Origin of the sequence: Bacillus sp. 0209A, assembly GCF_036765095.1 — a bacterium.
Lineage (GTDB): Bacteria > Bacillota > Bacilli > Bacillales > Bacillaceae > Bacillus > Bacillus subtilis_G.
On the sequence record NZ_JBAIZV010000001.1, the window covers coordinates 230,687 to 288,357 of the forward strand.

A 57,671-nucleotide genomic window follows, 5' to 3' on the forward strand; every position below is an offset into this window, starting at 1 on the left:
CCCCTCTCGCACCTGGTGGAGGGTTAGCTGCTCATGAAGCAAAAGGCGGACACCTTATTGAAAGACACGTTGGGAAGACTGACGAAGAACTGATTCAAAGACTTGATAAAAGCAAAATGAGTAACAAGAAGATATCCGGTTCATCATCATTTAAAGATAGAGCAACTGCAGAAAGAGTTGCTAATAGTGCTCTCACTAATAATAAAGTTAAAATAGAAAAATGGTTAAATAGTGATGTGAAAAAGCCTTTAGTACTCTCCTATAATGGAAATGAAGTTATAGGAAGAGGAATACCGAAGGGAGAAGATACAATTACTGATTTAACTAATGCTAAAATTATATTGAAAAAGAACAAAGATGGTAGCTTTATATTAACTGGCTACCCAACGAGGTGATATCATGATAGATACAAACATTTCTGAACCTGTATTTCAATTTCTAGGGGGTATTTTTCATCAAGATATAGAAACTCCAGAATCAGCACTGGACGAATACTTAGAGGAGATTCCAAAAGAAGAGCAAGAAACTGATATAGCAACATTAAAAGATTTTATTAACAGCGATTATTCGGATGAAGAAAAGAATGATTTTATCGATGAAGCTGCTGACGGAGTGGACATTCTTAGTTACGGAATATCTCCATTAGAATGGCTCGAGCAAGTTATTCATAAAATTGAAAAAAATATTGAAACTTTATAATCCATAAAAGGTCCCTTGAAAATTCAAGGGACCTTTTATGGATTATAAAGTCTTTAATTTTCGCTATAGTCTTAGGTCCATAAATGCCGTCAGGAGTAGACCACTCACTGACTGGAACCGTTGGACCGTATTTGCTGTTTGGAACCATAAACGCCGTCAATGCCGTTATTCTTCGTCCCTTTATCCAGGTAGAAATAAAGAGCCGCTAAAGTTTTTTGAATCTGCCTTACGTCATTCCCTTTTCGCATGAGGCTTGTCACTTTATAGATGCCAGAGGGCAACACATATGACGTTTTTTTGGTGCTTTCTTAGTGCTTCTGGATGAACTGAAACCTTTAAGCTTAAACTTTTGTCCAACTATATATTTTTCGGGGCTCTTAATGTTGTTTCACTTTTGGAGGTTTGCCTGTGCAATCTCAGAAAGAGTGTCTCCTTTTTTAACTGTGTAGGTGTCTCAGCCAATCTTTATAACGGTTTTTGGCCGGTTAAAGATGAAACACCACTGATTCCCGATTTAAATGAACCCACCGATCTAGAAAAATTAGAATTTCGGGTTGCATTACATGTGGACCCCGAACCGTTCTTCCTCTTTTGACTTCGGATTCCCATCATCTTTTTTCGTGATGACACGTTTACAGTGAGAGGAAACGACCATCCCAATAACTGGAAGCTTACCGACATTGTTTAATAGCTTGTCCTGATTTATTAATGGCTCGGAATAGTCATCATTCGGAAGGATCTTTTCTTCTTCTATTACATTTCCACCCCGTGCAAGCAATTGCTCCTTTACTTGTAAATATAACTTTCTAGCAAACAAAAAAAGGGAAAGTGGATCAACATTTTAATTGCTAATAATTCCGGTGTTATTAAGCTCGTCCGCCATATTTTTAAACTCTCTTTTTAAGTCTTTTGGCAAATATGTTGGAGCTTTCATTTTGTTGGCTTAGCGCCTTTGTTTCCTGTGCTCGACGGTCCTCAATCTCTTGCTGTGTCAGGTGTTTCTTCCCTTTTACCAGCAGTAAGTCAATAGGTTGCCGTGATCTAGCCACTCCCTCACCTCCTTCTGAATTTTCATTTGGAATTTTTTAAATGGGGAGGGGAGCGCGATCTCCAATGTTTATCCCTCAGAGATTTTAGAGGGGGAATGCTCATTTCCTCTTTCAACTGCAACATTGCGGATTATAATTTCTTTTGTGCTTCCTTGGCTTTCCTTGTATATAAGATCTAGATGTATACTCACTTACACCGTGGACACTTAATATAATATTCACGGATTCCGTCATCATACTCCCTAACTTATGAATATCCTTTGACCAACATCATTGTTCCACATGCATGTTTAATGTTCTGTTTTCCAATCCTCCATCATGCACGATACACAGAATGCCTAGACAGATAATAGAGACATCCCTTTTACCATTTGCTGTTATTTCCTCGACGGGCAGATGACTCCCACTATTAATCATAGGCTGACTTATCCCTTTTGTGCCGCAGTAACCTTCCCGTGTGAGATTGGACAACCTAGTTCATTCAGGGTCAATGTTCTTTGCATGTCATCCCTCCCTAAAATAAAAAACGCCCTCCCAATTGAGAAAGCGACTGGAATTTAATATTATATTACCTTTTTTTGCTCCCACTCTAGATAGAACCTCTCAAGAACTTCAATATCGTGCCATTCCAAACAATTTGATGGCACCGGTTCTTTATGGTCAATTAGAGCTTTTAATAGCAATTCTACCTGGCTAAAAGTTTTTGGATTTTCATTTAATTGCACCAAAGCATTATAGGGTTTATCCTCTTTAACCTCTTTCTCTAAAAAAGCACTTTCAAAGTTTTTCATCGATGCAATTAATCGAATTTTTGAAGGATCATTATGTTCGTTTTTTTCATTTAAAATGTTTTGATTAATGGTCCATGCTGAATTACGGTTCCCCGACTCTAATGTTGGATAATCACTATCATGTAGGATAGAGTATTTTGAACCAAAATGGTTTAAAATTTTCATCAATGAAACAATTGTTGATTTTCCTCTTGCTCTGATTATATGTATATCTTTATAGCTATCATTATTAGCTATTACTTGCTTTAACGCCGTGTATTCTGTATCGCCTTCTACTATGATTGAATATCCCCCAAAAAAGAATTCTGTGACATGAGGATCGCAAATATTAAGAAGTTTTAGTCTCTTCTTATCCTCATCATGTAATTTTACTTTACTTGGTCGAAAAACTGTAGTCCCCTCAACATTCCCTTCCGTATTTCTTTCGACTCTGATTATTGTCGTGTTGTCACGAGATAAATCAATAAAAGCAGGTGAATGAGTAGTAACCATGACTTGCCAATTCCCTTTTTTCGGAAGGTCGTACAGCACCTTACATGCTTCTCGTACTGCATTTGGGTGTAAACATAATTCAGGTTCATCTAATAATAATACATGGGGACGGTCATTTTTGGTTGATGATTCAGAAATATATCTAAGTGAAGCCCAAAGAAGCGTTCTTCTTGCCCCACTTCCTTGCCTATCAACTGTACTTCTATATCCTGTTTCTGGACCAATCAGAAGTTTTGACCCTGCTTTAAATAAACTAATACTTTTATCCAGATCTTCTTCAGGTCTAGCATCGAATATAACCTTATAACCTGGAAAAACTTCTTTTAATATTTCTGATATTCCGTCCTGCGCTCTTGTTATTTCCTCTTGGGAATCTTGAATTATTTTACTCTGAATTTCTTTTATAGATTTTAATAATTTAACATAATCACTTTCTTCTTTAGAAGCTTTTAAAGATTTAACTCGTTCCTGTAATACCGAGGTTATCATTTTTACCAATTCATTTGTTTGATCAATAGGGTCTTGAAAAGCATCTACTCTATGGGGTTGTGGACGTCTTGAGTTCGCTACATTAGCAGCCCCCCAAGGAACTGAATCTTCATCCCAATCACCTTTTATGACATTAAAACCTCTTCTTCTAGGTTTTCCTGGTGCTGACCATGTCCAGCATTCCCTGATTAATTTCTCCCCGCTAGAATCATCAACCCATTTTTCCCCTGGTGTGTTATCATATACTATTGTCTGTAATTCTATTTCTGGAAGAAATTCAGAATTAACTTCCCCATTTGGAAAATCATCTAAAGTTAATTCCGATTTTTTAGAACCGTCACTCATAACTACTTCATATGCTCGTAATATCGAACTTTTTCCCACATTATTTGGACCTACCAATACCACAATTTCATCTAATTCGATTTCTACTGGTACCCTACCAATACTTCGAAAGTTCTTTATAATTAACTTTTTTAACCTAGGACGTTGTAATCTTTGTTGATCCATTCTTCACACTCCTTTTATTCAGCCTCTACACCCATAATATCACAAATTTGGGTAAATAATTATTATTTTAAATGAAAATTGTATTTTTCTTCACTCCAACTATTTATTTTTGGACACGGAGAGTGATAATGAATCGTTTATGAAAGTTATGGAATACTTCCCCTAAGGCAAGTGTCAGAACAATTGCTATTGGTAACACTTTAGTTAACGAATTAAAAAGATATAGATGGAAAGAAATATAATAAGGAAACGTACTGGAAATTATAATACTCTCCTTTCTTTGCCCAACTCCAAAGGGAAAGATTTTGGGCCTTACGCAATTAATAAAGTGATAGATGAGATTCTTGGAAAAACTGATTTGCACCATATTACTCCACATGATCTAAGACATACTCATGCAATCATGTTGTTAGAAAGCGGTGCAGATCTTAAATATGTAAGTGAACGACTAGGTCATACTACAGTCAATATGACTGCTGATGTTTATATTCATATCACCAAAAAACACAATAAAAAAAGCATTGATCCATTCAAAGAATGGCTCAATGCTTGAAAAATGCATGGGCAAAATATGGACAAAGGGTATATTTTCCTACGCCGAACCCAGCTACATCACCCGTTTGAACATCTTTTCCATCTCATAAGTCGAATGGTGAATGATGATCGGGCGGCCGTGCGGGCATGTAAATGGGTCTGATGTGCTTCGGAGGTCGTCCAGAAGCACTTTGATTTCGTCATTTCTGAGGTGGCGGTTTGCTTTGATGGAGCCCTTGCAGCTCATCATAATCGCCGCTTCCTCGCGCAGTTTTTTAATATCAATCTGTTTGGAATCAAGCACCTGCTGAATGATTTCTTCTATCAGCTCGGCTTCTTCACCTTTTGGAAACCAGGCCGGGTGACAGCGGACGATGTAACTGTTTGAGCCGAATGACTCTAAAAAGACACCGACGCTTTCGAGCTCTTGTTTGTGCTGTTCAATAATCAGCGCCTCGTTCGTGGCATAGTGGAACGTCAACGGCACGATCATATCCTGCACCTCAGGCTCAACCTCCCCCACCTTTTCACGGAAATATTCGTACTTAATACGCTCTTGGGCGGCGTGCTGGTCGATAATATACAGGCCGTTCTCGTTTTGTGCCAATATATAAGTCCCATGCATCTGACCGATCGGGTACATAATCGGAACCCGCTCAGACGCTGGCTGCGGCTTCTCTTCATGATGATGTTCCTGCTCAAATGCTTCAGGCTGCCCTTCTGAAACATTAGGCGCCTCAATGCTTTGTTCCTGTTCAACGATAGGAGGAGCATCAAATTGAACAGAAGGCAATTCTTCCTCCGCATCAACCGGGTCTTTCACGACTGAGCTGAGCTTCATTGGTGAATAAGACGGCGCAGGCGCTTTTTCCGGAACTTTTCTTTCGGCAGGCTTTTCATCAAAGGTGATGAACTGCTGCTCATTTTTGATAACAGGTGCCGATTTTTTCGGGAGCTGAGCACTCGGAATCAGCTGCTGCTGTTTAAATACGTCTTTAATTCCGTCACGAATTAAGTCATGAAGCTCTGTTTCCTTGCTGAGACGGACCTCAAGCTTCGATGGATGCACATTGACATCGACTAAAATCGGGTCCATCGTAATTTCTATAAAGGTAATTGGATGACGCCCGATTGGCAGAAGCGTATGATATCCTTCATGCACCGCTTTGACGAGCGGGAAATTTTTAATATAACGGCCATTGATGACAGACGACATATAGTTTCTCGACGCCCGTGTAATCTCTGGGAGGGCGATATATCCCTTGACTTCAAAATCCAATGAGCTCACGTGCAGCGGAAGCATTTTTTTGGCGACAGCCGTACCGTAAATTGATGCCAGGACATGGCGCACATCTCCGTTTCCGTTCGTTTGAAGCAGGTTTTTCCCATGATGGCGCAGGCGGATAGATACCTCTGGGTGTGCAAGCGCTATACGGTTGACCACATCTGTAATGTTCCCAAGCTCTGTATGAACAGTTTTCATATATTTCAAGCGGGCCGGTGTGTTAAAAAACAGATTGGATACGACAATTTCAGTTCCCTTCCTGCTTGAGGAACGCGATTCGGAAATCATGTTTCCTCCTTGAAGTACGAGCTTCGTCCCTGCTCCTTCACCGGTGCTTGTCGTCATCTCCAGATGAGAGACTGACGCGATACTCGGCAGTGCTTCTCCCCTAAAACCAAGCGTTCTAACCCTGAATAAATCATTTTCATCTTTTATTTTGCTCGTTGCGTGGCGGCTGAAAGCACGCTTGCAATCTTCATTTTCCATTCCTTCGCCGTTATCCAATACCCGAATGGATGCAAGACCTGCTTCCTCAATATCGATTTCAATGACTGTGCTGTCAGCGTCGATCGCATTTTCCACCAATTCTTTGACGACTGAGGCGGGCCTCTCCACAACCTCGCCCGCCGCTATTTTATTTGAAAGCTCATCTGACAGCTGGATGACTTTAGCCACATTCATCACCCCGTTTTAATGTAATTTCTTTTGCAACTTGTACATTTCATTCATCGCTTCAAGAGGTGTCATATCCAGTATATTAAGTGATTTGAAGGCATCGAGCACTTGCTTTTCTTTTTTTGAAAGCTTCGGTGCTTCAGCCGGCTTTTCCGCTTCGTCAAAAAAGGACAACTGTGCCGGCTCTTCTTTCATCACAGATTTCTGCACCGGCACTTCCGGTTTGTTCCCTGAATGCTCAAGATCCTTTAAAATATCTTGAGCGCGCGCAATGAGATCTTCCGGCAGCTCGGCAAGCTGGGCTACATGGATACCGTAGCTTTTGTCGGCTGCTCCCTCTTTTATTTGATGAAGAAAGACAACCGTTCCGTTATATTCTTCAGCGCGAACATGAACGTTTTTCAGCTGCGGCAGCTTGTCCTCAAGAACGGTCAGCTCGTGATAGTGCGTACTGAATAGCGTCTTGGCGCCGATATGATCGTGAACGTATTCGATAATCGCTTGCGCCAGCGCCATCCCGTCATAAGTGGACGTTCCCCGTCCGATTTCATCAAACAGAATAAGGCTGTTTTCCGTCGCATTGACAATCGCATTTTTAGCTTCTAGCATTTCCACCATAAATGTACTTTGTCCGGAAATCAAATCATCTGCAGCGCCGATTCGCGTGAAAATCTGATCAAAAATCGGAAGCACCGCTTTCTTCGCGGGGACAAAGCAGCCGATTTGCGCCATGATGGAAATGAGCGCGATTTGTCTCATATACGTGCTCTTCCCTGACATGTTTGGACCGGTAATGAGAAGCATTTGTCTGTTATCGCCCATCATACAATTGTTCGGGACATATTCCTGGCTGTCCATGACTTTTTCCACAACCGGGTGTCTGCCTTCTACCACTTCGACTTCATCTTCAGAGAATTCCGGTTTCGTATAGTGACGATTTTCACTGATTGTCGCAAAGCATTGCAGTGCGTCAAGCTCGCTCATCTGCTTGGCAAGCTGCTGCAGCCGCGGAATATACAGTTTCACTTTTTCACGCAGCTCGGTGAACAGCTCGTACTCCAGCTCGCAGATGTTATTTTCCGCTTCTAAAATGAGCGCTTCTTTTTCTTTTAATTCAGGTGTAATGTAGCGTTCTGCATTCGTTAACGTCTGCTTCCGCTCATAGCGCCCTTCCTCAAGCAAGTGCAAATTCGCTTTTGTCACTTCAATATAATAACCAAAAACTTTATTGAAGCCGACCTTTAAAGAGCGAATGCCCGTGTATTCCCGCTCCTGCTGTTCCAGGCGGGCAATCCAGTCTTTCCCGTTTCTGCTTGCATCACGGTATTCATCAAGCTTTTGATTGTATCCGTCTTTAATCAGGTTCCCTTCTTTTAACGATAAAGGAGGATTCGCGTACAGCGCTTCTTCCAGCAATTCAAGTACATCCCCGCAAGGATCAATCCGCTCCGCGCGTTTCTTGGCTTTGTCATGAGCCAGTGAAGCAACCAGCTGTTTGATGCCAGGCACTTGCTTTAACGATTCCTTCAGCTGAATTAAATCCCGGGCATTGACATTTCCGAAGGCGACGCGGCCTGCAAGGCGCTCTAAGTCATATACTTCTTTTAAACGTTCACGCAGGTCTTCCCGTTCGAAGAAATGGGACATCAATGTTTCCACCATTTCCTGGCGCTCTTCAATTTGATTGACTCTGATAAGCGGCCGGTCAATCCACTGTTTCAGCAGCCTGCCTCCCATTGCAGTTTTTGTTTCATCCAGCAGCCACAAAAGAGAGCCTTTTTTATTTTTTGAACGGATCGTTTCAGTCAGCTCCAGATTGCGCTTTGAATACAAATCAATTTTCATTGCTTCCTCTAACTCATACACCTGTACGGACTGAAGATGATCGAGGCTGCGCTTTTGGGTTCTTTTCAGATACGTGTATAAACGCAAAAATGTTTTTGTGACATCTTCATTATTTAAGTGCTCAATGATCGTTACGTGTTCGTCTGTTTCTCCATCTTCAATTGAGATCGTTGCACCGCACCGCTCTTTCAGCTGTGCGACTGTATCGGCATCCATGCTTCCTGAAACGACGATTTCCCGTGCGCCGACTGAATAAATTTCTGATATGACATCTTCTATCCGCTCAATCAAGACAGCCAAATTTTCTCCCGTTGTTAAATCAGACAGTGCCAACCCGTATCCGTTCGAGCAGTCAGAAACAGATGCGATAAAGTTGTTTTCTGATTCATGGATGCCTTTGCCGTCCATTACAGTTCCGGGCGTAATCAGCTGTACCACTTCTCTTCTTACAACACCCTTTGCGGCTTTCGGGTCTTCCGTCTGTTCACAGATAGCCACTTTGTACCCTTTTTTAATCAGCTGCTCGATATACGCAGAAGCGGAATGATACGGCACACCGCACATCGGTATTTTTTCAGCCGCACCGCCGTCTCTGCTCGTTAATGTAATTTCCAGCTCTTGTGACGCTTTTTTGGCGTCCTCAAAAAACATTTCATAAAAATCACCAAGGCGAAAAAATAAAAAGGCATCCTGATGCTCTGCCTTTATTTTTAAATATTGCTGTATCATAGGCGTATAACCGGCCATCGTTTAATCCCTCACTATGTATCAACGTTTCTATTTTCCAGACTTCATTATAACATAAACAAAAAGTGATAAAAGAATGATATATCAATATAAAAAAGAGACTTGGGGTACCGTCTCCCCTAGTCTCTTTTTTATTCTTCAGGATCTCCCACTAAAAATTCAGGATTGATGTCTTCGAGCTCTTCATCAAGCTCATCTTCCCAATCTTCTTCGTCATCTTCTTCCCAGTCAGGATTAACCTCAATAACAACCTTTGTTTCCCCTACCACTTCCGCTAAGAATTCCCTTTCTGCCTGCACAACAATTTTATTTCCATTCGGTGAAATGGTCACTTCAAGGCAATTTGGCTGCTGAAGGACTTTGGCAATCACTTCATGCTCATCATCTAAGTAATTGTTGTCTCTGTATCTGAGTTTAATGACATCTACGTATTTTACCCGTTCTGTGACAACCTCTGTTTTTGTGTTGTCCGCGTAAGAGTACCATACGTTTATATCATAATACCCTTCAATTTCTACTGTTTTCCCGATTTTTTCAGCGTCATACTTGTGGTTAATGATCCAACCGCCCAAAATGCTGCTCGGTTTTTTCTCAGGGGAGATGGTATTGGTGCATTGGGTGAATTTTCTGCCTTTCGCTACTACCGCCTTCGTAATAATTTCCCTGTATTCAGACATTCCGGCATGCCTCCTTGTTCTTCTTCGTGTTATCTTATGCTGGGCATTTGTCTAGTGTGCATTTTTATAAATAAAATATAAAAATACAAAGTTTCTGTTCCATTGTATGCAGGCGTGCCTAGAAACTTTACTTTTAAGTGCGATAAAGTTCATCGCGGCTGAGCACAGAAAAACAAAATGAACATTTGGCACATAGATTATTTAGTTCATTTTTTCGCTTGAATATAAAAAAACACGGGCCTGTAAAGGCACCGTGTTTAGAAAGAACAGCTGTTATTTGAATGTTTCACCTTCGAACCGGTTTCCCCTTTCAGCAGGTTGCCTCCGGTTGACGTGATGATTTCATTTGTGACTTGATTGGAAATGGTGTGTGCAACGAGCTGCAGAAGGTCATTTACCTCCGTCTGCGAGTCCCTGAATTCCTGGATGACAGGGATCTGTTCAAGCTCTTCTTGCAGCGCGTCAATTTTTGCTTCTGCTTGTTTGAGCGCTTCATGCTTTTCATAATGCTTCAGATTGACAGCCTGCTTTTGGAGGGTTTTAATCTGATTAACGATTGCAGATACTTTGTCATTCTCATTAATTTGCGCTTCAGCCCGTTTGAAAAAATCAACCTCTTCAGTTTCAGAGATCATTTTTGCAAGGTTTCGTGCCTGTTGCACGATGTCTTTTTTTGAGTAGAGCGTCATCTTATTTCACCTCGATTGCTTCTCCTACCATTTCTCCGTCAAGCGACCATGTTTTCGCTTGCTGGATTTTCACGCGGACAATTTTGCCGATGGCTTCCTTCGGCCCTTTGAAATTGACAAGCTTGCTTTTTTCAGTGTAGCCGGCAAGAATATCAGGGTTATTTTTGCTTTCACCCTCAACTAATACTTCGACAACCTTGCCTTCATATTCCTTCATTTTTTTAGCAGAAATTTCATTCACCAGTGCGTTCAGGCGCTGCAGACGTTCTTTTTTCACGCGCATCGGTACATTGTCTTTCATTTTAGCAGCCGGAGTGCCCTCACGCGGAGAGTAAATAAACGTATAGGCGCTGTCAAATTCCACTTCGCGGTATAGAGAAAGCGTTTCTTCAAACTGTTCGTCCGTTTCGTTCGGGAATCCGACGATAATGTCCGTTGTTAAAGAAGCGTTTGGCATTGCCTCTTTGATTTTTCTAACAAGCTCCATGTATCGCTCTCTGTCATATTTTCGGGCCATCAGCTTCAGAACCTCTGAGCTTCCTGATTGAACCGGAAGATGAATGTGGTCGAGCAGGTTGCCGCCTTTTGCCAACACGTCAATGAGACGGTCGTCAAAGTCACGCGGATGACTCGTTGTAAAACGGATTCTCGGGATATCGATTTTTCTCAATTCGTCCATCAAATCACCGAGGCCGTACGTGATATCTTCAAAGTCTTTTCCATACGCGTTTACGTTTTGGCCTAATAATGTAATTTCTTTGTAGCCTTCGCTTGCGAGCCTTCTCACTTCCTGAACAATCTCTTCAGGGCGGCGGCTTCTTTCTTTTCCGCGTGTGTAAGGCACAATGCAATACGTACAGAATTTGTCACAGCCGTACATGATATTGACCCAGCCCTTAATTTTTCCGCTCCGGACTTTCGGAAGGTTTTCAATAACGTCCCCTTCCTTGGACCAAACTTCTACGACCATTTCTTTTGAAAGGTATGCTTCTGACAAAAGCTCCGGCAGGCGATGGATATTATGCGTTCCGAAAATCATATCGACAAACGGATGTTTTTTTAATATCCGGTTCACGACTGATTCCTCTTGAGACATACAGCCGCAGACACCTAAAATAAGGTCAGGATTGTTCTTTTTCAGCGCTTTTAAGTGCCCCAGTTCACCAAACACCTTATTCTCGGCATTTTCACGGATGGCGCATGTGTTTAACAAAATGACATTGGCATCGTCAACAGAGTTTGTCGCTTCGTAACCGAGCGCCATAAAGATCCCTGCCATAACCTCTGTATCATGTTCATTCATTTGGCAGCCGTACGTACGGATATAGAACTTTCTTCCGTCTCCTAATCCTTTAAATTGTTCAGAAATTTTAAAGTCATTATGATAGGTAACGGCTTCCTTGCCTCGTTTTTTCGCATCTTTTAAGGAAGGCGGAATATAAACAGCTTCAAAGTACTTGCTGTAATCCTTCTCGGATTTTTTGTCCGATGGATGAACTTGTCCGCTCTCTAATTTTTGTTTTTCATTCATGTCATGATTTCTCCTTTCAAACCAAACTTCCACCCTTCAGTATAAAGGTTATTGAAGCTCTGCACAACTGGCAACCTATCATTGTACACTTATTGAGAATAATAATCAATAAGGAATCAAAAGAGGAAGAGTATACTCTTCCCCTTACAATAGCTGGAGCTCCTTAGCCGTCTTTTCGATGACGTCAAGCGCCTGATCCAGTTCTTCTTTGGTGTGCTCAGCGGTAATCATTGTGCGGATTCTGGCTTTCCCCTTTGCAACAGTCGGGAAAACGATGCTTTGGGCAAAAACGCCGCGAGAAAGGAGCTGATCAGAAAATTGCTTTGCCACACCTTCATCACCTATTAAAATAGGCAGAATCGGCGTTTCACTCTGTGTGAGAGTTAGACCCATCTTTACAAGCATAGATTTAAAATAGGCCGTATTCTCCCATAAGCGCTCCATATGCTCCGGCTCTTCCAGCAAGACATCAATCGCTTCCATACAAGCTGCAGTGACAGCCGGCGGATGGGACGTGCTGAATAAAAACGGACGGCCTTTATGGCGCAAATAATCGATCAGCACCTTTGAACCGGCAGCGTAGCCGCCGAGCACTCCGATTGCCTTGCTTAGCGTTCCGACTTGAATATGGACTCTGCCATCCAGACCGAAGTGATTCACCGTTCCCCTGCCGTTTTCGCCAAGCACTCCTGATGCATGGGCGTCATCCACCATCACAAATGCGTCATATTTCTCAGCTAGCTCTACAATATCAGGCAAAGGGGCTATATTGCCGTCCATAGAAAATACACCGTCAGTCACAATCAGACGCATCCGATAATTCATTGACTTTCTCAGCACCCTCTCTAAGTCACTCATATCAACGTGCTGATACACCTTTTTATCCGCCTTTGTCAGTCTGATACCGTCAATAATAGAGGCATGGTTTAATTCATCTGAGATGACAATATCATCTTTTGAAAGAATACTTGAAAGTACGCCTTGGTTTGTTGTGAAGCCTGATTGGAATACAAGTGCCGCCTCCGTTTTTTTAAAGGCTGCCAGCTTTTTCTCGAGCTCTTGATGCATTGTAAATGTACCGGCAATCGTTCTCACTGATCCGGTGCCGGCTCCAAATTGCTGGACGGCCTCCTGTGCGGCTTTGATGAGTCTTGGGTGTGAAGTGAATCCGAGGTAATTATTGGAAGAAAGCTGAATAACATTTTTATGATTTACTGTGACAGAAGGGCCCTGCATTGATTCAAGCTGTTTTATCTCTTGCCACGTATGATTTTCTTTCATTCTATCAAGCTCTGCTTTTAAAAACTCAAATTCCTTCGTCATGTTTATCCCCCTTTTATGGAATTAAAATCACTTTTCCGCACTGGCCGCTTCTCATCAGTTCGAATCCTTTCTCAAACTCCTCTAACGGAAACTGATGGGTAATAACAGGTGAAAGATCGAGTACATTTGATTTGAGCAATTGAGACACCTGCCGCCAAGTCGAAAACATTTTTCTTCCGGTGATTCCTTGGATTGTTAGTCCTTTAAATACCACTTTATTCGTCAAATCAATTGTCACTGGGTGTTCCGGCAAGCTGAGAATATGAAATCTTCCCCCATTTGCGGCCATCGCCAGACCCTGCGCTATAGCTGCGGGATGGCCGGACATCTCACAAACGAGATCCGCTCCTTCCCCACTTGTTAAAGCGCTTACAATTTTGAGCGGGTTTTCTTTTTCAATAGAAACAGTACATGCAGCTCCCATTTGTTTGGCAAGCGTCAACCGATACTCATTTTTATCAATCGCTATTACTTGAGAAGCACCTGCTGCTTTTGCAACCGCAACAGCCATAAGGCCAATCGGTCCACATCCAATGACTGCAGTTGTTCCTCCTGCTGGCTGGCTCTCAAGCACTGTATGAACCGCATTTCCTAAAGGCTCTTGAATGGAAGCAATCGCCGGATCCATATCGGCGGGGTTTTTCCAAACGTTATCAGCAGGAACTTTTACATATTCCGCAAAACAGCCTGCCGTGTCCACCCCGATAATAGCAGTATTGGTACAAACATGAGATTTTCCGGTTACGCAAGGGACACATTCTCCGCAGACAATGTGCGTTTCCGCAGACACATACTCCCCCACTTTTATACTGCCGGCATTCTCTCCTACAGATTCAACAATACCGCTGAACTCATGGCCGAAAACATAGGGTGTTTTGATTCTCTGACGTGCCCATTGATCCCAATTATAAATGTGCACATCCGTGCCGCATATTGAAGCAGCTTTCACTTTTATGAGGACTTCATGTTTATCGATCTCAGGAATGGGAACTTCAGTCAGCACAGCACCGAACATCCCGTCCTTTTTCATTAGAGCTTTCATCTTTCCACTCTGCATGTACAATCCTCCTTGAAAAATTCTTGTTACATTTGGATTGTACCATGATATGGAATAAGCGTAAACAGCACTGTCTTCTTGAGAAAGACAAAAGTATCCGTCTTGAAAAATGGGCGGATTTTTTTTTTGAAACGTTCTAGGTCATTGCTGACTTTTGTATATCACTCATTTATATGACGAAAATACTATTGGAAGAAAACATCACAATAAATGAAAAACAACCTGTTTGCATCATGCAAACAGGTTGAGAATGCTTTATTTGTTTTTAGCGAGGCTCCACGATTAATTTAATTGCCGTTCTTTCTTCCCCGTCGATCTGAATATCGGTAAAAGCCGGAATACAAATCAAATCAACGCCGCTAGGCGCCACAAATCCCCTGGCAATCGCCACAGCTTTTACAGCCTGGTTTAATGCACCCGCTCCAATCGCTTGAATCTCGGCGGCTCCTCGCTCTCTTAACACACCCGCAAGCGCACCTGCCACTGAATTTGGACTCGATTTTGCTGAAACTTTTAAGATTTCCATTTCTGCTCCCCCTTAGTTTTACAATGGATAAGTGAGTGTTCATTAGAACAATCATTATTAGATGTTGCTATCCAAAAAGCCATCCCCACAATGCTTTTCAAAAATAGCGGGCTACCTTCCATTTTTACTATATTCACTAAGGAGTTGCTATATTCCTGCTTTTCTTTTTAATATTTTTATAAAATAACCATATGTTCAATTATTCAAAGAACATGTGATCATCATTGATCAAGATCCGGTCAATTTTGACAGCCTTTTTCGTTTGGTCGTCGATGTCAATGACAACTCCGCTCAGCGTTGTTTTTCCTTCAGCGACAGTAAAGCGGACTGGAAGGTTCGTTTTGAATCGCTTAATAATCGTCTCTCTGTCCATCCCCAGTATACCGTCATATGGGCCAGTCATCCCTACATCAGTAATATATGCCGTACCCTTTGGAAAAATGCGGTTATCCGCTGTTTGCACATGTGTATGAGTTCCGACGACAGCTGATGCCCGGCCGTCTGTATACCAGCCAAGTGCGAGCTTTTCACTTGTCGCTTCGGCATGGAAGTCGATAAAAATGTACGGTGTTCTTTTCGCAGCTTCGGCAATCAACTCATCCGCTTTTAAAAACGGATCATCAAGCGGCGGTAAAAACGTGCGTCCTTGTAAATTAATGACGGCAAGCTCTTTGCCGTTTGCTTTCACATATGTGATCCCTTTTCCCGGTGTTCCTTCTGGAAAGTTTGCAGGGCGAACCAAGTTCGGAACGTCATCTATAAAATCGAAAATTTCTTTTTTGTCCCATGTGTGGTTCCCCATTGTGATTGCATCGGCGCCAGCCTGGATTAAGCTGTGATAATTTTTTTCCGTCAGGCCTTTTCCATGTGCGGCATTTTCACCATTAATAATAGTAAAGTGAGGCTTATATTTTGATTTTAGCTTTGGTACATATTCTTTGACCATGTCACGGCCCGGTGAACCGACAACATCTCCGATAAATAAAATTCTCATTTTGTAAAAATCCTTCCTAATCTTCAAATTCTTTGGCCGTCAAAAAAATAAAGTGATGCTTAGCGCATCACTTTATTTTGCATACTCAACGGCTCGGGTTTCTCTGATTACTGTCACTTTAATATGACCTGGATAATCGAGCTCGTCCTCAATTCGCTTACGGATATCTCGCGCCAGTCGATGAGCTTCAAGATCATTAATTGAATCCGGCTTCACCATAATACGCACTTCGCGTCCAGCCTGAATGGCAAATGATTTTTCAACACCTTCGTAGGACTCAGAAATTTCTTCGAGCTTTTCAAGTCTTCGAATATAATTCTCGAGCGTCTCACTTCTTGCGCCAGGTCTTGCAGCGGAAAGCGCATCTGCTGCCGCTACCAGCACAGCGATAATGGAAGTCGGCTCTTCATCCCCGTGGTGTGATGCAATACTGTTAATCACGACTGGGTGCTCTTTATATTTAGTCGCAAGCTCAACTCCGATTTCAACGTGGCTTCCTTCTACTTCATGATCAATTGCTTTTCCGATGTCGTGAAGTAGGCCTGCACGTTTAGCAAGCTTTGCGTCTTCTCCAAGCTCCGATGCCATTAGGCCGGCCAAGAATGCGACTTCCATGGAATGCTTAAGCACATTTTGACCATAGCTTGTACGGAACTTTAAGCGGCCGAGAATCTTGATGAGATCTGGGTGGAGGCCATGAACACCAACCTCAAATGTCGTTTGCTCACCCATCTCACGAATATAGTCATCGACCTCGCGGCGAGATTTTTCTACCATTTCTTCAATCCGTGCCGGATGAATACGGCCATCCTGAACGAGTTTATCAAGAGCAATCCTTGCTGTCTCACGTCTGATCGGATCAAATCCGGAAAGAATGACAGCTTCAGGTGTATCATCAATAATCAGGTCAATTCCTGTCAGCGTTTCAAGCGTACGAATGTTACGCCCTTCCCGTCCGATGATACGTCCTTTCATCTCATCATTTGGAAGATTAACAACTGATACCGTTGTTTCAGCAACGTGGTCCGCTGCGCAGCGCTGTAAGGCGAGTGAAAGAATGTTTTTCGCTTTCTTATCCGCCTCTTCTTTCGCGCGGTTTTCAGTTTCTTTTGTCATGATGGCGATGTCATGTGAAAGCTCGTTTTCAACCCGTTCAAGGATGATTTGTTTTGCCTCATCACGAGTCAGACTCGAAATTCGTTCCAACTCTGACTGCTGCATACGAATCATCTCATCCACTTTGCTTTCCATCTCTTCAATATGTTGTTGTCGTTCATTCAGAGAATGATCTTTCTTCTCCAACATCGCTTCCCGTTTATCAATTCCCTCATGTTTGCGATCAAGGTTTTCCTCCTTTTGGAGTAAACGGTTTTCTTGTTTTTGAAGCTCATTTCGTCTTTCACGAACTTCCTGTTCAGCATCTATTCGAAGTTTGTGGATTTCATCCTTTGCTTCAAGCAGAGCTTCTTTTTTCAGTGCTTCAGCATCACGCTTTGCATCTTCAAGAATTTGCTCGGCTGCACCGCGTGCGCCCGCAATTTTCGCTTCGGCAATGGTTTTACGAACAAAGTAGCCAACAACTAAACCGAGTAGAATCAGCAAAATGGAGATGAGAACCATCATAATTGGGGTCATACTTTCACCTCCTCTTGCTATGAACTTGGTTGTTGCTTAAATAAGTGTCGGCATGTACATTGTCTAGTTTTCTCAACATACAGAACCTTCACAGGGAATGAGTATTTTCATCGCCCTTGTCAAGTTTAAATGGTTTAACAATCATGTTAAAAAAACAAATGTTACAACTTCATTGTAAATGTGTCGGAAATACTTGTCAAGCTTGCCATCTTAACGTTTGCAGACCAGTTGCCTTTTTGGTGCTGCGTGCAATCCTTCCCAAAAAAAGATCATGAATCACTCTTGATTCAGAAGCTGGTATATTTTATTGTTCACTTGGCCTAGTTTAGCGTTATTTTGAATGTTCGACAACAAAATAACAATGGTTTGCCCAGATTTGCTAAAACTGTTCAAGATGTTGAAGCCCGGCATGACACCATGGTTTGAATAGCTCCCGGGAGCAATATAAAATCCCATACCGTATGTGGAGCTGCTCCCCGGTGTAAACATCTTTTCATAGCTTTTTTGCGAATACAGTTTGCCGTCTATTAGCGCTTGGTCAAATTTGTACATATCTACAGCGCTCATATAGATATCACCGGCTCCATACAGCTGGGATAAATCGGGCATATACGGTGTAATTGATCTTCTGGCCTTCAGCTTATAACCGACAGCCGGATAAGGTTCTTTATGATATGTTTTGTAAAAGCCCGCATGCGTCATCCCCGCCGATTTAAAAATATGATTCGTTATGTATTTTTCATAGGACTCACCGCTTGCTTCAGCAACAATATAAGCGAGAACAGAATAGTTGGAATCCTGATAGTCCCATACGCCCGGCTGACGTTTGATTCCCTGACGTTCTATGTCTTTTATTAAATCGTCCGGAGTGATTGCCCCGTTACCCTCAATATGTCCGTTTATTCCAGATGTATGTGTGAGCAGATTCTTCAAAGTAATCGTTTGTCCGTTAGGGAATTGAGGTAAATACGTGCTTACCGGATCACTTGTCTGAAGTTTTCCCTTTTCCTCAAGCTGCAAAATAGCGGTTGCAATCAGCGCTTTTTGTGACGAACCGACATAAAAAGATGTCAAAGGATTATTGTGAATGTGATGTTTACGGTCTGCATAACCAAAACCTTTATGAGTTACGATTTCTCCATTTCTGACAATCATGGCTGTTCCGCTGAAACCGATCTCATTTAAATAATTGCTGATTTTTTGATTACGGTCCACTGTTTTGATTTGTTCCTCTGTTTTTTTGGCGGTTTTCTCTTTAGCCTCTTTTTTCTGACCGGTATCTGAAACTGCTGCAGTTTCTTGAGATGGCTCGTTCTCTTCACTATCTCGATGAAGCGCATTCCAAATCGAAAAGCAAATCATCGCCGCTAAAAAACCAAGCAAAAGTTTGCCTCTTTTATTTAGTTTTTTCCGTCTGCGTTTCGCAGTTCTTCTGCTGGTTGGGCTTGTCATTTATTTTTTCCTCCCAAAATAAATAAATCCATTTTGCACACGTTTTGTTAGACGAATGAGGCACTGAAAAAGTTGTCAAAAAAAGCAATATTTTTATCATTTTTTGCAAAAATAAAAAGGCTGAGTTTTTCACCCAGCCTTTAGTATCATTTCAAACTGATTTTATTTTTATTCTTTAAATTCTAATTCTTCTTGTGCCTCTTCAGCTTGCTGCACTGCTCCGTGATTATCCAAGCCGTAATGTTCGCGAATTTGCTCCTGGATCATTAGCATGATATCTTTATTTTCTTTCAAGAATTGTTTTGCATTTTCACGGCCTTGTCCAAGACGCTCTTCTTCATAAGAGTACCATGAACCGCTTTTTTGCACGATATCAAGTTCAGTTCCAAGATCAATGATTTCGCCTTCTTTTGAAATGCCTTCTCCGTACATAATATCAACTTCGGCTGTACGGAACGGCGGTGCCACCTTGTTTTTCACGACTTTGATTTTCGTTTTGTTCCCCATTACGTCGTTGCCTTGTTTCAGCTGTTCAGCACGGCGCACTTCTAGACGTACGGAAGAGTAGAATTTCAGCGCACGGCCGCCAGGAGTTGTTTCCGGGTTCCCGAACATAACACCGACTTTTTCACGAATTTGGTTAATGAAAATCGCGATTGTCTTCGATTTGTTAATGGCTCCTGAAAGCTTACGAAGCGCTTGAGACATTAAGCGTGCTTGTAAACCAACATGCGAATCTCCCATGTCGCCTTCAATTTCCGCTTTCGGAACGAGAGCCGCCACAGAGTCGACAACAACAATGTCAACTGCACCGCTTCGAACCAACGCTTCCGCAATTTCAAGCGCCTGCTCGCCTGTGTCAGGCTGAGACAGTAAAAGCTCTTCGATGTTGACACCGAGCTTTTGCGCGTATACCGGGTCTAACGCATGCTCTGCATCGATAAACGCGGCTTGTCCGCCCTGCTGCTGAACCTCAGCAATCGCATGAAGCGCCACAGTTGTTTTACCCGAGCTTTCAGGACCGTATACTTCAATAATCCGTCCGCGCGGATATCCGCCAATTCCTAGTGCCGTATCAAGAGTGAGGGAGCCGCTTGGGACAGTAGAAATTCTTGTATCTGTCTTTTCTCCCAGTTTCATAATGGAACCTTTGCCGAACTGTTTTTCTATTTGTTTAAGAGCCATATCTAAGGCTGCCTGACGATCACTCATTCTATTTTTTCCTCCTTTATGTTACCACTACATATACTATACCCTGTTTGAAGGGATTTGCCAAGAAAAAAGCGAACGCATATTCGGATTTTTTCTTGGCGTGATTTCTATCAAAATACCATAATGGATCAGAGAAATCATGTTTTCTTAGGAGGATAATGTGCTGAAAATATTATTTTTGTTCTAAAAGCTTCAAGATTAAATGGCAGCCGTATTTGGCGCCGCGTTTTCTGATTCCCGTTCTGGAACCCGCAAAGTGAAACTCGTGAACCTCTTCTTTTCCATTTGCTGAAATGCCGATAAACACATGTCCAGGCTCATGCCCTGCTTGCGTATCAGGACCTGCTACACCGGTAAAGCTGATGCCGATATCGCTGCCAGTGAGCTTTTGAACACCCTTTGCCAGCTCTGATGCGCACTCCTTGCTGACCGCCCCAAAACGGTCTAAAGTATCCTTCTTGACGCCAAGCACATGCTGCTTCACGTCGTTTGAATAGCAAACAACGCCGCCGGTAAATAGTGTTGAAGCACCGCTAAGATCCGTCAGCCATTCAGAAAACAGCCCGCCGGTAAAGCTTTCTGCGGCGGCAATCGTAATGCCTTTTTCCTTACATGCTTTAGAAAGCTCTTTTACAAGGGAAGTATCATCGTAGCCATAGAAAAATTCCCCGACACGTTCTAAGATAACAGCCTCTGTTTCTTTTAACAGACGCCCCGTTTTCTTTTCGTCAGCATGTTTGGCTGTCAGACGCAGCGTTACCTCTCCGTCAGCCGCCAAAGGAGCGATTGTCGGGTTCGTTTGCGCATCAATAATATCTTCCAAGTCGGCTTCAAGCTGAGATTCGCCGATACCGAAAAAGCGAAGAACGGTTGACACAATTTTTTCATTTGAGCCCATCTTTTTCAGCAGAAGAGGCTTTGCCTCGTTTTCAAACATGGGACGCAATTCGCTTGGCGGCCCAGGAAGAAGCATATAAAAGCGCGAATCGTGCTCTGTGAGCATTCCCGGCGCCATTCCGAAGTGATTCGCCAGTACGTCAGATCCTTCGATCACAAGCGCCTGTTTTCGGTTATTAGGTGACATCGTTCGTTTTGTCCGTTTGAAATAATCCTCAATGGATTGGAACGCTTCATCATTTAATACGAGCGGACGGCCCAGCACATTTGCAATCGTTTCTTTCGTCAGATCATCTTTTGTCGGTCCGAGACCTCCTGAAAAAACAATGAAGTCAGATCGTTCTTCAGCAGTACGGATGACCTGCTTCAGCCGCTCCGGATTATCTCCGACTGCTGTATGATAAAATACGTTCACTCCGATTTCAGCGAGCTGTTTGCTGATAAATTGAGCATTTGTATTGGCGATTTGGCCAAGCAGCAGCTCAGAACCGACTGCAATAATTTCTGCTTTTTTTGGAAATTCCATGACGTAAGTCCTTCTTTCTTAATTAGATGTTTTCAGCGATTCCCAATTTTTGGAGAAGTATTCCCAACCTGAAACGACAGTAAAGAAGACGGCTACCCACAGCGCCAAGTCAGCAAACGGGAATGACACAAGTTCAAACGGAAGATTATGAAGAAGCAATGCGGAAACCGCAATGATTTGTGCCCAGGTTTTAATTTTACCAAGCGTATTAGCTGCTACGACTTCTCCAGTTCCGGCTAAGACAAGCCTTAAACCTGTCACGGCAAACTCCCGGCTGATAATCACAATGACCATCCAAGCTGGAGCAAGATCAAATTGAACAAGGATAATTAACGCTGCGGATACAAGCAGTTTGTCCGCAAGCGGATCAAGAAATTTCCCGAAGTTTGTCACGAGATTCAGCTTTCGGGCATAATACCCGTCCACCCAGTCTGTTGTGGCTGCAACAATAAATAGAATAGCGCCCGCCAAGTGTGCGACTGGGATCGATTCGTCTCCAAATTCGAGCCTGCCCCAGTCAAACGGCGCCAGCATGATCACCATGAAGATTGGGATTAATGCGATTCTAGCTAGTGTGATTTTATTTGGTAAGTTAAACATAAAGCCCCTCCAATTTCATACTCGGACGTGAAGAAAAGTCACCTGGTAATTAAGATGACTTTTCTTCCTTTTTATTTACAATCTTTATGGTTTGTGCCATCACATCTTTCGGATCAAGTTCATAGGAAAGAACCTTACCGTTAATTTTTATTTTCAGATTAGGTGCATATCCGGTGCGGATTTCAACTTGTTTCTGATCGGTTATGTCTTTTTTATAGGTTTCGTCTTTTTTCAGCGTTCCCTCTTTTAAAGAGCTGCTGTTTTCATCGCGCACTCGAATCCAAGAGCTGTCTGATGCCTTCAATTCAAGCTCGATTTTATCAGCGCCGGACACTTCATAAGTTGTTAACGATCCTTCAGTGCCAGTTGCTTTAATCTCCAGTTTATCACTGTCACTTTCTTCTTTTTTATCTTCATTTTCTTTTGTTTCTTTTTTAGTGTCAGCCTCTTTTTCAGAGCTGTTATTTTGATTCTCTTTTAGCGTTGAATCTTTAGGGATTTCGTACTTGCTTTCACTTTGCGTAATTGTCTTTTCCGAAGCTGAATGATTATCATCGCTGCTTTTATGATTCGTAAATTGTATAATCGCGTACACAATCGCAATCACAACAATTACACCTAGAATCACAAGTATCGTTGGCAGCAGTTCCAGCGCCTTAGATGCCGACTTTGGCATCTCCTTTTGAAGCTTCATGCCCGAGATCTTTTCAGACACATCGTCATGATACGTATTCGGGATATCTTTTTTATGCTCCTCAAACAGCTGATCGGCATCAAGCCCGACGGCCTCGGCATATTGCTTGATGAATGCCCGAACATAAAACTTCCCCGGAATAATGTCATAGTTTCCTTCCTCCAAGGCGGTTAAATACCTTTTTTGAATCTTTGTTGCCGCTTGGAGATCATCCAATGACATTGCTTTTTCCTCTCTGGCCTCTTTCAGCCGGATTCCTAGTTCAGTCACAACAAACACCTTCCAATTTTAAAAATCAAAGCTTGAAAACCCGGATTGATCAAACAGTTGGGGTTCCTCAGCATGTTCATATGTAATAACCTCATCGGGGCCATTTCTCAGTTCAATAATATAATCAAAGTCATCTAGTGTATACTCTGTGTTTTGAACGAATATGTCAGGATGCTCCACCACTTTTGTTGCAGGCAGCCTCATGATTTCTCTGACCAGCTGGAGATGGCGTTCTGACCCTCTTCGTGTTGATACAATTCCATCAACGATAAAAACATTTTCAGTGCTGTATTCATCGGCAATCAGCTGGCTTCTTATTGTCTGCTTCAGCAAGGTTGATGACACAAACAGCCACCTTTTGCTTGCGCACACGCTGGAGGCCACGATTGATTCCGTTTTTCCGACACGCGGCATCCCTCGGATTCCGATTAATTTATGGCCTTCTTTTTTGAACAGTTCGGCCATAAAATCGACTAATAAGCCTAGCTCGTCTCGTTCAAAGCGGAACGTTTTCTTGTCATCGGCATCCCTTTGAATGTAACGGCCGTGACGTACGGCAAGACGGTCGCGAAGCCTTGGTTCTCTCAGCTTCGTTACTTTAATTGTTTCCATCGTTTTTAAGATTGATTCTAACCGTTTAATTTGATCTATATGGCGGCACCTGAGGAGCATTCCCCTTCTGGAAAGATCGACGCCGTTTATCGTTACGATGTTAATAGAAAGCATCCCAAGAAGAGATGAAATATCCCCGAGCAGTCCGGGGCGGTTCACTTGAATTTCATATTCAAAATACCATTCGAGCTTTGCCAAATGATATACCCCCTTCATTGTGGCAAAATTTTACCTTCCTTTATCATAAAGCATTTTTCTCTAATTAGAAAGAAGAATGTTGCTGTGATGAGGAAAACATAAAAAAGAGAGGAAAAATCTCCTCTCTTCCTAGTGAGTGCTGTTATTTTCAACAAGCTTAACCATCATATTGGCAATAGCGTGCTGTTCATCTTTTGATGCTACGCTCCAAAGATCTGCCAGCACTTTTTCCTGCTCGTTTTTAGATTCCACTTCATTAGCCAAGTAACCGCCGATTTCTGTCGCAAGTTCTGTAATGGTATCCTGGCTCATGCCTTTATCTTGCGCATAGTTCAAACGGTCGCCAAGGAAGTTTTTCCAGTTATCCCAGTTTTCTAATACTGACATGCTCGTTTCCTCCATTTCATGTGAAGTTACAAGATTATTGTGTCCTTCGCAAAAGAAACTATACACCGAATATTTTCGGATCAGCAGTGCCAGCCGCCATTCACCGACAGAATTTGGCCGGTGATATATGACGCTTTTTCAGACAGGAGAAAAACTGTTGCATCCGCAATTTCTTGCGGCCGGGCCAGCCGGCCGATCGGGATCTCATCAGCGATCTCTTCTTTTTCAGACGGGGTAAATTGATTCATCATATTTGTATCAACCGCGCCCGGCGCTACAGCGTTTACTCTGATTCCGCTTGGCGCCAGCTCCTTAGCCAGTCCTTTTACAAACGAGTGTTGAGCTCCCTTTGCCATACTGTACAGCACTTCACAAGATGCTCCAGTCTCTCCCCAAATAGAACTGACAGCCACAATCGCTCCTGTTCTATTCCGGATCATGCCTGAAAGAAGGTTTCTCGTCAACATATACGGACTTGCCACATGGAGCTGAACCATTTCCTGGACCGTTGCATTATCTACATCCGTAATCAACCCAAAATGGCTTCTGCCGCTATTTAAAATAATGGCATCAACCGGCTGAACAATTGATCTTGTCAGCTTATCTGCTCCTTCCGGTACGGACAGATCGGCTTGCAAAATCTCAGCATGAATGCCAAACGCCTCTCTTAGTTTTTCAGCAAGCTCCGATGCTGCGTTTTGATTTGTATTGTAATGCAGCAGCAGATTGTATCCCTCTGCCGCAAGCGTTTCGCTTATGCTTTTACCGATGCCGCCGCTTGCTCCGGTGATCAATGCTGTTTTTTTCATCCTCTTTCCTTCTTTCCGCAGAAAAACACCCCTCACACAGGAGGGATGTTTTGTTATGATTTGGGAACAACCTTACAGACAGTCAACCTGTCTGCAGCAATTTCCTCTTGTATGACTTGCCGGACATCTTCGAGGGTAATTTGCTCGAGAACCGATACGACGTCAAACAGGCTCATACCCAAGAAAGCATAACGGGTAAATTGATTGGCGATGTATTCAGGTGAATTCAGCGCCTTTAGAAATGTACCGATCTTTTTCTTTCTGGCAAGTTCAATCTTTTCAGCAGTAATCAATTCACCGGCGCGCAGAAGCATGCTTGAAATGTCTTCAGCCAATTGATCAGGTTCCGGCGTATCACCGCCGATCGCCGCAAAACCGAACCCATATTCAGCAGTAAAATCAAAGCTGAACGTTTCGTCAATATACCCTTTTTCATAAAGTGATTCGTACTGGGCAGAGCTTTTGCCGAAAAGAGATTCAAGCAATAAGTTCATTGAAAGTTCATGCTTTAACAGCTCTTTCCCTAATTTAAACGGGTTCTTTGATTTTAGCCCGACAAGGCATTTCGGTCCCTGCACGTTCATTTTGATTTCTTTTTCTTTCCGGAACACCGCTTCTTGCTCTTTTACTTCTTCACGTTTGATCTCCGGCTGGTCTGTATACGGCTTTCTCTCCTGATTTTCTCTCACCTGAGAAATGATCGCTTCAGGATCTACAGGACCGACAATAAAGAGGAGCATGTTGCTAGGGTGATAAAACGTTTCATAGCATTCATAAAGATTGTCTTTTGTAATATGTGAGATGCTTTCCACTGTTCCGGCTATGTCAATTCTGACAGGATGTTCTTTGTACATGTTTTCAATGACCCCGAAGTAAAGCCTCCAATCAGGGTTGTCGTCATACATGTTAATCTCCTGCCCGATAATCCCTTTTTCCTTTTCAACCGTTTTTTCAGTAAAATACGGATCCTGCACAAAATCAATCAGCGTCTCTAAATTGCGTTCAACATTCGATGTGCTTGAGAAAAGATAAGCCGTTCTTGTAAATGACGTAAACGCATTAGCAGAAGCGCCCTGTTTGCTGAAATCTTGAAAAACGTCTCCATCCGCTTTTTCAAACAGCTTGTGCTCAAGAAAATGAGCGATGCCGTCCGGCACGTGAACCATTTCATTTTTACCTAAAGGGACGAATCGGTTATCTATAGAACCATACTTTGTAGTGAAAACCGCATACGTCTTGTTGAAGCCTTTTTTCGGCAAAACGTAAACGTCAAGGCCGTTTGGCATTTTTTCATGGTACAGCGTCTCCTGCAGCTGTTCATATTTGATTGGTTTGATCAAGATGCACCCTCCGTCCCTTTTAAGAAATAAGTCGTATCAAGCTGAATCTTTTCGCCGGCTTTCATGATATCCTCTTTTGTGACCTGATCAATATTGGCGAGAAAGTCTTCGATTGGAATATCGACTTGGGCAGCAGCCTGCTGATATAAAAATTCAGATAGACCGTACGCAGTATCAATGGTTTCCAGCACTTGATTTCGAATGACAGCCTTTGTCTGAGCGATATCCTGCTCACTGTATTCGCCGTTTTTCATTGCCTGGAATTGCTCAGTAATAATAGAAACTGCCTGTTCATAATTTTTCACTTCAATGCCCGACATCACCATTAACAAGCCTTTAAAACTTTCTATACGCGAAGCGGCGTAATATGCAAGACTGGCTTTTTCCCGAACATTGATGAAAAGCTTGGAGTGAGAGAATCCGCCAAACAGCCCGTTAAACACTTGCAAGGCAGGATAATACTGATCCGTATAAGTGATACTGGTGCGGTAGCCAATATTCAACTTCCCTTGTTTGACATCTTCATCATCAATTACTTCTTTAGGCTGTGCGTTTTGCTCAGAGTGATTGTTTTTAATCATGCCAAGGGTGCGCTCTTCTGTTTGAAAATACTTGTCAATTGACGCTTGCACTTGGTTACTGTCCACATCGCCAACGACATAAAGATCAAGCTGGTCTTTTTGGATAGCGCTTTGGTATGTTTTATATAATTGATCTGCTGTAATGGCATCGACATCTTCCATTTCCCCATTGACATGAAGCGCGTAAGGCTCATTTTTGCACATTTCCTGTATCAGCCTTAAATTCGAGTAGCGCATTTTATCATCATAGACCGCTTGAATTCTCTGCTTGAGCGTCCGTTTTTCCTGAGCCACATATTGTGATTGAAAAGCGCCCTCCTCCAGAGCAGGTGAAAAGACGATTTCTGCGAGAAGCTGCAGTCCTTTTTCAAGAAGCGGCGTTTGATTTTTTAAATATTTTTCATTCGGGATTTCAAGCCTGAACGTAATGACGTGCCGCTCTCCTTTTTTCGAAAGATCAGCTGAAACGGACGTGCCGTACAGTTCATCTAAATAAGAACGTAATTCTGCGGTTTTCGGATGGCTTTTTGTTCCGCGAAGGAGCACATGCGGGAGCAGCGCCCTTTTGGTGACTTGCTCCTTTGTCAGCGGCGCAAGCATTTTAAAAATAAGCGAGACGGTTTTGAATTTTTCTGTTTCTACAATGTGCGCGGTTAAACCGCCATGCTTTGTTTTGATTTCATTTACATATGACATATGGAACCTCCTTCGTTCATTTCTTATTAGTATGTATTATGACCCATTTTCAGCATACGCAGAATCACTCTTTCATGTAATTATAGCAACTGTAGGATTTATAAGGAAATAATAACCTCCGCCAGACAAGACGGGGGCTGTATCGATTCATCCTTTTTGATTTGAAAGGCCGCCGCCGAATAGCCGCACCATGACAGGCACAAACAGCGGCAGAACGATAAATGCGCTCAAAGAGAAGCCCTGTCAGAACGACAGCGGGGCTCTTCCGATTATAAATTACAGCATAATGATCCGAGAGAAGAGTGTCAATATTCGCTATTTTCACAGCGAAAAAAAGACGGTTGGCTAGACCGTCCCCAAGTTTTTTTCTTCCTCCTCACTTTTTTTAGTATCCACAGTGAAGATGACTAAGAATAAAGCAACGATGCTGCAAAACGCCGATAAAATGAAAATCAGCCAGTCTGCATTAGACATTAATGCCGCAAACACAGGGGGGCCGAGAGCTACTCCTATAAAGCGCATGCTATTGTAAAAGGAGGAAATGGTTCCGCATTCCTCGCTTTCAATTCCTTCGGTTATCAGTGCATCTAAAGCAGGAAGAGCCATTCCAATTCCAATCCCGCCAAAACTTAAAAAGACAAATAAAAAATAAAAACTGTGATTCCACCACAAAGCTATATACGACAGGCTTAACATAATCATTCCTGTAACAACACAAAACTTCATTCGGCCTTTATCTTTGCCAATCTTTTTGCCAGCTATATAGGAACTGGTTGACAAAAATAAAAGTGGGATTGCCAGTAATCCGCCTTTAGCCACTCCGTCAATGGCATACTTCTTCTCCAGCGTATCTGATAAATAAAATAGTACGCCGAATAACAGAAACATAATGACACACCCGATAATAAAGACCGTATAAAGCCAACGTCCGTCCTGCTTAAAGATTTTCCGCACATTCTTAATAAACTCAGAAACCGCAGGCGCATCCTCATCTTCTTCAGGTTGGGCCACCAGAAACAACACGAGCAAAAAGCTGATCAAACAGAAAAACGGAATAAACCAAAATGGTACAAACCAGTACCATGTAGCCAGTAAGGCGCCAAGTATGGGACTCAGTACCTTCCCTGATGTATTGGCGGTTTCAATATCGCCAAGACCGGCGCTGACCTTTTCATCGTCTCCTTCAAACAAATCGCCGATAAACGGCATGACGATAGGAGCTGCACCTGCTGAACCGATGCCTTGAAGAACCCTCCCCGCCAAAATCATAGCGTAGGGATTTTTCATATAGGTTGAAGCAAAAGCAGCCACCGCCCCTCCCAATCCTGCAATGAGGAGACATGGAAGCAATATTTTTTTCCTCCCGAATCGATCTGACAGATACCCCGCAATCGGTATGCAAATAATTGCCACCACCGAATATACAGTAATGATTAAAGACACTTGAAATGAAGTCACCGACAGCTTTTTTTCCATCATCGGCAGAACGGGAATCAGCATGGAATTTCCAAGTGTCATCACAAGCGGTACGGAAGACAATGCAATAATATGTTTCATTCCATCTTTCTTTCTCAACATTTTCACCCATTCACTTTCTTGTCATCCCTTATATCTTGCGTTAACGGGCGTGAAAGTATGTACAAAGAAACATGAATCAGTGCAAATAAAAAAACAGACACATCACAGGCGTCCGTTTTAGAATCGTTTACGCAAAACATGAAATCTGAATTTATCCGCTCTAAAGTAATTTAAAGAGTAAAGCACCGGTTTATCGTGCTGATCGTAATGGGTTTGTTTTAACAGCAAAAGAGCTGTTTCCGGATCGCATTCAAGCACCGGAGAAATGGTATCATGATAGCCGATCGGCTCAATATCAGTCACGGCATAGCTGATCACGGAGCCTGAATTTTTCTCAAGTAAATCAAACATAGATTCTTGCTGGTGAGAAAAAGAATTCGGCAAAATATCCATCGGAATTTTGTCTATACAATACACAATCGGCTGTCCGTTAGCTGTCCTGACTCGTTCGAGGTAAAAAAGTTCCTGCCCCTCTTCCAAGTGAAATCTCATCATATCATCCTCAGACGGCATAAGCACTTGTGATGATAGAAAAATCGTGCCAGGCGTCATATTTGCCTGTTCAATCATCTTGGTTACACTGTTCAGCTGTTCAATGCCCGAAAGAAATAACGGCTTAGAATGGACAAAAGTGCCTACACCATGCCTTCTGATAATCACATGCTCTTCTTCAAGGATCCGCAAGGCTTCTCTTAGCGTCGCTCTGCTGACACCAAGCTTTTTGGAAAGCTCAAATTCAGAAGGCAGCTTTTCCTTCTCAGTGTAGATTCCATTTTTAATATCCTCTTTAATTCGTTCAATTACTTTTAAATACAAGTGCCGATTATCAGCTTTTGTAGACATGTTTTCCCTCCGTAAACCACTTTCGATAAAAATTATTGAACAATTGGGACAACTATATCATGTTTTGTCGAAAAAATAAATAGAAAGGTTGCAGTTTACATAATGTTATTATCGATAACTAAAGAAAGCTGAACTCCCTTCATTAAGAAGAGAGCTCATCATATTTCTCTTTGGATAATAAAACTTCTCTCGGTTTGCTGCCTTCATATGGCCCGACAACGCCTCGTTCCTCCATTGCGTCAATGAGGCGCGCCGCCCTCGTATAACCGATTCTGAATCTTCTTTGCAGCATTGAAACAGATGCCGTCTGCATGCCGACGATTAATTCAACAGCTTCATCATAAAGTTCATCGGTAACCTCGGAATGCGTTTCCGTAGTCTCCTCAGGAATCATTTCTTCCTGATATTGCGCTTTCTGCTGCGTAATCACATGGTCGACGACCTTCTCCACTTCGTCATCCGACAAAAATGCTCCCTGCACGCGGACAGGTTTGTTAGCCCCGACAGGCAAAAACAACATATCGCCGCGGCCGAGCAGCTTCTCAGCGCCACCCATGTCAAGAATCGTCCTTGAATCCGTCTGTGAAGAAACGCTGAAAGCGATTCTTGACGGAATATTCGCTTTGATCACCCCTGTGATAACGTCAACCGACGGCCTCTGTGTCGCAATGATGAGATGGATGCCGGCAGCCCGCGCCATTTGGGACAATCTCGTAATCGAATCTTCCACATCAGATGAAGCGACCATCATGAGATCGGCAAGCTCGTCCACAATGACAACGATATAGGGCAGCTCCGGCTGTTTCGCTTCTTCTTCATTGTTAGAGCGTTTAATATAATCATTGTATCCTTCAATATTTCTTGTACCCGTATGAGAAAATAATTCGTACCGCCTCTCCATTTCATTGACAACCTTTTTCAAAGCCTGTGACGCTTTTTTCGGATCGGTTACAACTGGAGCAAGCAAATGCGGAATGCCGTTGTAGACATTCAGCTCTACCATTTTAGGATCGATCATCATCATTTTCACTTCATGCGGTTTCGCGCGCATCAAGATACTCGTAATAATGCCGTTGACACAAACGCTCTTCCCGCTTCCGGTTGCGCCTGCGACTAAAAGGTGAGGCATCTTGTTTAACTCAGCCAGCACAGCTTCACCTGAAATATTGCGGCCAAGTCCAATTAGCAGCTTCGCATCCGGTCTGTCGTTTAATTTAGACTCCAGCACTTCCTTCAGCGATACCATCGCCACTTCTGCATTCGGAACCTCAATTCCGATTGCTGATTTTCCTGGTATTGGCGCCTCTATCCTGATATCCTTCGCAGCAAGTGCTAGCGCTAAATCATCGCTTAAATTGACAATTTTGCTAACCTTCACTCCGACATCAGGATACACTTCATATTTTGTTACGGCCGGGCCGAGATGAACCTGTGTGACTTTCGCCTTTACGCCAAAGCTTTGGAAGGTGTGTTCGAGCTTTCTCGCATTTTCATAAATATTCTTTTTATCTGCCTGCTGGCCGGTATGCTTCGGATCGGCCAGTAAATCCAGTGACGGCATCTCGTAATCCTTGTTTTCAAGCTCCGTAAAGGTCATAGGGGGAGCAGAAACAGTTTCCTGATCACCTGTCTCAGTCTGGATCTCCTGAAGCGGCTCTGATACAGGTTCAGCTCGCTTTTCTATGGCTGGAGACTCTTCATTTTCATTCCGATCTGAAAAGCTTGAGATAATCGGCTCTGAATGAATGAGGGGCGATGCCGTTTCCGTTTCCAGGTCCCCCTCTTCATCAGAAGGCTCTTGTTCCAATTGTTGTTTTTTGCGGGCCGGTTTTTGTTTTTTGCTCGGCGCTTTCGTTTTTTTCGAAGACTTCATATTTGTTTTGACGGATTTCATATCATCAATAAATGCAAACCATTGTTCTTTTATAAAGCGGCCAATCGGGCTCATCCACTTTTTCAGCGTTTCTTGAAGAGAGCGCCCTGTGACTAATATCATTCCGATCAAAATCATGACAATCGCCATAATCTGAGAACCGGTTGACGCAAATAAAAAGTGTGAAGCCGCAAACAGCAAAGCTCCAATCATCCCTCCGCCTAAATCAGGTGAAGCGGAGCTTCCATTCATGTCCATCAAAAACAATTCCCATGTGTTGCGCACCACGCTTGCAGACTCAATCGACCCATTATGCGTCAAATTTTTAAACAGCTGCACGTGAGAAAGCAGCAATATGCTTGCGATAATACAGTACAGTCCGGCCTTTCGCCTCGTTAATAGGCTCGGCGTTTTCTTCTTCCAAAACAGCGAGACTCCTAACACCAATAGACCTAACAAGCATAAAATAAACCACTCTCCAGCAAAAAAGCGGAACAAATAGATAAAGGTTTGCCCGACTACCCCAAGCTGCAGAATCGCGATAATTGAAATGGCTATACACAGCAATCCGTTAAGTTCGTATTTTATATTGAGCTGTTTCGCCTGTTTTTTTCTTGATTTTCGTTTTTTCTTTGCCACACTCATCACCTTACTGCGTTAAAAAATGTAAGTTCATACATAATGAAGAAAGCAGCCGTTTACAGGCTGCGTTTTTTCTGTAGGATTCCCCTATTATAGCATATTTTGCACTTAAAAAAGGGTTGGAATCTTATACGTTTAATTTCAGCTTTTGTCCCGGAGAAATGTCCGGGTGCAGAAAATGCATTGGATTTGTGCTCATGATTTGAATGACTTCCGCTTCATTGCCTTTCATCTCGACAAGAAGCGGTACACCTTTATACTCAATCTGCTCATGAACGCTTGTCTCTTGGTTCTGTTCTGCAAACACAATTTCCTGCGGCATCACGGTATACAGAATCATTGAATCATCCGTCCTTCTTCTTCCCTTGCTTCCTCAATGAGCTCATTCAGTTTATTGATCGCCTGTCCAACACCGCCTGCGTGATCGATCAGTCCGTATTCAACTGCATCCTTACCCACTACATTTGTTCCGATGTCGCGTGTTAAATTTCCTTTTGAAAACATCAGTTCTTTAAACTTCTCTTCGGTTACATTGGAATGGCTAGTTACAAATTTAACAACTCTTTCTTGCATTTTATCCAGGTATTCAAACGTTTGCGGCACGCCGATTACCAATCCGGTCAGCCGAACCGGATGAATGGTCATTGTTGCTGTTTCAGCGATATAACTGTAATCACAGGATACCGCAATCGGAACGCCGATAGAATGTCCTCCGCCAAGCACAATGGAAACGGTCGGTTTTGATAAAGATGCGAGCATTTCCGCTATTGCGAGACCCGCTTCAACATCTCCTCCGACCGTATTTAATATAATCAGTAGACCTTCAATTTTGGGATTCTGTTCAATTGCGACAATCTGCGGGATAACATGCTCATATTTTGTTGTTTTGTTTTGCGGAGGAAGCTGAACATGGCCTTCTATTTGGCCGATAATGGTCAGACAATGAATATTTGTATCCTGGGGCAGCTGCGGGAGCGCCGTTTCACCAAGCTGCTGTATTTTATTCATAATGCTGTCTTTCGCATCATTTTTTTCAGGACGCTCTTCTTCTGTGTTTTCCATACGATGATCCATCTCGCTTTCACCCTTTCCGAGTTTCTCTTTGTATTATGAACAAAGTTACTCAATTCAATCCCCGGCTTAAAAGGCAAAAAATAAAGACCGGAGCAGCTCCGGCCTTAGTCAGTCATCACACTTCCATAATAATTGGAATGATCATCGGTTTACGTTTCGTTTTTTCATATAGGAATTGGTTCAAAGCATCCCGCATAGCCTGCTTCAGCGTTGACCATTCAACATTTGATGTTTCAGTCGCTTCTGTCACGATGGAACGGACAAGCTCAGTAGCCTCTACGATAAGGCCTTCAGACTCTCTTACATAAACAAAACCGCGAGTGATAATTTCTGGTCCTGATACAAGATGTTTCTTTTGTTTATCAAGTGTAATGACAACGATTAAAATTCCGTCCTGTGAAAGTAAGCGGCGGTCTCGCAGCACGATATTGCCGATATCGCCGACGCCTAAACCATCAATTAAAATATTGCCATACGGAACTTTATCCCCAATTTTTACGTTCTGGCCGCGAAATTCAACGACGTCTCCTTTTTCAATTAAGAAGATGTCACTGCGCTTCATGCCGATTTCTTCAGCGATTTTCGAATGAGCTTTTTGCATTCTGTATTCGCCGTTTACAGGAATTAAATATTTTGGTTTAAGCAGATTGATCATCAGCTTTAACTCTTCCTGTGAACCGTGGCCAGATACATGGACACGCTTTTGGGCAAAGGTGACTTGCGCGCCGGCTCTCGCGAGAATATCTACTGTTTTAGAATAAATGAGTTCCTGTCCAGGGATTGGGGTGGACGCAATGACAACTGTATCCCCTTCTTCAATGTTCAGCTGTTTGTGAGCTTTGTTTGCCATTCTTGTCAGGGCAGCTAACGGTTCACCTTGGCTGCCGGCTGTAATAATGGCCACTTCGCGTTTTGGATACTTCTTGACATCCTGCACAGAAATAAACAGTTCATCATCAGCTTCGATATATCCGAGCTTTCTTGCCAGCTGCAGGACAGATTGTAGATTTTTTCCGGCAACGGCAATCTTTCTTCCATTTTGAGAAGCTGCATGAATGACTTGCTGAATCCGGTTAATATTGGATGCGAAAACAGCAATAATTACCCGGTTCTCTGAATTATACAGCGCGTCCGAAATTTCTCCGCTGACAGCTGCTTCCGAAGGCGTATAACCCGGACGTTCCGCATTTGTACTGTCTGAAAGCAGGGCAAGCACGCCGCTATTGCCGATCTTGGCGATCTCGCCAATGTCGCACATTTGATTAAGTGCAGGTGTTTGGTCAAATTTGAAGTCTCCCGTGCATACTATAGATCCAAGTGATGTTTTAAAACTCACACCTACAGAATCAGGGATGCTGTGAATCGTTCTAAAGAACGATACTTTTGTTGATTCAAATGTAATGACAGATTTGGAGTGAATTTCTCTTAGATCAGTTTTTCGGTTATGTCCGTATTGTTTTAATTTTTCTCTTAATAGTGCAAGCGTCAGCTTTGTTCCGTACACTGGAACGGACAGCTTGTTTAACAAGTAAAAAACGCCGCCGATATTTTCATCATGCCCGTGTGTTAAAAAGATTGCCTTGACGCGGTCAGCCCGTTCAATCAAATATGATATGTCAGGAATCACTACATCAATACCGAGCATTTCGTTTTCTGGATGCATAAGGCCGGCATCAACGACAAATATGTCTGAGTCAATTTCGATGACATAAAGATTCTTCCCAATTTCTCCGACACCGCCAAGGGCGATAATTCTAACGTTTTCTGTATTTTTCTTTTTCAAAATCTATATCCTCCTAGTCTCATACCCGTCCATCATCACTTGTTCCTATTATAACTGAAAGTAAATTTAGAAAACAAGATAAAGCAGAAGGTTTAAGGAAAACCAATATGTATAAGAAACGGTCAAACTCAGCTGAATGTGAGAATGACCGCGTTTGTTTCACTGTATGAAATTTTTTCTTACAGTTCGCCGATCGTGCTGCTTAAGCTCAGCCGCTCATCTTCGCTAAGCGGGATAAGAGGAAGTCGCACCGATCCGACATCAAGGCCTTTCAGCTGAAGCGCTGTTTTGACAGGAGCCGGGTTAGGCGCTTTAAACAGTTCCTTCATAATCGGCAGCAGTTTCTGATGAATCAGTGCCGCATTAGCTGTTTGCCCATTCGTATAATTTTTGATCATTTGCTGCATATCAGAGCCTGCAATATGGCTCGCCACTGACACAACTCCTCTTCCTCCGACTGAGAGAATAGGAAGGGTCAGGGCATCATCCCCTGAATAGACAGAGAAGTCTTCGGGCGTTTCCGCAACAATTTTCGTAATCGCTTCGAGGTCTCCGCTCGCTTCTTTAATCGCAACTACATTCGGGATGTCTGCCGCCAAACGAATCGTCGTTTCAGGAGCGAGAGAAGCTACTGTGCGGCCCGGCACATTATACAGCATGACCGGAAGAGACGTTTCTGCCGCAATTGCTTTAAAATGCTGGTACATTCCTTCTTGAGAAGGTTTATTGTAATACGGCGTAACGAGCATGACCGCGTCTACGCCCGCTTCCTCAGCTTTTTTTGTCAGCTTTATGGAATCTTTCGTGTTGTTGCTGCCAGTACCCGCGATAACCGGCACCCGACCGTTCACTTCTTTTACCGTATATTCAAACAGCGCAATTTTTTCTTCAGTTGAAAGGGTTGGCGACTCTCCAGTTGTTCCCGCCACTACTAAAGAATCCGTTCCGTTTTTCAACAAGTAATCAATCAGTGTAGACAGTTTTTGAAAGTCTACGTTCCCTTTATTGTCAAAGGGTGTAATCATCGCTGTAGACACATTTCCGAAATTCATTTTATTCACCTCATCATGATTCAATCACATTTACTTGGAAAGTTCAAACACTTCATGCAAAGCGTTTACAGCAGGAACCAAATCCGCTTCATGGACAAGCACCCATATCGTCGTATGGCTGTCAGCCGACTGAAGGATCGGAATTTCTTTATCGGAAAGAGCCGAAACAATTTTGGACGTGACGCCGGGAACACCCATAATGCCCGCTCCGACCGCCGATACCTTCGCGCAATTTCTCGTTACCATCGGATCATAGCCCATATCCATTAAAATACGCTGAGCTGTTTCTGTTTTATTACCGGCCACCGTATATACGATTTCACTAGGTGTAATGTTGAAGAAATCAACACTGATTCCCGCATTCGCCATCGCCTTAAACACTTCAGTCTGTACGTTATACTGACCGATTTTCGCAGGCACTTTAAACTGCGTGACATCTTTGACATGGGCAATTCCCGTAATCAGCCTTTCGAAAACATCGCTTCCGACTTTGGAAGAGTGATGCGATGTCACCAATGTGCCTTTATCTTTCGAATAAGTCGAACGGACGCGGATGGGAACCTTTGCCTGCATCGCAATCTCTACAGCCCGCGGATGAATGACCTTCGCCCCTTGATACGCCAGGTTGCAAATTTCAGTATACGTCACGACAGGAAGCGGTTTCGCATTTTCCACCACTCTCGGGTCAGCAGTCATCACACCTTCTACATCGGTGAAAATATCGATGTATTCCGCGTCAATCGCTGCGCCAAGTGCGGCTGCGGACGTATCGCTGCCCCCTCTGCCGATCGTTGTTGTATCACCCTTTTCAGTGGCACCCTGGAACCCTGCGACGACTACAGCGTCATGATTTGCTAGAACACTGAATAAACGCTCCGGTCTCATTTCAAGGATTTTCGCATTGGTATGCTGATCATTCGTTAAAAAGCCAGCCTGAGCCCCTGTCAGGGCAGCTGCTTTCACACCGTTATCAAGCAGCATGCTTGTAAAGACGACAGAAGAAATGGTCTCTCCGCAAGATAAAAGCAAATCCTGCTCTCTCGTGGAAATCGCTGACTGATCACCGTAAAGCAGCCCCAGCAAAGAATCCGTTGCGTACGGGTCTCCTTTCCGGCCCATCGCTGAAACGACAACGACAACCTTATATCCCTCACTGATTGCTTCTTTAATATGCTCTAAAGCCAGTTTACGGCCTTTATCATCTTTTACAGATGTTCCGCCGAACTTTTGAACAATTATCTTCACTGTTTTCACTCCAAATTATTCGGACGTAACAGAAGAGAGCAGGCTGATAGCACCTTACTCTCTTCTATTCGTCTTTAGGAAATTCTCTCTTTTATACGAGGTTTAGTTTTTTCAGGCTTTCTGCAATCTGAACAGAGTTCCATGCCGCGCCTTTTAACAGGTTATCAGAAACAACCCATAAATGAAAACCGTTTGCTCTGTCCAAATCTTTGCGGATACGGCCAACAAACACATCGTTTTTACCGACGGCATCAGCAGGCATCGGATAAAGCTGCTGGTTTGGGTCATCCTGAAGTGTCACGCCCGGAGCTTCTTTTAATAGTTTTTTAATATCCTCAACTGTAGCGTCATCACGGTCAACCTCAATGTAGACGGACTCTGAGTGCCCAGTTTGAATTGGCAGTCTCACACATGTAGCCGCTACTTGAAGGTCCGGCATGTGCATGATTTTTTTCGTTTCATTTATCATTTTCATTTCCTCAAACGTATAGCCGTTATCTTGGAATTTATCAATTTGCGGAATCGCGTTGAAGGCGATTTGATAGTGTTTTTTGTCGCCTTTTACAGGCATGATCGCGGGCTCAATTTCTTCTTGATTTAAAATCGCCTGTGTTTGGCTGTAAAGCTCTTTTACAGCTTCATTTCCCGCTCCTGAAACCGCCTGGTAAGTTGATACGATGACTTTGTTTAAGCCGTATGCTTTGCGGATCGGTTCAAGAGCCGCAACCATTTGGATTGTAGAGCAGTTCGGATTGGCAATAATGCCGTTGTGTTCATGCAAGTCTGCCTCATTCACTTCAGGCACAACAAGCGGTGTATTTTCGTCCATGCGGAACGCACTCGTATTATCTATAGCAATAGCGCCGCGTTTTACAGCTTCTGGTGCCAATGCCTGTGATACGCTTCCGCCGGCGCTGAACAAAGCAATATTTACCCCTTCAAAGCTCTCGGGAGAAGCTTCCTGAACAGTCAGCTCTTGGCCTTTAAACGTGACTTTTGTCCCCGCAGAGCGTTTGGAAGATAGCAATGTAAGTGTGTCCATTTCAAAGTTTCTGTCTTCAAGTGTTTTCAGCATTTGTTGTCCTACAGCCCCTGTCGCTCCGACAACTGCTACGTGTAAACCTCTTCCCATCTGTAAAACTCCTTCCGCCAATCAGCATCATTGAATTGATTTGACTATGATTTTACGTTTTATTTTACCATAGAATATGCGGGTGATGACCGAATTTTTTAGTTTGGGAAAGATTTTCTGTAAATTTAGTCATTTCCCTGATAATTCTCAACCAGAACCGGCTGAAGCTGCTGATGCATAACCGCCTTTTCAATGGTTTGCGGAAGCAGATCCATTTTGGCTACCATTGAATTCGGTTTTTTAAATGGATCGTCTTGCCCGAATGGAATAAAAAAGATATTTTTTGTTGACATGAGCCTCATTAAATTTGTTCCGTTTAAACCGAGAGCATCATTTGTCGAGATACCAAGAACGACTGGCCTATTGTTTCGGATTGTCGCTTTTGCCGCCATCAGCACCGGACTGTCTGTCATAGCATTTGCAAGCTTGCTCATTGAGTTGCCGGTTAAGGGCGCAATGACCATGCAGTCAAGGGGCAGCTTCGGCCCAAGGGGCTCTGCCTTCACAATCGAATCAATGGCCTCATATCCGGTCAGGTCTTCAATTTTTTTAACCCATTCCGCTCCTTCTCCAAATCGGGTATTTGTGGATTTTACGTTAAAAGTGACAACCGGACGGACTTCTGCCCCTCCGTTGACCAGGGCCTCAATTTGCGGGAAAACCGCTTCATATGTGCAGTGCGATCCAGTCAGCCCAAACCCGATTCTTTTTCCTTTTAATGACGACATGCTTACTTCCCCTCCTCAGCTTGTATTTCAGCCAATAGCTTGCTCAAGACGTTTGCGAGGATTTGCCCAGCTGTTTTAGGAGCGACAATTCCTGGTAGACCAGGGGCAAGAAGTGCTTTAATCCCCTGTTTTTCGGCATATTTGAAATCCGTTCCCCCGGGACGTGAGGCCAGATCCAATATTAAGGTTTTTGGTGTCATGCTAGAAAGTACCTTTTGATTTAAAATCATACTCGGTATTGTATTAATACAAATATCTATATCTTTTACATACTCTTTCAGCTCATCGGTATGAAAAGGAACGAGTCCCATTTCAGTAATACGTGCCAGATGCGCTGAACTTCTTGCCCCCACTTTTACATTCGCTCCAAGCGCGGCAAATGTGCGGGCAATCGTCATCCCGGTGCGCCCCAGACCGAGAACGGCCACCTGAGATCCGTGTATCGTATAATCCGTGTGCTGAATAGCCAGCATAATGGTTCCTTCTACTGTCGGAATAGAATTGTATATCGCAATGTCATCCCGTTCAAACAGCTTAACAAGTTTTCTGTTTGCTTGAGCTGCAATGTTTTCTAAATAGGCGTTAGAAATTCCTGAGAAAATGACACAGTGTGCAGGTGTTTTGTCGAGATGCTCCTGTTTTAACACAACCTCTTCATTCGAAAATACAGTCGATACGACACCTTCTCCTGTTGTTGCAGACACTGGGAGAATAACACTGTCTATTTGCTGAAAAGGAATTTCATCAATGTTGCATTTTACTGCTCCGGTAAAACCGTGATCCAATTGGTCAAAACCGACAAGATAGATGTCAGCCTGCTGTTCAGTGAGCTTTCTTATTATTTCGAGCTGTCTTGCGTCACCGCCGATAACTGCAATTTTCAATCCGGTTAACATTTTAAACGTTCACCTTCTTTGTATATACTGGATCTCTAGTTGTTAAGCTCCCCTTCATCTTATGATCAAAAGGAATTACCGGTGAATTAAAAAGCGCTTTTTTCATAGAAAAAAACACCGGCTGCCGAAGCCGATGTTTCATAAGTTTACTTTGGAGCCCGCACTATATTCTTTTGGGCTTTTTTCTTACTCTTGCCGAGGAGACATTTCCTCAGGCACGTCTAATATGATCATATCTGATCCGATTTTTTGAATATGATGCCAGGGGACACGAATGTCTTGACCGTGTTTTCTCAAACCAAACCACTTAACTGTCGGAATGAGGAGTGCCGTAATCTGTCCATCCTGTTCATTGATTTCTAAATCGGTCTGGCCGAGTACTCCCAGCCGTTCAGCTCTTTTGATGTCTACAATTTCCTTTCCTGATAATTCACTGAGCCGCATGTCTGTCACCCCCTTGTACTATGTATGATTAAAGGAATTAAAAAATGCCTGCTCCGTTATGGGGCAGGCTTTTTCTTTTTAATATGGCATATTGCCGGAGGGGCTGATGAGTGCCAGTGCATAATCTTCAGTAAACAGTTGTCTGGCAAGGCCGTTGACTCGCTCTAAGTTTACAGCGTTTAATTCCTTGATGATCTCATCTAAAGTTTTATGTTTGCCGAGCAGCAGTTCATTTTTTCCATTTCGGCTCATTTTGCTGTTTGTGCTTTCTAAGCTCAGCATCAAGCTTCCCTTCATTTGCTCTTTGCTGTTTTCCAACTCTTTAGAGGTAATACCTTCGCGTTTTAATGTAGCAAGGGTTTCTTGAATTGTTTCTGACAGCTGCTGAAGCTGATTTGCACCGGTCCCGCCGTAAATGGTAAGCATACCGCTGTCCTCATAAGAGCTGTGATAGCTGTAAACAGAATAAGCGAGCCCTTTATCTTCACGGACATCCTGGAACAGGCGGCTACTCATGCTGCCTCCGAGCACATTATTCAGGACGATTAAATCATAAATGCGTTCATGACCAACCTCAAGGCCTTTAAAGCCAAGGCATAAATGAGCCTGCTCTGTTTCTTTTTTTCTCGTCAGTTTTTCCGTGTAGAACTCGGGCTTCGCGAGGCCTGTCGCTTTGCCTTTGGCCTCGTATGACCCGAACCATTTCTCTACATCTTTGATAAAACTGTCAGATATATTACCCGCTACCGAAATGACCACTCGGTCCGGTGTATAATAATCATGCATGTATTGTCTGAGAGAGTCGCCGTTGAAGGAAGCAAGCGTTTCTTCCGTACCAAGAATAGGATAGCCTAAAGAATGATTGCCGTAAGTGGCTTTGCTCAGTAAATCATGCACAATGTCGTCCGGCGCATCTTCGTACATTTTAATCTCTTCATATACTACATTTTTTTCTTTTTTCAGCTCGTTTTCATCAAACGTTGAATGAAAAAACATATCTGCTAATACGTCCAGTGCGTAATTTGCATGCTCGTCAAGGACCTTTGCATAGTAGCAGGTATATTCCTTTGAGGTAAACGCATTGACCTGACCGCCAATACGATCAAAAGATTCTGCTATCTCTCGTGCAGATCTTGTGCTCGTCCCTTTAAAGAACATGTGCTCTAAAAAGTGAGAAATCCCGTTTATCTCCGGCTTTTCGTGCCGCGAACCGGTGCCGATCCACACGCCGATCGCAACAGAACGGACTGTCGGGTTATTTTCCAGCACAACTCTTACACCATTTTGACACGTATATCGTTTAATCAAATTTTGTTCCTCCTATTCAAAGACAAGCTGCCTGCATCTGTTACTTCAACAGTCTTGTTTCATCCATTAGTTCGGTGACTGTTCCAAGCGCGTATCCTTTATCTTTTATCTTTGTAATCAGCGCTTCAAGACTTTCAGCCGTAGGGTCAGTCGGATGCATTAAAATCATGGCACCATTATGTATCTTGCTTAACACTCTCGTTTGAAGCACAGACGGAGACGGTTTTTGCCAATCGATCGTATCAACTGTCCACATGACTGTTCCCATCTGTTTCTCAGCTGCAATGTCGACGACCGCTTTTCTAAAACTTCCGCTCGGCGGAGCAAACCACTTCGGCTTAACACCGAGCGTTTTTTCTATTTGCTCATTTGTCTTGTCGAGCTGCTCGGAAATTCTTCCTGTAGTCAGTTTGCTCATATCCGGATGATTGTATGAATGATTTCCGATTTCATGTCCTTCTTCCGCAATCTTTTTAGCAAGCTGTTCATTTTTCCTCACCCAATTGCCTTCTAAAAAGAACGTAGCCTTGACCTGATGCTTTTGCAGAACAGGGAGCATTTTTTCTAAATATTCATTTCCCCATGCCACATTGACTAAAAAAGCCACCATCGGTTTGTCAGGATTTCCTTTATAAATAGGCTCAGGCTGAAGAGACTCAAGATGAATGTTTGGTTTTACTTGCCTGTACACCAAATCGTTTTCCCGAAACTCGCCGTGCTTTTTCATTTTTTTATATGATTTTTCAATATTGACCATCAACCCATTGTAACCGGGAATGCTTTTCCAGACCTTATCTACTCTGGCATCCTGGGGCCTAACTTCATATTCCGGCGCTTTTTGAAGCAATTCTTCATATAGCGGGTCTTTGGACGCCGTGACAGTCACCGTATCTTTTTTCATTGCCCCTATATAATCAAGTGTGTGCGGATTTTTCATCATCTCAAATGAGACAAAAAAAAGAAATAGAAAAACGGCAAACGGCACAAATTTTTTGTACATGTTCTGTCCCCCCTCACCTCACATTATGAAGGATAAGGACAAGGTAGAACCTGCCTGCATTTTAAAAGCTTCAAAATAAAGAAGCCGGGTCTCCCAGGCTCCTTTTATGTTTTCATTTAAGATTGTTGTTCTTCTTTTTCTTTCTCTTCACGGAGCACCGCTTTACGGGACAAATTGACTCGTCCTTGTTTATCAATTTCAGTGACCTTGACAAGAATCTCGTCCCCGATTTTCACAACATCTTCAACTTTTCCTACGCGTTCAAGCGCAAGCTCTGAAATGTGCACCAAACCGTCTTTTCCGCTGAAAATTTCAACGAAAGCTCCGAATTTTTCAATTCGTTTCACTTTACCTAGGTAAAGCTGGCCGACTTCAACCTCTCTGACAAGGTCTTCAATGATTTTTTTCGCTTCTTGGTTGCTGCTTTCAACTGTTGAAGAAATAAAGATGGTGCCGTCCTGTTCAATATCAATTTTAACACCGGTTTCTTCGATGATTTTATTGATTTGTTTTCCGCTTGGCCCGATGACATCGCGGATCTTATCAGGATTAATGGCCATTGTTAAAATCTTAGGTGCATATTGAGAAAGCTCTTTTCTTGATTCGCTTAATGTCGCAAGCATGCTATTGAGAATTTCCATTCTTCCTTTTTTCGCCTGCTGAAGCGCTTCTTCAAGAATCTCTCTGGAAAGTCCTTCGATTTTAATGTCCATTTGCAGCGCCGTGACGCCTTTTTCAGTTCCGGCTACTTTAAAGTCCATATCTCCAAGCGCGTCTTCCATGCCTTGGATGTCAGTCAGAACAGTGTAATGTTCGCCTGATTTGACAAGACCCATCGCAATACCCGCAACTGGGGCTTTAATTGGTACACCGGCATCCATCATTGCAAGTGTGCTTGCGCAAATACTTGCTTGAGACGTAGAACCATTTGATTCAAGCACTTCTGATACAAGACGGACAGTGTAAGGGAAGTCTTTTTCAGACGGAATAACTGGCTCAAGCGCACGCTCACCCAGTGCTCCATGTCCGATTTCACGGCGTCCCGGTCCGCGCATTGGCCCTGTTTCCCCAACGCTGAATTGCGGGAAGTTGTAGTGATGCATAAACCGTTTCGACTCTTCGACACCTAAGCCGTCAAGGATTTGCACATCTCCAAGAGCGCCTAGCGTACATACGCTGAGAGCCTGTGTTTGTCCCCTTGTAAACAGCCCTGATCCATGAGTTCTTGACAAGAGGCCGACCTCAGAAGAAAGCGGGCGGATTTGATCGACACCGCGGCCGTCCGGTCTTACTTTCTCTTCAGTAATCAACCGGCGCACTTCATTTTTCACCAGCTTGGATAAAGTCTGCTTCACTTTCTTGATTGTGTCTTCATCATGCTCTTCATCCTCGAATTTCGCCACAACTGCTTTTTTCACTTCATTAATGGCATCTTCGCGGGCATGCTTTTCATGAACCTGGATGGCTTTCAGCAAATCTTCTTCTGCTAAAGCTTTTACTTTTTCACTAAGCTCTTCATCAATTTCATAGAGCGCAATTTCTGATTTTTCTTTGCCGACTGCTGCTACAATTTCTTCTTGGAATGCAATCAGGCGTTTAATTTCTTCATGGCCGAACATAATGGCTTCAAGCATGGTTTCCTCAGGAACTTCATCCGCTCCCGCTTCTACCATGTTAATGGCATCTTTCGTGCCGGCAACGACAAGATTGATATCGCTTTTCTCAAGCTGATCGACTGTCGGGTTAATGATAAATTCATCATTAATGCGTCCGACAGTAACCCCTGCAATCGGTCCTTCAAACGGAATATCCGATACAGAAAGAGCCAGAGATGAACCGAACATAGCGGCCATTTCAGAAGAGCAGTTTTGGTCAACACTCATGACAATGCTGATGACTTGAACTTCATTACGGAATCCATCAGCAAACAAAGGACGGATCGGACGGTCGATTAAACGGCTGGCAAGAACCGCTTTTTCACTTGGACGCCCTTCTCTTTTAATAAATCCGCCCGGAATTTTCCCTACCGCATATAATCTTTCCTCATAATTTACAGTAAGCGGGAAGAAATCAAGTGGTTTTGGTTCTTTTGAAGCGGTTGCTGTACTAAGCACTGCTGTATCACCGTAACGGATCATAACAGCACCGTTTGCCTGTTTGGCAAGCTGGCCGGTTTCAACGGTAAGCGTTCTTCCGGCCCAATCTATGGTAAAGACATGTTTTTCTTGTCCCATACGATTACGAACTCCTCTCTTCGTTGTGTGAAATAATCAATTACTCCTATTATGAACGAAATGAATTGAACATATCAATGTCAAAGTAGTATGTAAAAGGATTTCAATGATTTGTTATAAGAAATTTTCGCTTTAATACGATAAAAAAGCGGGAATCCTCCCGCTTTTTACGATTATCGACGTAAGCCTAGTTTGTTAATTAACTCACGATAACGAGTTACGTCTTTATTACGTAGATACGTAAGAAGATTACGACGCTTACCTACCATTTTAAGAAGACCGCGACGTGAATGGTGGTCTTTCTTATGAGTACGTAAATGCTCGTTCAAATTGTTAATTGAGTCAGTTAGGATAGCGATCTGAACTTCTGGAGATCCAGTATCAGATTCGTGTGTTTTGAACTCACTGATGAGTTGGTTTTTACGCTCTTGAGTAATTGCCATCCTGTTTCACCTCCAAATCATATTTAGCCCCAGTTACCTAGCAACCGTCGGTGACTTCGGATTGCCAAGCAATGGTTTTAAGACTACGCAAACTATCATACTAAAAATCGCGCCTATATGCAAATATTTTAAAATGAAATTTGTGTACATTGCATGTTATTTCCGCAAATTGCTGAAATAACGGATGGCTTCCTGCTTGTCTTTCTCAATTTGCTCTGTTAATTCTTTGATGCCATTGAATTTCCGCTCGCTCCGAATCCGTTTATACCACTCAATTTTTATAGCGGCTCCGTATACCTCTTGATCAAAATCAAACAGATGGACTTCGATTGAAGGCTGCTCCGGGCGTTTTTCATAAAATGTCGGCTTATAGCCGATATTGCAAACGCCGTTGTAGACTTCGCCGTTCACTTCCGCTTTTACGGCATATACACCCGTCGGCGGAACGATATAGCTGTTATTTAAACCGACATTTGCTGTCGGAAACCCGATGGTCCGCCCTCTTTTATCACCGTGAATGACAATTCCTTTTATAAAATAAGGCTGTCCAAGCAAGACATTCGCCAATTCAACGTCTCCGTTTTGAAGCGCGGTACGGATATACGAGGAACTGATTTTTTTATCTTGTTCCGTTAATTTTTCTACCATTGTGCACTCAGCTTCTCCATCTAAATCATGCGGCATGGTCTCCATTGTTCCCTTACCGTATTTGCCGTACGTAAAGTCAAAGCCCGCAACAGCGTGCTGTACATTAAGACCGACAATATACTGGCCTGCAAACTGCTTAGGAGAAAGAGAAGCAAATGCTTCATTAAATTTAACGACATACAGAATCTCTGTGCCTAATTGTTCAATTTGGTTTATTTTATCTTCCAGAGGCGTAATCAGATCCTTTGGCTCCTGATTCCTCCTCAATACATGGGAAGGATGAGGATGAAAGGTCATCACAGCTAACGCCAGGCCCTTTTCTTCAGCTATCTGCTTCGCTGTGCCGATTACCTTTTGATGCCCTAGATGAACGCCGTCAAAATACCCTAACGCCATCACAGACTTTGCCTGCTCCTCTTTGATTAAATGATGAGGATGTGTAATATGTATCGTCTTCACAGAACGGTCACCTTTTTTCTATTGTTCGCTTTTTTGCAGCAATACTTTTGCCGGCTTTAACAGCCCTTTTTTTGTAGGATGGGGAAAATAGATCGCCAAACAACTTCCAGATTCCGTAAAGACAGCAATGCGGTCTTCGCTTGTCATCTCAGAAAACTGCTCGGGCGTCTCAAGCAAAGCCCCATTTTCTACTTTCTTAGCTAATGTATCACTTATGATCCATTTCGGCAAATGATTGAGCGCGCCTTCAATAGGAACTGTATGCTCTCCCACGGTCCCGGACTGAGCCTGTGTTTCCAGTTCATCAAAGGTAAAGCATTCGTCGAGAGAGAAGTCTCCGGATGCCGTACGGATTAAATGAGACATATGAGCCGGATATCCGAGTTTTTCTCCGATCATGACCGCCAGCGTCCTTACATAGGTCCCTTTGGAGCATGTCACTGTAAACCGAAAGCTTGCCGTTTCTCCATTATGTTTAATCTCTGTCGTCAGGGCAATGTCTTCAATAGTAATCATACGTTTTGGACGTTCTACCTGAATACCTGCTCTTGCGTACTCGTATAATTTTTTGCCGTTTACTTTGACAGCGGAATACATGGGAGGAATTTGCTCTTGTTTACCCTTTAAGCTATTTAAAACTTTTACTGCATCTGCTTTATCAATGGCTTGATTGACAGGCTTAGTTTCAACCCTTTCGCCAGTCTGATCCTCTGTTGTCGTTGAAAAGCCAAGTGTTATTTCCGCATCATATGTTTTAGACTTTTCAGTCAAGTATTCGACTATTTTTGTCGCCCTTCCCACACAAATCGGAAGTACACCTGACACTTCTGGATCGAGTGTTCCCGTATGTCCTACTTTTTTTGTTTTTAACAGTTTTCGGATCTTCATGACACAGTCGTGCGATGTCATGCCAACCGGTTTATGTAAAAGGAGAACTCCGTTAACCATTGTCTTTCACTCCTTCTTTTGGTTTTTTCTCTTTAAAACGAAGAAAAGAGGACAGACGATATACGCCTATCCTCTCCATTTTTTATTCAGATGGTTTCTCTGAATGTAATTCGTGAATCAGCGTTTCGATTCGATTTCCGTAATCGATTGATTCATCGAACTCAAATTCAATTTCAGGCGTTTTTCGAAGTCTGATGCGGCTGCCGATTTCAGATCGGATAAATCCTTTCGCCTTTGCCAGCCCTTTCAGCGCTTCCTCCCGTTTTTTCTCGTCGCCGAGAACCGAGATATACACCTTTGCAATTTGCAAATCACCTGATACACGTACATCCGTTACTGTCAGAAAACCTATTCTCGGATCTTTCAGCTTGCGGCTGATAATATCACCGAGTTCTTTTTTCATTTGCTCGCCGACACGGTTTGCTCTCATACTCAATTCAATCACCTCTAAGTTAAAACCACTCTGTCCTAGTGATCGTCCGTTCAATTTCAGGAAAAGAATCGATAAACGCTAGGACGCGCTGCAGCTCTTTTTCTGTTTGAACGCGAGAGGAAGAAACAGCGGCGATTCCGAAGCTGGTCCTTTGCCATGTGTCCTGATAGTCAATCTCCGAAATCGAAACATTGAACTTGTTTTGAACCCTGGTTAAAACCCGCTTCAGAACGGCACGCTTTTCTTTTAGCGATCCTGCATCATAAATGATGCATTCACATTCCGCAAATCCGATCACTTTCTTTCAATTTCTTGCATGACATAAGCTTCCAGGATGTCACCTTCGCGAATGTCATTGTATTTCTTAATTGTAATACCACATTCATAGCCTTGTGAAACTTCTTTCACATCGTCTTTAAAACGTTTCAAAACGTCTACTTCGCCTTCGAAGATGACGACGCCGTCACGAATTAAACGGAGGCCGCTGTCGCGCGTAATGGTTCCTTCAGTAACATATCCGCCGGCAATTGTACCTATTTTAGATACTTTGAATGTTTGGCGTACTTCTACTTGGCCAATTACTTTTTCTTCATATTCAGGATCAAGCATACCTTTCATGGCAGCTTCAATCTCGTCGATTACTTTGTAAATGATACGGTGAAGACGAATATCTACATTTTCAGCTTCAGCCGTACTCTTAGCATTTCCGTCCGGTCTCACATTAAACCCGATAACTATTGCATTGGAAGCAGATGCCAAGATAATGTCAGATTCAGTAATTGCACCAACGCCTGTGTGGATGATTTTCACTTTAACGCCTTCTACTTCAATTTTTTGAAGTGCGGCCGTTAAGGCTTCAGCAGATCCTTGAACATCAGCTTTTACGATGAGGTTAATGTCTTTTACATCACCTTGTTTAATTTGCTCGAATAAATCATCAAGACTGAGTTTCGCTTTATCGCTGCGCTGCTCTTCAAGCTGTTTCGAAGCACGGGCTTCCCCGACAGAACGAGCTGTTTTTTCATCCTTAAAGACAAGGAATTGGTCTCCAGCTTGAGGGACATCGTTCAAACCGGTAATTTCAACCGGAGTTGACGGGCCGGCAGTTTTTACACGGCGTCCAATATCGTTGACCATGGCACGGACACGGCCAAATGTATTGCCAACTACGATAGGATCACCGACATTCAGTGTCCCAGTCTGTACGAGCAATGTCGCAACTGACCCTCTGCCTTTATCAAGTTCCGCTTCAATAACCGTTCCTTTTGCCTGGCGTTTCGGATTCGCTTTCAATTCCTCTACTTCACTGACAAGCAAAATCATTTCAACGAGTTCATCAATGCCTTTTCCGGTTAAAGCGGAAAGCGGAACAAAAATGGTTTCTCCGCCCCAAGCTTCAGGGACAAGTCCGTATTCCGTCAGTTCCTGCATCACACGGTCAGGATTTGCGGATTCTTTATCGACTTTATTCACAGCAACGATAATTGGAACCTCAGCTGCTTTTGCATGGTTAATCGCTTCTACAGTTTGCGGCATTACACCGTCATCTGCAGCCACAACGAGAATCGTAATATCAGTTACTTCTGCACCGCGTGCACGCATTGTCGTAAATGCGGCGTGGCCCGGAGTATCCAAGAACGTAATTTTCTTGCCGTTCTCTTCAATTTGGTAAGCACCGATATGCTGGGTGATTCCGCCGGCTTCTCCTTCAACAACCTTCGTTTTACGGATGCTGTCAAGAAGCGTCGTTTTCCCATGGTCAACGTGACCCATGATCGTCACGACAGGAGGACGAATTTCAAGATCCTCTTCTTTATCAGGCTCTTCATATTTTTCCAGTTCTGTTTCTTCAAGCACAATGACTTCTTCTGTTTCTACACCATATTCTGATGCAATGAGTTCGATTGTATCTTTATCAAGCTCTTGGTTAATGGTTGCCATTACGCCAAGAAGCATCAGCTTTTTAATGAGTTCTGAAGGCTCTTTGCCAAGCTCCTCAGCCAATGCGCCGACTGTTAAAGTGCCGGAGAATGTAATTTTCTCAGGAAGCTCTTTTTTCGGCTTTACAGGCTTTTGCTGATATTGATTCTTATTGTTGTTGTTGCGTTTATTTTTTTTGTTGTTGTTATTCTTCTTGTTTTTGTTAAATTGATTATTCTGCACGTCATTCTTCTTTCCGTCTCGAATTTTATTTGGTTGATTTCCAGCAGATTGCTGATTAACCCCTTGCGTCTGTTTGTTTTTGTTCGTTTCTGCAGGCTTTTGAGATTTAACGGCTGCGCCGCCTTTTTTATATTTGGCATCAAGCTGTTTAATAGCCTTTTCTTCAAGCATGGCCATGTGATTATTCACTTCTAAATTCATGTTTTTCAGTGCGGTCAAAATTTCCTTACTTGAAACATTTAATGCTTTTGCATATTCGTATACTCTCATTTTAGCCATTCGTTCACCCCCAAAAATATTAATCGAGCAAGCTGATCAGCTTATTCGCAAAACCTTGGTCAGTGACGGCGACAACGACACGGGCTTCTTTACCGATAGAGCGTCCAAGAACCGCGCGACTCTCGACTTTTTTATAAGGGACTTTATAATAGCTGCACTTGTCGGTTACTTTTTTCGCTGTGTTAGATGATGCATCCTCTGTAAGCAGGACAAGCTTTGCACGCGCATTCCTGATTTCTTTAATTACCAAGTCCTCGCCTGACACGACCTTACGAGCTCGATTGGCCAGACCCAGCAAGGGAAACCATTCCATTCCAGACATTTTATTTTTTCACCTTTTCCGCCAGCTCTAGCAATTCTTCGAAAATCTGGTCATCGATTTGTGATTGAAATTGATTTTGTAAAGTGTTTTTCTTTTTTGCTGCTAAAATGCACTCTTTATCCAGCGTTAAATAAGCACCCCGCCCGTTCTTCTTTCCGGTCGGGTCTACTGAGATTTCGCCTTCTTTCGAACGTACAACTCGGATCAATTCTTTTTTAGGCTTCATTTCACCAGTCACTACACATTTGCGTAACGGGATCTTCTTGTGTTTATTCACCTAAGGCCACCTCTTATTCATCCGTTTCAGCAGTTTCAGGCTCCGTAAAAAGCGGCTCATCGTCGTCTGCTTCAAGTTCTCTCGGATAGATTCCAAGTTCTCTTGCGTCCGTTTCGCTCTTAATATCAATCTTCCAGCCTGTCAGTTTAGCAGCTAAGCGTGCGTTTTGTCCTCTTTTGCCAATCGCCAGAGACAGCTGGTAATCAGGGACAATAACAGTTGTCGCTTTTTCTTCCTCATTAACGATGACTTCCAGCACTTTCGAAGGACTGAGTGCATTTGCGACAAATTCTACAGGATCACTGGACCAGTTGACAATGTCAATTTTTTCACCTTTTAATTCATTGACGATCGCCTGAACACGCTGGCCTTTAGGGCCTACGCATGAGCCGACAGGATCCACGTCAGGGTCGTCTGTGCGGACCGAAATTTTCGAACGGTCTCCGGCTTCTCTGGCTACAGATTTCAGCTCGACAGTTCCATCATAAATTTCAGGCACTTCGATTTCAAACAAACGCTTTAACAGGCCTGGGTGTGTTCTTGACACATAAATCTGCGGGCCCTTCGTCGTTTTTTCTACTTTTGTGATAAATACCTTAATGCGGTCATGAGGCTTGTAGCTTTCATTTGGCATTTGCTCATTAACCGGCAGCAAGGCTTCTATTTTGCCTAAAGACACGTAGATAAACTTATTGTCCAGACGCTGGACGATACCTGTCATGATGTCTTCTTCACGGTCGATAAATTCAGAATAAATCACACCGCGCTCAGCTTCGCGCACACGCTGTGTGACGACCTGCTTCGCTGTTTGAGCAGCTATGCGCCCAAAATCCTTAGGCGTTACTTCGATTTCGACAACATCGCCGACCATATATTCCGGATGGATGCCCTGCGCCTCTTCAATAGAGATCTCCAGTCTTTGGTCGTATACTTCGTCAACGACATCTTTTCTTGCAAATACACGGATGGAGCCTGTTTCACGGTTTAAATCCACTCGTACATTTTGCGCTTGATTAAAATTCCGCTTATAAGCAGAAATTAACGCAGCTTCGATTGCTTCAATGATAATTTCTTTACTGATGCCTTTTTCTTTTTCAAGAATCGTGAGAGCATCTAATAATTCACTGCTCATTTAACGGTCTCCCCCCTTAAAGCATTTGTATTCATTAGAACGTAACAGCTAATCGTGCATTAGCTATCTTTTCATACGGAATATTGATCCGTTTCTTTCTTGTTTTGATCGTGATCTCAACTGTCACTGTTTGTCCATCAAATTCAGCCAGTTCACCTTCAAACACTTTTACGCCATCAATAGGCTCATACGTCTTAATGTACACATTTTTCCCAAGTGATTTTTCAAAATCGGCTTTTTTCTTTAGCGGACGCTCAGCTCCTGGAGATGAGACTTCAAGAAAGTAATTTTGGCTGATTGGGTCTGCCTCATCAAGCTTTTCGCTTAAAGCTTCGCTTACTTTGGCACATTCCTCAATATCCACACCGTCATCGGAATCAATAAACACGCGAAGGAACCAGCTTTGACCCTCTTTGACAAATTCAATGTCAACGAGTTCCAGCTGAAGGCTGTCTACGATTGGCTGAGCCATCTCTTGAACGGTGTCAGTCACTTTTTTGCTCATGTTCTTCCTCCTTGTGCTGTCGATCTCATGTTCGTCTCGTCACTCTGCATAAAAACCCTGCTTCAAAAGAGCAGGGGCTTAAAAGTAAACGATGAACATGTCGAGACAAAATTCTCCTGTTCAATACAAAAGAGCGGGTTTCCCCACTCTTTGCCTCGGTAATCGTTAGCATTTCCAATAAAACTATACCATAACCATATTTTTATTGCAAATGGATATACACTTACCTTCACCTAAGCAAATGACAGAGACTCTAATGTTACAATGTCACTTTTTGCGCTTATGTATGCATAGAAGCAGAATTTCCTGAGAAATTCTGCTTCTATATTAAAACAATGACAATTGGTTTTGATCAGGCAGTGATTCCAGGCAGCCATGGCGATCTAAATACTCTAAAATCGTTTTTGACACTTTCCCTCTCTTTTGCAAATCTTCTTTAGAGAGGAATTCGCCTTCTTCACGAGCCTTTACAATATTCAGAGCAGCGTTCGTTCCTAATCCAGGAATGGAGTTAAACGGCGGGATAAGGCTGTTGCCGTCTATAATAAACTCTGCAGCGCTGGAGCGATATAAATCGACTTTTTGGAATGTATAGCCTCTCTCACACATTTCAAGCGCTAATTCTAACACAGTGAGAAGGTTTTTTTCCTTCGGTGAAGCATCAAGCCCTTTAGCGTTAATATCCTCCATTACGGCTTTGATTGCTGTAGAACCCTTGATCATTGTATCGATATCAAAGTCGTCTGCACGAACGGTAAAATAAGCCGCATAATACAAAAGCGCGTGATGCACTTTAAAGTAAGCGATGCGGACCGCCATTAATACATAAGCCGCGGCGTGGGCTTTCGGGAACATGTATTTAATCTTTTTACAAGAATCAATATACCAGTCCGGGACATTGTTATTTTTCATTTCTTCTTCCCATTCAGGCGTTAATCCTTTTCCTTTACGTACAAATTCCATGATTTTAAAGGCAAGGGATGGCTCAAGGCCTTGATAGATTAAATAAACCATAATGTCATCACGGCAGCCGATAACCTCACTCAGCTCACAAATATTATTGTGGATGAGCTCTTGTGCATTGCCGAGCCATACATCAGTTCCGTGAGATAAGCCTGAAATCTGAACGAGCTCGGAAAAAGTTGTCGGCTTTGTATCTTCAAGCATCTGCCGCACAAATCGGGTTCCGAATTCAGGAATTCCCAGAGTACCCGTTTTACAGCCGATCTGTTCTTCTGTAACACCGAGTGATTCGGTTCCCTGGAAGATTTTCATCACTTCAGGATCATCTGTTGGAATGGTTTTCGGATCAATTCCGCTTAAGTCTTGAAGCATCCGAATAACGGTCGGGTCATCGTGTCCGAGAATATCGAGTTTTAACAGGTTGTCATGGATGGAGTGGAAATCAAAATGAGTGGTTTTCCACTCTGAACCTGTGGCGTCCGCCGGAAACTGAATTGGTGAAAAATCATAAATGTCCATATAATCCGGGACAACGATAATACCCCCAGGGTGCTGTCCGGTCGTACGTTTAACACCTGTACATCCCTGTACGAGCCGATCTATTTCGGCCCCGCGCATGTGGAGATTGTGGTCCCCGGCATAGCCTTTTACATATCCGTAAGCTGTTTTTTCTGCAACTGTTCCTATCGTTCCCGCACGATATACATTGTCTTCTCCGAACAATACTTTTGTGTAATTGTGTGCGTGCGGCTGATATTCCCCTGAAAAGTTCAAATCGATATCAGGTACTTTGTCCCCTTTAAATCCTAAGAATGTTTCAAACGGAATATCATGGCCGTCTTTTTTCAAAGGCGTTCCGCAATGAGGGCATATCTTGTCAGGCAGGTCAAAACCGGAACCGACAGACCCGTCATTAAAGAACTCAGAATGTTGGCACTCAGAGCATACATAATGCGGCGGCAGCGGGTTGACCTCAGTGATCTCAGTAAGCGTCGCAACTAATGAGGAGCCTACGGAACCACGGGAACCTACGAGATATCCGTCATCTAGTGAACGTTTTACAAGTTTGTGAGAGATCAAATAAATAACAGCGAAGCCATGGCCAATGATACTTTTTAATTCTTTTTCAATCCGCGCTTCCACAATTTCAGGCAACTCTTCGCCGTAAATGCTTCTTGCACGCTGATAGCTCATTTCTCTGATCTCTTCATCAGCGCCTTCGATTTTCGGTGTATACAAATCATCTTTAATTGGCTTGATGTCATCGATTAAAGAAGCAACCTTTTGGGTATTGGTGACAACGATTTCCTTCGCTTTTTCTTCGCCTAAGAAAGAAAATGCTTCAAGCATTTCGTCTGTCGTTCTGAAATGCACTTTCGGCAGTTCATGTCTGTTCAGCGGATTTGCCCCGCCTTGAGAGGATACTAAAATCTTTCTGTAGATTTTATCCTCGTCATTCAAGTAATGTACATTTCCCGTAGCAACAACCGGTTTATTTAGCTTTTCACCCAGTTTCGTGATATTCGCAATAATTTCTTTAAGCGATTTTTCATCGCGGACCAGTTCAAGTTCTAGCAAGTGACGGTACACTTCAGGCGGCTGAACTTCGAGATAATCATAGAATGACGCGACATCTTCCACCTCTTCAGGCGATTTTTGCATCATTCCTTCAAAAACCTCTCCCCTGTCACAGGCTGAACCGATCAGAAGCCCTTCCCTATATTTCTCAAGCTGAGATCTCGGGATACGAGGCACTCTGTAAAAATAATGGATATGAGAGAGTGACACAAGCTTAAATAAATTTTTAAGACCCGTGCTGTTCACAGCAAGTAATGTTGCGTGATAAGGTCTCGATCTTTGATAAGCGTTGGACTGACCCATATTTTCATTTAACTCATCATGGTACTGAATGCCTTTTTCAGCCGCGTCCTTCAGCATTTTCAGGAGCAAATAAGCCGTCGCCTCAGTATCGTAGATCGCACGGTGATGCTGTGTCAGTTCGATATCAAACTTTTTACAAAGTGTGTTCAAACGGTGGTTCTTAAATTCCGGATAGAGAAAACGGCCAAGCTCAAGCGTATCAATGACTGGGTTTTTAGCTTTTTCGACTTCAAGAAGCCTTTTATAAGCTACGTTTAAGAATCCCATATCAAAACTTGCATTGTGAGCGACAAGGATATCATCGCCGATCCATTCTCTGAAATCTCTTATTACATCTACGACATCAGGAGCGTCGCGAAGCATATCATCGGTGATGCCGGTCAGCTCTATGATTGTGGCTGAAAGCGGACGATGCGGGTTCGCAAACGCCTCAAATTTATCAATAATTTCTCCGCCTTTTACTTTTACTGCAGCCAGCTCAATAATGGTATCGTATACAGCAGACAGTCCTGTTGTCTCGACGTCAAAAACAACATATGTTTCTTCCTCAAGCAGCCGATGTGCAGCGTTATAAGCAATTGGCACGCCATCATCAACAAGATTCGCTTCCATCCCGTAAATCATTTTAATTCCATGCTTTTTTGCGGCAGAATACGCATCAGGGAAGGATTGAACGACAGCATGGTCAGTCAAAGCGATGGCCTCATGCCCCCATTTTTTTGCCTGTTCGACAAGCTTTCCGACACCCGTAACAGCATCCATTTGGCTCATTGGGGAATGCAAATGCAATTCCACTCTTTTTTCTCCTTCAGATGCAGAATCTTCACGGGTTTTTGCTTTCATTTCGTTTACGTCATTTGCGATCATGACGAGATCTCTGACAAAAGTGTCATTTTGAATGCTGCCGCGTGCTTTTACCCACATTCCTTTTTTCAGAGACTTCATCAGTGCCGCATCTTCTTTTTCACGTGCAAACATTTTGATTAAAATACTATTTGTGTAGTCTGTAATTTTGAAGATACACAGCGTACGCCCGCTTTTCAGCTCTCGTGTCTCCACATCAAACACGTAACCCTGGACCGTTATTCTCCGTTCTTCGTCCATGATGCTGTCAAGTGTCCGGATTTCTTCGTTATCTTTAATTTGATAACCGATGACAAGAGGCCCAGATGGTATTTGATCTTCATCACTTTCTTGATCTTTCTTCTCCATTTCAATCAGTGCCTGCATGGCCCGCTCTTGGTCTTCCGCAAGCTTTTGCTCCCGAAACTTTTGAACTTCTTGCTCGGATACAAAGATTTCGGCATCAAGCTGAAGATCCGGGAAACCAAATTGACGGTATCCGGCTTGAATCATAGAACTATATTTGTTCTTAAGAGCAACCGCTTCCGTGTCCGTTTTTGTTTTGACAATCAGTTTATTGCCTTTCAATTTCGGTTTTTGCTGGTTTAAAAGACTGATAATCGGCGGTGAAATGCCTTGCAGTTCCTCAATACAGCGTGACCAGTAATCTTGTACTAGACTTTCGCTGACCTCGGCATCTTGCACTTCGATTGAAGATGTC

52 protein-coding genes and 1 pseudogene (2 of these 53 running past the window's edge) are annotated in these 57,671 nt (G+C 43.0%); 3 read left to right on the forward strand and 50 right to left on the reverse strand.

The window, feature by feature from the left end; all coding sequences use genetic code 11:
• Nucleotides 1–395, forward strand: partial view of a ribonuclease YeeF family protein gene (locus V6D44_RS00730; protein WP_087993983.1) — the 3' portion only. Its footprint begins 1,486 nt before the window's first position; the window shows 395 of its 1,881 coding nt (coding positions 1,487–1,881); the start codon falls outside the window, past its left edge; the stop codon is at nt 393–395.
• A gap of 4 nt (nt 396–399) precedes the next feature.
• The gene (locus tag V6D44_RS00735; protein ID WP_148961779.1) at nt 400–699 is read left to right on the forward strand and encodes a contact-dependent growth inhibition system immunity protein; all 300 of its coding nucleotides are present in this window, start codon (nt 400–402) and stop codon (nt 697–699) included.
• Nucleotides 700–751: 52 nt separating this feature from the next.
• Here the strand turns inward: V6D44_RS00735 and V6D44_RS00740 are convergent.
• The 4 genes and pseudogenes from V6D44_RS00740 to V6D44_RS00755 form a co-directional block, all read right to left on the reverse strand.
• A pseudogene (locus tag V6D44_RS00740) lies at nt 752–1,150 on the reverse strand (PGRP and LysM peptidoglycan-binding domain-containing protein); the annotation flags it as partial.
• 108 nt (nt 1,151–1,258) lie between these two features.
• Nucleotides 1,259–1,477, reverse strand: coding sequence for a hypothetical protein (locus tag V6D44_RS00745; protein WP_250621926.1), 219 nt, complete (start codon nt 1,475–1,477; stop codon nt 1,259–1,261).
• 109 nt (nt 1,478–1,586) lie between these two features.
• Nucleotides 1,587–1,748, reverse strand: coding sequence for a hypothetical protein (locus V6D44_RS00750; protein ID WP_250621925.1), 162 nt, complete (start codon nt 1,746–1,748; stop codon nt 1,587–1,589).
• A gap of 563 nt (nt 1,749–2,311) precedes the next feature.
• Nucleotides 2,312–4,030, reverse strand: coding sequence for an ATP-dependent nuclease (locus V6D44_RS00755; protein WP_087993980.1), 1,719 nt, complete (start codon nt 4,028–4,030; stop codon nt 2,312–2,314).
• 226 nt (nt 4,031–4,256) lie between these two features.
• Between V6D44_RS00755 and V6D44_RS00760 the strand changes: the two genes are divergently transcribed.
• Entirely contained in the window at nt 4,257–4,583 is a 327-nt protein-coding gene (locus tag V6D44_RS00760; protein WP_087991667.1) for a tyrosine-type recombinase/integrase, read from the forward strand.
• Nucleotides 4,584–4,637: 54 nt separating this feature from the next.
• On the opposite strand, the gene mutL is transcribed toward V6D44_RS00760, so the two are convergent.
• The 46 genes from mutL to V6D44_RS00990 all read right to left on the reverse strand — a co-directional run.
• Nucleotides 4,638–6,524, reverse strand: coding sequence for a DNA mismatch repair endonuclease MutL (gene mutL, locus V6D44_RS00765; RefSeq protein WP_087991666.1), 1,887 nt, complete (start codon nt 6,522–6,524; stop codon nt 4,638–4,640).
• 15 nt (nt 6,525–6,539) lie between these two features.
• Entirely contained in the window at nt 6,540–9,116 is a 2,577-nt protein-coding gene (mutS, locus tag V6D44_RS00770) for a DNA mismatch repair protein MutS (protein WP_087991665.1), read from the reverse strand.
• A gap of 131 nt (nt 9,117–9,247) precedes the next feature.
• Complete coding sequence (gene cotE / locus V6D44_RS00775) at nt 9,248–9,793, reverse strand: outer spore coat protein CotE (RefSeq protein ID WP_087991664.1); 546 nt, start codon at nt 9,791–9,793, stop codon at nt 9,248–9,250.
• A gap of 257 nt (nt 9,794–10,050) precedes the next feature.
• Nucleotides 10,051–10,482 (reverse strand): regulatory iron-sulfur-containing complex subunit RicA, encoded by a 432-nt coding sequence (gene ricA, locus V6D44_RS00780; RefSeq protein ID WP_202327667.1) that lies wholly within the window; start codon nt 10,480–10,482, stop codon nt 10,051–10,053.
• A gap of 1 nt (nt 10,483) precedes the next feature.
• Nucleotides 10,484–12,013, reverse strand: a complete 1,530-nt coding sequence (miaB, locus tag V6D44_RS00785; RefSeq protein WP_333516219.1) for a tRNA (N6-isopentenyl adenosine(37)-C2)-methylthiotransferase MiaB — start codon at nt 12,011–12,013, stop codon at nt 10,484–10,486.
• A gap of 144 nt (nt 12,014–12,157) precedes the next feature.
• Nucleotides 12,158–13,336 carry a glycine C-acetyltransferase gene (locus V6D44_RS00790; protein ID WP_333516220.1) on the reverse strand — a complete coding sequence of 393 codons (1,179 nt, stop codon included), beginning with the start codon at nt 13,334–13,336 and terminating at the stop codon, nt 12,158–12,160.
• 13 nt (nt 13,337–13,349) lie between these two features.
• Complete coding sequence (gene tdh / locus V6D44_RS00795; protein WP_333516221.1) at nt 13,350–14,393, reverse strand: L-threonine 3-dehydrogenase; 1,044 nt, start codon at nt 14,391–14,393, stop codon at nt 13,350–13,352.
• A 265-nt stretch (nt 14,394–14,658) separates the two neighbouring features.
• A complete protein-coding gene (gene spoVS, locus V6D44_RS00800) occupies nt 14,659–14,919 on the reverse strand; it encodes a stage V sporulation protein SpoVS (protein ID WP_003154135.1) in 261 nt (86 codons plus the stop codon).
• A 199-nt stretch (nt 14,920–15,118) separates the two neighbouring features.
• A complete protein-coding gene (gene ymdB / locus V6D44_RS00805) occupies nt 15,119–15,913 on the reverse strand; it encodes a 2',3'-cyclic-nucleotide 2'-phosphodiesterase (RefSeq protein ID WP_148961786.1) in 795 nt (264 codons plus the stop codon).
• A gap of 72 nt (nt 15,914–15,985) precedes the next feature.
• Nucleotides 15,986–17,548, reverse strand: coding sequence for a ribonuclease Y (rny, locus tag V6D44_RS00810; RefSeq protein ID WP_003221010.1), 1,563 nt, complete (start codon nt 17,546–17,548; stop codon nt 15,986–15,988).
• A gap of 276 nt (nt 17,549–17,824) precedes the next feature.
• On the reverse strand, nt 17,825–19,000 hold the full coding sequence (locus V6D44_RS00815; protein WP_333516222.1) for a serine hydrolase domain-containing protein: 1,176 nt from the start codon (nt 18,998–19,000) through the stop codon (nt 17,825–17,827).
• Nucleotides 19,001–19,168: 168 nt separating this feature from the next.
• Nucleotides 19,169–20,212, reverse strand: coding sequence for a recombinase RecA (recA, locus tag V6D44_RS00820; RefSeq protein ID WP_087991658.1), 1,044 nt, complete (start codon nt 20,210–20,212; stop codon nt 19,169–19,171).
• Between the two features lie 172 nt (nt 20,213–20,384).
• A complete protein-coding gene (locus V6D44_RS00825) occupies nt 20,385–21,635 on the reverse strand; it encodes a competence/damage-inducible protein A (RefSeq protein WP_333516223.1) in 1,251 nt (416 codons plus the stop codon).
• Nucleotides 21,636–21,653: 18 nt separating this feature from the next.
• Nucleotides 21,654–22,235 (reverse strand): CDP-diacylglycerol--glycerol-3-phosphate 3-phosphatidyltransferase, encoded by a 582-nt coding sequence (pgsA, locus tag V6D44_RS00830; protein WP_333516224.1) that lies wholly within the window; start codon nt 22,233–22,235, stop codon nt 21,654–21,656.
• Between the two features lie 49 nt (nt 22,236–22,284).
• A complete protein-coding gene (gene rodZ / locus V6D44_RS00835) occupies nt 22,285–23,199 on the reverse strand; it encodes a cell shape determination protein RodZ (RefSeq protein ID WP_087991655.1) in 915 nt (304 codons plus the stop codon).
• An 18-nt stretch (nt 23,200–23,217) separates the two neighbouring features.
• Nucleotides 23,218–24,009 carry a DUF3388 domain-containing protein gene (locus V6D44_RS00840; RefSeq protein ID WP_087991654.1) on the reverse strand — a complete coding sequence of 264 codons (792 nt, stop codon included), beginning with the start codon at nt 24,007–24,009 and terminating at the stop codon, nt 23,218–23,220.
• A gap of 129 nt (nt 24,010–24,138) precedes the next feature.
• The gene (locus V6D44_RS00845) at nt 24,139–24,396 is read right to left on the reverse strand and encodes a DUF3243 domain-containing protein (RefSeq protein WP_087991653.1); all 258 of its coding nucleotides are present in this window, start codon (nt 24,394–24,396) and stop codon (nt 24,139–24,141) included.
• Nucleotides 24,397–24,476: 80 nt separating this feature from the next.
• The gene (gene ymfI, locus V6D44_RS00850; protein WP_087991652.1) at nt 24,477–25,205 is read right to left on the reverse strand and encodes an elongation factor P 5-aminopentanone reductase; all 729 of its coding nucleotides are present in this window, start codon (nt 25,203–25,205) and stop codon (nt 24,477–24,479) included.
• 53 nt (nt 25,206–25,258) lie between these two features.
• Nucleotides 25,259–26,545, reverse strand: a complete 1,287-nt coding sequence (yfmH, locus tag V6D44_RS00855; RefSeq protein ID WP_333516225.1) for an EF-P 5-aminopentanol modification-associated protein YfmH — start codon at nt 26,543–26,545, stop codon at nt 25,259–25,261.
• The gene (gene yfmF, locus V6D44_RS00860; protein ID WP_333516226.1) at nt 26,542–27,822 is read right to left on the reverse strand and encodes an EF-P 5-aminopentanol modification-associated protein YfmF; all 1,281 of its coding nucleotides are present in this window, start codon (nt 27,820–27,822) and stop codon (nt 26,542–26,544) included. Before yfmF ends, yfmH begins: the two co-directional genes overlap by 4 nt.
• Nucleotides 27,823–28,167: 345 nt before the next feature.
• Nucleotides 28,168–29,379 (reverse strand): bacillibactin exporter BcbE, encoded by a 1,212-nt coding sequence (gene bcbE, locus V6D44_RS00865; protein WP_087991668.1) that lies wholly within the window; start codon nt 29,377–29,379, stop codon nt 28,168–28,170.
• Between the two features lie 138 nt (nt 29,380–29,517).
• Entirely contained in the window at nt 29,518–30,243 is a 726-nt protein-coding gene (locus tag V6D44_RS00870; RefSeq protein WP_087991649.1) for a GntR family transcriptional regulator, read from the reverse strand.
• 142 nt (nt 30,244–30,385) lie between these two features.
• Entirely contained in the window at nt 30,386–32,755 is a 2,370-nt protein-coding gene (gene spoIIIE, locus V6D44_RS00875; RefSeq protein WP_333516227.1) for a DNA translocase SpoIIIE, read from the reverse strand.
• A gap of 130 nt (nt 32,756–32,885) precedes the next feature.
• The gene (gene tepJ, locus V6D44_RS00880) at nt 32,886–33,098 is read right to left on the reverse strand and encodes a TepA modulator TepJ (RefSeq protein WP_087991647.1); all 213 of its coding nucleotides are present in this window, start codon (nt 33,096–33,098) and stop codon (nt 32,886–32,888) included.
• Nucleotides 33,095–33,832, reverse strand: coding sequence for a translocation-enhancing protein TepA (gene tepA, locus V6D44_RS00885; protein WP_087991646.1), 738 nt, complete (start codon nt 33,830–33,832; stop codon nt 33,095–33,097). Before tepA ends, tepJ begins: the two co-directional genes overlap by 4 nt.
• Nucleotides 33,833–33,947: 115 nt before the next feature.
• Nucleotides 33,948–35,615: a ribonuclease J2 gene (gene rnjB / locus V6D44_RS00890; RefSeq protein ID WP_087991645.1), complete on the reverse strand. Its 1,668-nt coding sequence runs from the start codon at nt 35,613–35,615 to the stop codon at nt 33,948–33,950.
• A 179-nt stretch (nt 35,616–35,794) separates the two neighbouring features.
• Nucleotides 35,795–36,667 (reverse strand): 4-hydroxy-tetrahydrodipicolinate synthase, encoded by an 873-nt coding sequence (gene dapA, locus V6D44_RS00895; RefSeq protein WP_087991644.1) that lies wholly within the window; start codon nt 36,665–36,667, stop codon nt 35,795–35,797.
• Nucleotides 36,668–36,697: 30 nt separating this feature from the next.
• Nucleotides 36,698–37,912, reverse strand: a complete 1,215-nt coding sequence (gene dapG / locus V6D44_RS00900; protein ID WP_333516228.1) for an aspartate kinase — start codon at nt 37,910–37,912, stop codon at nt 36,698–36,700.
• Nucleotides 37,913–38,003: 91 nt separating this feature from the next.
• Nucleotides 38,004–39,044, reverse strand: a complete 1,041-nt coding sequence (asd, locus tag V6D44_RS00905; RefSeq protein ID WP_087991642.1) for an aspartate-semialdehyde dehydrogenase — start codon at nt 39,042–39,044, stop codon at nt 38,004–38,006.
• Between the two features lie 125 nt (nt 39,045–39,169).
• Nucleotides 39,170–39,772 (reverse strand): dipicolinate synthase subunit B, encoded by a 603-nt coding sequence (gene dpaB / locus V6D44_RS00910; RefSeq protein WP_087991641.1) that lies wholly within the window; start codon nt 39,770–39,772, stop codon nt 39,170–39,172.
• A 2-nt stretch (nt 39,773–39,774) separates the two neighbouring features.
• Nucleotides 39,775–40,668, reverse strand: a complete 894-nt coding sequence (dpaA, locus tag V6D44_RS00915) for a dipicolinic acid synthetase subunit A (RefSeq protein ID WP_087991640.1) — start codon at nt 40,666–40,668, stop codon at nt 39,775–39,777.
• Between the two features lie 186 nt (nt 40,669–40,854).
• A complete protein-coding gene (locus tag V6D44_RS00920) occupies nt 40,855–41,112 on the reverse strand; it encodes a YlmC/YmxH family sporulation protein (RefSeq protein WP_003238478.1) in 258 nt (85 codons plus the stop codon).
• 78 nt (nt 41,113–41,190) lie between these two features.
• Nucleotides 41,191–42,420: a M16 family metallopeptidase gene (locus V6D44_RS00925; protein WP_087991639.1), complete on the reverse strand. Its 1,230-nt coding sequence runs from the start codon at nt 42,418–42,420 to the stop codon at nt 41,191–41,193.
• Nucleotides 42,421–42,460: 40 nt separating this feature from the next.
• Entirely contained in the window at nt 42,461–43,420 is a 960-nt protein-coding gene (locus V6D44_RS00930) for a polysaccharide deacetylase family protein (RefSeq protein WP_202327672.1), read from the reverse strand.
• A gap of 116 nt (nt 43,421–43,536) precedes the next feature.
• Nucleotides 43,537–45,654, reverse strand: coding sequence for a polyribonucleotide nucleotidyltransferase (gene pnp, locus V6D44_RS00935; RefSeq protein ID WP_087991637.1), 2,118 nt, complete (start codon nt 45,652–45,654; stop codon nt 43,537–43,539).
• A 173-nt stretch (nt 45,655–45,827) separates the two neighbouring features.
• A complete protein-coding gene (rpsO, locus tag V6D44_RS00940; protein ID WP_003154182.1) occupies nt 45,828–46,097 on the reverse strand; it encodes a 30S ribosomal protein S15 in 270 nt (89 codons plus the stop codon).
• 156 nt (nt 46,098–46,253) lie between these two features.
• On the reverse strand, nt 46,254–47,204 hold the full coding sequence (ribF, locus tag V6D44_RS00945; protein WP_087991636.1) for a bifunctional riboflavin kinase/FAD synthetase: 951 nt from the start codon (nt 47,202–47,204) through the stop codon (nt 46,254–46,256).
• Between the two features lie 18 nt (nt 47,205–47,222).
• Complete coding sequence (truB, locus tag V6D44_RS00950; protein ID WP_087991635.1) at nt 47,223–48,152, reverse strand: tRNA pseudouridine(55) synthase TruB; 930 nt, start codon at nt 48,150–48,152, stop codon at nt 47,223–47,225.
• An 82-nt stretch (nt 48,153–48,234) separates the two neighbouring features.
• Nucleotides 48,235–48,588 (reverse strand): 30S ribosome-binding factor RbfA, encoded by a 354-nt coding sequence (rbfA, locus tag V6D44_RS00955; protein WP_009967251.1) that lies wholly within the window; start codon nt 48,586–48,588, stop codon nt 48,235–48,237.
• A 16-nt stretch (nt 48,589–48,604) separates the two neighbouring features.
• On the reverse strand, nt 48,605–48,883 hold the full coding sequence (locus tag V6D44_RS00960; protein WP_010328005.1) for a DUF503 domain-containing protein: 279 nt from the start codon (nt 48,881–48,883) through the stop codon (nt 48,605–48,607).
• The gene (gene infB, locus V6D44_RS00965) at nt 48,880–51,027 is read right to left on the reverse strand and encodes a translation initiation factor IF-2 (RefSeq protein WP_087991634.1); all 2,148 of its coding nucleotides are present in this window, start codon (nt 51,025–51,027) and stop codon (nt 48,880–48,882) included. Before infB ends, V6D44_RS00960 begins: the two co-directional genes overlap by 4 nt.
• A gap of 19 nt (nt 51,028–51,046) precedes the next feature.
• Nucleotides 51,047–51,349: a YlxQ family RNA-binding protein gene (locus V6D44_RS00970; RefSeq protein ID WP_087991633.1), complete on the reverse strand. Its 303-nt coding sequence runs from the start codon at nt 51,347–51,349 to the stop codon at nt 51,047–51,049.
• Nucleotide 51,350: 1 nt separating this feature from the next.
• Nucleotides 51,351–51,626, reverse strand: a complete 276-nt coding sequence (rulR, locus tag V6D44_RS00975) for a glucose-induced regulator RulR (protein WP_010334283.1) — start codon at nt 51,624–51,626, stop codon at nt 51,351–51,353.
• Nucleotides 51,627–51,639: 13 nt separating this feature from the next.
• Nucleotides 51,640–52,758 carry a transcription termination factor NusA gene (gene nusA, locus V6D44_RS00980; protein WP_087991632.1) on the reverse strand — a complete coding sequence of 373 codons (1,119 nt, stop codon included), beginning with the start codon at nt 52,756–52,758 and terminating at the stop codon, nt 51,640–51,642.
• Between the two features lie 34 nt (nt 52,759–52,792).
• Nucleotides 52,793–53,263, reverse strand: a complete 471-nt coding sequence (gene rimP / locus V6D44_RS00985) for a ribosome maturation factor RimP (protein ID WP_003231915.1) — start codon at nt 53,261–53,263, stop codon at nt 52,793–52,795.
• A 327-nt stretch (nt 53,264–53,590) separates the two neighbouring features.
• On the reverse strand, nt 53,591–57,671 hold the 3' portion of the coding sequence (locus V6D44_RS00990) for a PolC-type DNA polymerase III (RefSeq protein ID WP_253269098.1). Its footprint extends 233 nt past the window's final position; the window shows 4,081 of its 4,314 coding nt (coding positions 234–4,314); its start codon lies off the right edge, out of view — the gene reads right to left on this strand; it ends in the stop codon at nt 53,591–53,593.

Excerpts from the sequence above, each read along its gene's own strand:
- dpaB (WP_087991641.1), bottom strand. The coding sequence starts at position 39,772 with ATGTCGTCATTAAAAGGAAAAAGAATCGGGTTTGGGCTGACTGGATCG.
- pnp (WP_087991637.1), bottom strand. The coding sequence starts at position 45,654 with ATGGGACAAGAAAAACATGTCTTTACCATAGATTGGGCCGGAAGAACG.
- V6D44_RS00930 (WP_202327672.1), bottom strand. The coding sequence starts at position 43,420 with ATGTACAAAAAATTTGTGCCGTTTGCCGTTTTTCTATTTCTTTTTTTT.
- rimP (WP_003231915.1), bottom strand. The coding sequence starts at position 53,263 with ATGAGCAAAAAAGTGACTGACACCGTTCAAGAGATGGCTCAGCCAATC.
- spoVS (WP_003154135.1), bottom strand. The coding sequence starts at position 14,919 with ATGGAAATCTTAAAAGTTTCAGCAAAATCGAGTCCAAATTCAGTGGCA.
- V6D44_RS00735 (WP_148961779.1), top strand. The coding sequence starts at position 400 with ATGATAGATACAAACATTTCTGAACCTGTATTTCAATTTCTAGGGGGT.
- V6D44_RS00920 (WP_003238478.1), bottom strand. The coding sequence starts at position 41,112 with ATGCGGCTCAGTGAATTATCAGGAAAGGAAATTGTAGACATCAAAAGA.
- V6D44_RS00825 (WP_333516223.1), bottom strand. The coding sequence starts at position 21,635 with ATGGAATTTCCAAAAAAAGCAGAAATTATTGCAGTCGGTTCTGAGCTG.
- ricA (WP_202327667.1), bottom strand. The coding sequence starts at position 10,482 with ATGACGCTCTACTCAAAAAAAGACATCGTGCAACAGGCACGAAACCTT.
- tdh (WP_333516221.1), bottom strand. The coding sequence starts at position 14,393 with ATGCAGAGTGGAAAGATGAAAGCTCTAATGAAAAAGGACGGGATGTTC.
- dpaA (WP_087991640.1), bottom strand. The coding sequence starts at position 40,668 with ATGTTAACCGGATTGAAAATTGCAGTTATCGGCGGTGACGCAAGACAG.
- truB (WP_087991635.1), bottom strand. The coding sequence starts at position 48,152 with ATGGTTAACGGAGTTCTCCTTTTACATAAACCGGTTGGCATGACATCG.
- recA (WP_087991658.1), bottom strand. The coding sequence starts at position 20,212 with ATGAGTGATCGTCAGGCAGCCTTAGATATGGCTCTTAAACAAATAGAA.
- V6D44_RS00845 (WP_087991653.1), bottom strand. The coding sequence starts at position 24,396 with ATGTCAGTATTAGAAAACTGGGATAACTGGAAAAACTTCCTTGGCGAC.
- rny (WP_003221010.1), bottom strand. The coding sequence starts at position 17,548 with ATGACCCCAATTATGATGGTTCTCATCTCCATTTTGCTGATTCTACTC.
- infB (WP_087991634.1), bottom strand. The coding sequence starts at position 51,027 with ATGGCTAAAATGAGAGTATACGAATATGCAAAAGCATTAAATGTTTCA.
- V6D44_RS00870 (WP_087991649.1), bottom strand. The coding sequence starts at position 30,243 with ATGTCTACAAAAGCTGATAATCGGCACTTGTATTTAAAAGTAATTGAA.
- nusA (WP_087991632.1), bottom strand. The coding sequence starts at position 52,758 with ATGAGCAGTGAATTATTAGATGCTCTCACGATTCTTGAAAAAGAAAAA.
- V6D44_RS00815 (WP_333516222.1), bottom strand. The coding sequence starts at position 19,000 with ATGACAAGCCCAACCAGCAGAAGAACTGCGAAACGCAGACGGAAAAAA.
- miaB (WP_333516219.1), bottom strand. The coding sequence starts at position 12,013 with ATGAATGAAAAACAAAAATTAGAGAGCGGACAAGTTCATCCATCGGAC.
- bcbE (WP_087991668.1), bottom strand. The coding sequence starts at position 29,379 with ATGAAACATATTATTGCATTGTCTTCCGTACCGCTTGTGATGACACTT.
- pgsA (WP_333516224.1), bottom strand. The coding sequence starts at position 22,235 with ATGTTTAACTTACCAAATAAAATCACACTAGCTAGAATCGCATTAATC.
- tepJ (WP_087991647.1), bottom strand. The coding sequence starts at position 33,098 with ATGATTCTGTATACCGTGATGCCGCAGGAAATTGTGTTTGCAGAACAG.
- yfmF (WP_333516226.1), bottom strand. The coding sequence starts at position 27,822 with ATGTCATATGTAAATGAAATCAAAACAAAGCATGGCGGTTTAACCGCG.
- mutS (WP_087991665.1), bottom strand. The coding sequence starts at position 9,116 with ATGGCCGGTTATACGCCTATGATACAGCAATATTTAAAAATAAAGGCA.
- V6D44_RS00790 (WP_333516220.1), bottom strand. The coding sequence starts at position 13,336 with ATGACGAAGGAATTTGAGTTTTTAAAAGCAGAGCTTGATAGAATGAAA.
- asd (WP_087991642.1), bottom strand. The coding sequence starts at position 39,044 with ATGGGAAGAGGTTTACACGTAGCAGTTGTCGGAGCGACAGGGGCTGTA.
- cotE (WP_087991664.1), bottom strand. The coding sequence starts at position 9,793 with ATGTCTGAATACAGGGAAATTATTACGAAGGCGGTAGTAGCGAAAGGC.
- ymfI (WP_087991652.1), bottom strand. The coding sequence starts at position 25,205 with ATGAAAAAAACAGCATTGATCACCGGAGCAAGCGGCGGCATCGGTAAA.
- V6D44_RS00755 (WP_087993980.1), bottom strand. The coding sequence starts at position 4,030 with ATGGATCAACAAAGATTACAACGTCCTAGGTTAAAAAAGTTAATTATA.
- ymdB (WP_148961786.1), bottom strand. The coding sequence starts at position 15,913 with ATGAGAATTTTATTTATCGGAGATGTTGTCGGTTCACCGGGCCGTGAC.
- V6D44_RS00970 (WP_087991633.1), bottom strand. The coding sequence starts at position 51,349 with ATGTCTGGAATGGAATGGTTTCCCTTGCTGGGTCTGGCCAATCGAGCT.
- rpsO (WP_003154182.1), bottom strand. The coding sequence starts at position 46,097 with ATGGCAATTACTCAAGAGCGTAAAAACCAACTCATCAGTGAGTTCAAA.
- dapA (WP_087991644.1), bottom strand. The coding sequence starts at position 36,667 with ATGAATTTCGGAAATGTGTCTACAGCGATGATTACACCCTTTGACAAT.
- tepA (WP_087991646.1), bottom strand. The coding sequence starts at position 33,832 with ATGGATCATCGTATGGAAAACACAGAAGAAGAGCGTCCTGAAAAAAAT.
- V6D44_RS00760 (WP_087991667.1), top strand. The coding sequence starts at position 4,257 with ATGGAAAGAAATATAATAAGGAAACGTACTGGAAATTATAATACTCTC.